Annotated in this window: 54 protein-coding genes and 1 tRNA gene (1 of these 55 cut by a window edge); 29 read left to right on the plus strand and 26 right to left on the minus strand. The window is 68.2% G+C overall.

Translation table 11 applies throughout. The features are described 5' to 3' along the window. Window positions 1-82 precede the first annotated feature (82 nt). From APQ99_RS00005 to APQ99_RS00020, 4 genes are all read left to right on the plus strand, one after another. Window positions 83-874 (plus strand): bacteriorhodopsin, encoded by a 792-nt coding sequence (locus APQ99_RS00005; protein ID WP_136361479.1) that lies wholly within the window; start codon window positions 83-85, stop codon window positions 872-874. Window positions 875-925: 51 nt separating this feature from the next. After that, window positions 926-1,195, plus strand: coding sequence for a hypothetical protein (locus APQ99_RS00010; RefSeq protein WP_010903070.1), 270 nt, complete (start codon window positions 926-928; stop codon window positions 1,193-1,195). 229 nt (window positions 1,196-1,424) lie between these two features. Next, window positions 1,425-2,600, plus strand: a complete 1,176-nt coding sequence (gene priS, locus APQ99_RS00015) for a DNA primase small subunit PriS (RefSeq protein ID WP_012289337.1) — start codon at window positions 1,425-1,427, stop codon at window positions 2,598-2,600. Further along, window positions 2,597-3,421 (plus strand): hypothetical protein, encoded by an 825-nt coding sequence (locus APQ99_RS00020; protein ID WP_010903072.1) that lies wholly within the window; start codon window positions 2,597-2,599, stop codon window positions 3,419-3,421. Before priS ends, APQ99_RS00020 begins: the two co-directional genes overlap by 4 nt. 93 nt (window positions 3,422-3,514) lie before the next feature. Here APQ99_RS00020 and APQ99_RS00025 read toward each other — a convergent pair whose 3' ends face one another. Further along, on the minus strand, window positions 3,515-5,794 hold the full coding sequence (locus APQ99_RS00025; protein ID WP_010903073.1) for a CDC48 family AAA ATPase: 2,280 nt from the start codon (window positions 5,792-5,794) through the stop codon (window positions 3,515-3,517). After that, on the minus strand, window positions 5,791-6,039 hold the full coding sequence (locus APQ99_RS00030) for a DUF7127 family protein (RefSeq protein ID WP_010903074.1): 249 nt from the start codon (window positions 6,037-6,039) through the stop codon (window positions 5,791-5,793). The genes APQ99_RS00025 and APQ99_RS00030 overlap by 4 nt, the downstream gene beginning before the upstream one ends. A gap of 141 nt (window positions 6,040-6,180) precedes the next feature. Here APQ99_RS00030 and APQ99_RS00035 point away from each other — a divergent pair, with 141 nt between their 5' ends. The 3 genes from APQ99_RS00035 to APQ99_RS00045 all read left to right on the plus strand — a co-directional run bounded on the left by APQ99_RS00035 (window position 6,181) and on the right by APQ99_RS00045 (window position 11,166). Further along, window positions 6,181-6,978, plus strand: a complete 798-nt coding sequence (locus APQ99_RS00035) for an alpha/beta fold hydrolase (protein WP_012289338.1) — start codon at window positions 6,181-6,183, stop codon at window positions 6,976-6,978. Between the two features lie 364 nt (window positions 6,979-7,342). Further along, complete coding sequence (locus APQ99_RS00040; RefSeq protein ID WP_227970877.1) at window positions 7,343-8,905, plus strand: COG1361 S-layer family protein; 1,563 nt, start codon at window positions 7,343-7,345, stop codon at window positions 8,903-8,905. A 20-nt stretch (window positions 8,906-8,925) separates the two neighbouring features. Then, window positions 8,926-11,166, plus strand: coding sequence for an efflux RND transporter permease subunit (locus tag APQ99_RS00045; protein ID WP_010903077.1), 2,241 nt, complete (start codon window positions 8,926-8,928; stop codon window positions 11,164-11,166). 1 nt (window position 11,167) lies between these two features. Here APQ99_RS00045 and panB read toward each other — a convergent pair whose 3' ends face one another. Continuing rightward, on the minus strand, window positions 11,168-11,992 hold the full coding sequence (panB, locus tag APQ99_RS00050) for a 3-methyl-2-oxobutanoate hydroxymethyltransferase (protein WP_010903078.1): 825 nt from the start codon (window positions 11,990-11,992) through the stop codon (window positions 11,168-11,170). Window positions 11,993-12,081: 89 nt separating this feature from the next. Between panB and APQ99_RS00055 the strand changes: the two genes are divergently transcribed. Then, entirely contained in the window at window positions 12,082-12,315 is a 234-nt protein-coding gene (locus APQ99_RS00055) for a DUF5822 domain-containing protein (protein WP_012289339.1), read from the plus strand. 3 nt (window positions 12,316-12,318) lie between these two features. Here APQ99_RS00055 and APQ99_RS00060 read toward each other — a convergent pair whose 3' ends face one another. Further along, window positions 12,319-12,837, minus strand: a complete 519-nt coding sequence (locus APQ99_RS00060) for an HAD family hydrolase (RefSeq protein WP_012289340.1) — start codon at window positions 12,835-12,837, stop codon at window positions 12,319-12,321. Window positions 12,838-12,990: 153 nt separating this feature from the next. Here APQ99_RS00060 and cysE point away from each other — a divergent pair, with 153 nt between their 5' ends. After that, a complete protein-coding gene (gene cysE / locus APQ99_RS00065; protein WP_010903081.1) occupies window positions 12,991-13,506 on the plus strand; it encodes a serine O-acetyltransferase in 516 nt (171 codons plus the stop codon). A 9-nt stretch (window positions 13,507-13,515) separates the two neighbouring features. Here cysE and APQ99_RS00070 read toward each other — a convergent pair whose 3' ends face one another. Together APQ99_RS00070 and APQ99_RS00075 are read right to left on the minus strand one after the other, a co-directional pair. Further along, the gene (locus APQ99_RS00070; RefSeq protein WP_010903082.1) at window positions 13,516-14,640 is read right to left on the minus strand and encodes an acyl-CoA dehydrogenase family protein; all 1,125 of its coding nucleotides are present in this window, start codon (window positions 14,638-14,640) and stop codon (window positions 13,516-13,518) included. Window positions 14,641-14,704: 64 nt separating this feature from the next. Next, the gene (locus tag APQ99_RS00075; RefSeq protein WP_010903083.1) at window positions 14,705-15,208 is read right to left on the minus strand and encodes a helix-turn-helix domain-containing protein; all 504 of its coding nucleotides are present in this window, start codon (window positions 15,206-15,208) and stop codon (window positions 14,705-14,707) included. A gap of 86 nt (window positions 15,209-15,294) precedes the next feature. Here APQ99_RS00075 and APQ99_RS00080 point away from each other — a divergent pair, with 86 nt between their 5' ends. From APQ99_RS00080 to APQ99_RS00095, 5 genes are all read left to right on the plus strand, one after another. After that, window positions 15,295-16,563 carry a hypothetical protein gene (locus APQ99_RS00080; RefSeq protein WP_010903084.1) on the plus strand — a complete coding sequence of 423 codons (1,269 nt, stop codon included), beginning with the start codon at window positions 15,295-15,297 and terminating at the stop codon, window positions 16,561-16,563. Between the two features lie 79 nt (window positions 16,564-16,642). Next, entirely contained in the window at window positions 16,643-16,804 is a 162-nt protein-coding gene (locus APQ99_RS12460; protein WP_010903085.1) for a DUF7560 family zinc ribbon protein, read from the plus strand. A 95-nt stretch (window positions 16,805-16,899) separates the two neighbouring features. Beyond that, window positions 16,900-17,358, plus strand: coding sequence for a pyridoxamine 5'-phosphate oxidase family protein (locus tag APQ99_RS00085; RefSeq protein WP_010903086.1), 459 nt, complete (start codon window positions 16,900-16,902; stop codon window positions 17,356-17,358). A 53-nt stretch (window positions 17,359-17,411) separates the two neighbouring features. After that, window positions 17,412-18,059: a DNA-binding protein gene (locus APQ99_RS00090; RefSeq protein WP_010903087.1), complete on the plus strand. Its 648-nt coding sequence runs from the start codon at window positions 17,412-17,414 to the stop codon at window positions 18,057-18,059. 59 nt (window positions 18,060-18,118) lie between these two features. Continuing rightward, entirely contained in the window at window positions 18,119-18,523 is a 405-nt protein-coding gene (locus APQ99_RS00095) for a winged helix-turn-helix domain-containing protein (RefSeq protein WP_010903088.1), read from the plus strand. Between the two features lie 169 nt (window positions 18,524-18,692). Here the strand turns inward: APQ99_RS00095 and APQ99_RS00100 are convergent. Then, a tRNA-Leu gene (locus APQ99_RS00100) sits at window positions 18,693-18,777 on the minus strand. A 117-nt stretch (window positions 18,778-18,894) separates the two neighbouring features. Here APQ99_RS00100 and APQ99_RS00105 point away from each other — a divergent pair. Then, window positions 18,895-19,464 carry a DUF420 domain-containing protein gene (locus APQ99_RS00105; protein ID WP_010903089.1) on the plus strand — a complete coding sequence of 190 codons (570 nt, stop codon included), beginning with the start codon at window positions 18,895-18,897 and terminating at the stop codon, window positions 19,462-19,464. A 58-nt stretch (window positions 19,465-19,522) separates the two neighbouring features. Here the strand turns inward: APQ99_RS00105 and purF are convergent, their stop codons facing one another. From purF to APQ99_RS00125, 4 genes are all read right to left on the minus strand, one after another. Continuing rightward, on the minus strand, window positions 19,523-20,995 hold the full coding sequence (purF, locus tag APQ99_RS00110; RefSeq protein WP_010903090.1) for an amidophosphoribosyltransferase: 1,473 nt from the start codon (window positions 20,993-20,995) through the stop codon (window positions 19,523-19,525). A gap of 205 nt (window positions 20,996-21,200) precedes the next feature. Beyond that, window positions 21,201-21,377, minus strand: a complete 177-nt coding sequence (locus APQ99_RS00115) for a 50S ribosomal protein L37e (protein WP_010903091.1) — start codon at window positions 21,375-21,377, stop codon at window positions 21,201-21,203. Further along, window positions 21,374-21,556 carry an LSM domain-containing protein gene (locus tag APQ99_RS00120; RefSeq protein ID WP_012289341.1) on the minus strand — a complete coding sequence of 61 codons (183 nt, stop codon included), beginning with the start codon at window positions 21,554-21,556 and terminating at the stop codon, window positions 21,374-21,376. Before APQ99_RS00120 ends, APQ99_RS00115 begins: the two co-directional genes overlap by 4 nt. A gap of 56 nt (window positions 21,557-21,612) precedes the next feature. Further along, window positions 21,613-22,674, minus strand: a complete 1,062-nt coding sequence (locus tag APQ99_RS00125) for a M20/M25/M40 family metallo-hydrolase (RefSeq protein ID WP_010903093.1) — start codon at window positions 22,672-22,674, stop codon at window positions 21,613-21,615. An 84-nt stretch (window positions 22,675-22,758) separates the two neighbouring features. On the opposite strand from APQ99_RS00125, the gene APQ99_RS00130 reads away from it, so the two are divergent. Both APQ99_RS00130 and APQ99_RS00135 read left to right on the plus strand, forming a co-directional pair. Then, window positions 22,759-22,980 (plus strand): hypothetical protein, encoded by a 222-nt coding sequence (locus tag APQ99_RS00130; protein ID WP_049892511.1) that lies wholly within the window; start codon window positions 22,759-22,761, stop codon window positions 22,978-22,980. 48 nt (window positions 22,981-23,028) lie between these two features. After that, complete coding sequence (locus tag APQ99_RS00135; RefSeq protein WP_010903094.1) at window positions 23,029-23,982, plus strand: zinc-dependent metalloprotease; 954 nt, start codon at window positions 23,029-23,031, stop codon at window positions 23,980-23,982. On the opposite strand, the gene APQ99_RS00140 is transcribed toward APQ99_RS00135, so the two are convergent. Then, window positions 23,983-24,537 carry a hypothetical protein gene (locus APQ99_RS00140; protein ID WP_012289342.1) on the minus strand — a complete coding sequence of 185 codons (555 nt, stop codon included), beginning with the start codon at window positions 24,535-24,537 and terminating at the stop codon, window positions 23,983-23,985. A gap of 100 nt (window positions 24,538-24,637) precedes the next feature. Here APQ99_RS00140 and APQ99_RS00145 point away from each other — a divergent pair, with 100 nt between their 5' ends. Continuing rightward, window positions 24,638-27,274 (plus strand): DEAD/DEAH box helicase, encoded by a 2,637-nt coding sequence (locus APQ99_RS00145; RefSeq protein WP_012289343.1) that lies wholly within the window; start codon window positions 24,638-24,640, stop codon window positions 27,272-27,274. A gap of 49 nt (window positions 27,275-27,323) precedes the next feature. Then, window positions 27,324-28,067, plus strand: coding sequence for an MBL fold metallo-hydrolase (locus APQ99_RS00150; protein ID WP_010903097.1), 744 nt, complete (start codon window positions 27,324-27,326; stop codon window positions 28,065-28,067). On the opposite strand, the gene hemAT is transcribed toward APQ99_RS00150, so the two are convergent. From hemAT to APQ99_RS00190, 8 genes are all read right to left on the minus strand, one after another. After that, window positions 28,064-29,533 (minus strand): heme-containing aerotactic transducer HemAT, encoded by a 1,470-nt coding sequence (hemAT, locus tag APQ99_RS00155; RefSeq protein WP_010903098.1) that lies wholly within the window; start codon window positions 29,531-29,533, stop codon window positions 28,064-28,066. The genes APQ99_RS00150 and hemAT overlap by 4 nt on opposite strands. A 60-nt stretch (window positions 29,534-29,593) precedes the next feature. Beyond that, window positions 29,594-30,667 (minus strand): mRNA surveillance protein pelota, encoded by a 1,074-nt coding sequence (locus APQ99_RS00160; RefSeq protein WP_010903099.1) that lies wholly within the window; start codon window positions 30,665-30,667, stop codon window positions 29,594-29,596. Window positions 30,668-30,726: 59 nt separating this feature from the next. Continuing rightward, window positions 30,727-32,838, minus strand: a complete 2,112-nt coding sequence (gene rqcH / locus APQ99_RS00165) for a ribosome rescue protein RqcH (RefSeq protein ID WP_010903100.1) — start codon at window positions 32,836-32,838, stop codon at window positions 30,727-30,729. 77 nt (window positions 32,839-32,915) lie between these two features. Then, window positions 32,916-34,565 carry a tRNA uridine(34) 5-carboxymethylaminomethyl modification radical SAM/GNAT enzyme Elp3 gene (locus APQ99_RS00170; RefSeq protein ID WP_010903101.1) on the minus strand — a complete coding sequence of 550 codons (1,650 nt, stop codon included), beginning with the start codon at window positions 34,563-34,565 and terminating at the stop codon, window positions 32,916-32,918. A 47-nt stretch (window positions 34,566-34,612) separates the two neighbouring features. Beyond that, the gene (locus APQ99_RS00175; protein WP_012289344.1) at window positions 34,613-36,661 is read right to left on the minus strand and encodes an OB-fold nucleic acid binding domain-containing protein; all 2,049 of its coding nucleotides are present in this window, start codon (window positions 36,659-36,661) and stop codon (window positions 34,613-34,615) included. A gap of 51 nt (window positions 36,662-36,712) precedes the next feature. Next, complete coding sequence (locus APQ99_RS00180; protein WP_012289345.1) at window positions 36,713-36,976, minus strand: hypothetical protein; 264 nt, start codon at window positions 36,974-36,976, stop codon at window positions 36,713-36,715. A gap of 23 nt (window positions 36,977-36,999) precedes the next feature. Then, window positions 37,000-37,608 carry a YIP1 family protein gene (locus APQ99_RS00185; RefSeq protein ID WP_010903104.1) on the minus strand — a complete coding sequence of 203 codons (609 nt, stop codon included), beginning with the start codon at window positions 37,606-37,608 and terminating at the stop codon, window positions 37,000-37,002. A 3-nt stretch (window positions 37,609-37,611) separates the two neighbouring features. Further along, the gene (locus APQ99_RS00190) at window positions 37,612-38,199 is read right to left on the minus strand and encodes a thymidine kinase (RefSeq protein ID WP_010903105.1); all 588 of its coding nucleotides are present in this window, start codon (window positions 38,197-38,199) and stop codon (window positions 37,612-37,614) included. 106 nt (window positions 38,200-38,305) lie between these two features. Here APQ99_RS00190 and APQ99_RS00195 point away from each other — a divergent pair, with 106 nt between their 5' ends. Beyond that, a complete protein-coding gene (locus tag APQ99_RS00195; protein ID WP_010903106.1) occupies window positions 38,306-38,746 on the plus strand; it encodes a universal stress protein in 441 nt (146 codons plus the stop codon). 16 nt (window positions 38,747-38,762) lie between these two features. On the opposite strand, the gene APQ99_RS00200 is transcribed toward APQ99_RS00195, so the two are convergent. Then, window positions 38,763-38,972 carry a YgaP family membrane protein gene (locus APQ99_RS00200; protein WP_010903107.1) on the minus strand — a complete coding sequence of 70 codons (210 nt, stop codon included), beginning with the start codon at window positions 38,970-38,972 and terminating at the stop codon, window positions 38,763-38,765. A 76-nt stretch (window positions 38,973-39,048) separates the two neighbouring features. After that, on the minus strand, window positions 39,049-39,987 hold the full coding sequence (locus APQ99_RS00205; protein WP_010903108.1) for an HhH-GPD family protein: 939 nt from the start codon (window positions 39,985-39,987) through the stop codon (window positions 39,049-39,051). Between the two features lie 96 nt (window positions 39,988-40,083). Between APQ99_RS00205 and APQ99_RS00210 the strand changes: the two genes are divergently transcribed. Together APQ99_RS00210 and htr8 are read left to right on the plus strand one after the other, a co-directional pair. Then, window positions 40,084-40,407: a hypothetical protein gene (locus APQ99_RS00210; RefSeq protein ID WP_012289346.1), complete on the plus strand. Its 324-nt coding sequence runs from the start codon at window positions 40,084-40,086 to the stop codon at window positions 40,405-40,407. Between the two features lie 65 nt (window positions 40,408-40,472). Beyond that, window positions 40,473-42,404: a chemotaxis signal transducer protein Htr8 gene (gene htr8, locus APQ99_RS00215; RefSeq protein WP_010903109.1), complete on the plus strand. Its 1,932-nt coding sequence runs from the start codon at window positions 40,473-40,475 to the stop codon at window positions 42,402-42,404. A 3-nt stretch (window positions 42,405-42,407) separates the two neighbouring features. Here htr8 and APQ99_RS00220 read toward each other — a convergent pair whose 3' ends face one another. Beyond that, window positions 42,408-43,784, minus strand: a complete 1,377-nt coding sequence (locus APQ99_RS00220) for a class-III pyridoxal-phosphate-dependent aminotransferase (protein ID WP_010903110.1) — start codon at window positions 43,782-43,784, stop codon at window positions 42,408-42,410. A 132-nt stretch (window positions 43,785-43,916) separates the two neighbouring features. Continuing rightward, window positions 43,917-45,248 (minus strand): MgtC/SapB family protein, encoded by a 1,332-nt coding sequence (locus APQ99_RS00225; RefSeq protein ID WP_136361690.1) that lies wholly within the window; start codon window positions 45,246-45,248, stop codon window positions 43,917-43,919. A 235-nt stretch (window positions 45,249-45,483) separates the two neighbouring features. Between APQ99_RS00225 and APQ99_RS00230 the strand changes: the two genes are divergently transcribed. From APQ99_RS00230 to APQ99_RS00255, 6 genes are all read left to right on the plus strand, one after another. Further along, window positions 45,484-46,827, plus strand: a complete 1,344-nt coding sequence (locus APQ99_RS00230) for a sodium-dependent transporter (protein ID WP_010903112.1) — start codon at window positions 45,484-45,486, stop codon at window positions 46,825-46,827. Between the two features lie 139 nt (window positions 46,828-46,966). Continuing rightward, window positions 46,967-48,400, plus strand: a complete 1,434-nt coding sequence (locus tag APQ99_RS00235) for a sodium-dependent transporter (RefSeq protein ID WP_010903113.1) — start codon at window positions 46,967-46,969, stop codon at window positions 48,398-48,400. Between the two features lie 74 nt (window positions 48,401-48,474). After that, window positions 48,475-50,019: a carboxyl transferase domain-containing protein gene (locus APQ99_RS00240; RefSeq protein ID WP_173362413.1), complete on the plus strand. Its 1,545-nt coding sequence runs from the start codon at window positions 48,475-48,477 to the stop codon at window positions 50,017-50,019. After that, window positions 50,019-50,276, plus strand: a complete 258-nt coding sequence (locus APQ99_RS00245; protein WP_010903115.1) for a hypothetical protein — start codon at window positions 50,019-50,021, stop codon at window positions 50,274-50,276. The genes APQ99_RS00240 and APQ99_RS00245 overlap by 1 nt, the downstream gene beginning before the upstream one ends. A 110-nt stretch (window positions 50,277-50,386) precedes the next feature. After that, complete coding sequence (locus tag APQ99_RS00250; protein WP_010903116.1) at window positions 50,387-52,219, plus strand: acetyl-CoA carboxylase biotin carboxylase subunit; 1,833 nt, start codon at window positions 50,387-50,389, stop codon at window positions 52,217-52,219. Window positions 52,220-52,353: 134 nt separating this feature from the next. Next, on the plus strand, window positions 52,354-54,498 hold the full coding sequence (locus APQ99_RS00255) for a hypothetical protein (RefSeq protein ID WP_136361480.1): 2,145 nt from the start codon (window positions 52,354-52,356) through the stop codon (window positions 54,496-54,498). Window positions 54,499-54,545: 47 nt separating this feature from the next. On the opposite strand, the gene APQ99_RS12465 is transcribed toward APQ99_RS00255, so the two are convergent. Continuing rightward, window positions 54,546-54,689 (minus strand): DUF7503 family protein, encoded by a 144-nt coding sequence (locus APQ99_RS12465; RefSeq protein WP_422388160.1) that lies wholly within the window; start codon window positions 54,687-54,689, stop codon window positions 54,546-54,548. A 166-nt stretch (window positions 54,690-54,855) separates the two neighbouring features. Here APQ99_RS12465 and APQ99_RS00260 point away from each other — a divergent pair, with 166 nt between their 5' ends. Further along, window positions 54,856-55,803, plus strand: a complete 948-nt coding sequence (locus tag APQ99_RS00260; protein ID WP_136361481.1) for a biotin--[acetyl-CoA-carboxylase] ligase — start codon at window positions 54,856-54,858, stop codon at window positions 55,801-55,803. A gap of 6 nt (window positions 55,804-55,809) precedes the next feature. Here the strand turns inward: APQ99_RS00260 and APQ99_RS00265 are convergent, their stop codons facing one another. Continuing rightward, window positions 55,810-55,858, minus strand: partial view of a universal stress protein gene (locus APQ99_RS00265; protein WP_010903120.1) — the 3' end only. 395 nt of this gene lie beyond the right edge of the window; only the last 49 of its 444 coding nucleotides appear in the window; its start codon lies off the right edge, out of view; the stop codon is at window positions 55,810-55,812.

The raw sequence follows: 55,858 nt of genomic DNA on the forward strand, positions 1-55,858 counted from the left end.
ACCGTGCACCAAGTGCACGACTTTCTAAGCTAGTAACTCTCTATAACAGTCAGAAACTCTATCATAGTGTGTGAAGACTTCTATGACACCCTCGTTATTGCCAACAGCAGTGGAGGGGGTATCGCAGGCCCAGATCACCGGACGTCCGGAGTGGATCTGGCTAGCGCTCGGTACGGCGCTAATGGGACTCGGGACGCTCTATTTCCTCGTGAAAGGGATGGGCGTCTCGGACCCAGATGCAAAGAAATTCTACGCCATCACGACGCTCGTCCCAGCCATCGCGTTCACGATGTACCTCTCGATGCTGCTGGGGTATGGCCTCACAATGGTACCGTTCGGTGGGGAGCAGAACCCCATCTACTGGGCGCGGTACGCTGACTGGCTGTTCACCACGCCGCTGTTGTTGTTAGACCTCGCGTTGCTCGTTGACGCGGATCAGGGAACGATCCTTGCGCTCGTCGGTGCCGACGGCATCATGATCGGGACCGGCCTGGTCGGCGCACTGACGAAGGTCTACTCGTACCGCTTCGTGTGGTGGGCGATCAGCACCGCAGCGATGCTGTACATCCTGTACGTGCTGTTCTTCGGGTTCACCTCGAAGGCCGAAAGCATGCGCCCCGAGGTCGCATCCACGTTCAAAGTACTGCGTAACGTTACCGTTGTGTTGTGGTCCGCGTATCCCGTCGTGTGGCTGATCGGCAGCGAAGGTGCGGGAATCGTGCCGCTGAACATCGAGACGCTGCTGTTCATGGTGCTTGACGTGAGCGCGAAGGTCGGCTTCGGGCTCATCCTCCTGCGCAGTCGTGCGATCTTCGGCGAAGCCGAAGCGCCGGAGCCGTCCGCCGGCGACGGCGCGGCCGCGACCAGCGACTGATCGCACACGCAGGACAGCCCCACAACCGGCGCGGCTTTTCAACGACACACGATGAGTCCCCCACTCGGTCTTGTACTCGCACGATCGCGCGACGACGGCGACGCCGACGGCGACTTTCCAGCGTCGCTCAACAGGCTGGCTGTCGTCGCGCTCGCTGGTGCGGCTCTCGTCGGTGCGGCGGGTCTGTTCGCCGTGCCGTTCCTGCGGTCGTTCGGCATGACGTTTTGGGAAGCGTTCACCGTTGTTGGTGTCTCCGAGTTCGTCTCGGCCATCGTGGCGGCCCTCGCGGGCTACCACCTCTACACCACGCCCGACGACTAGCAGGGCCCGCTGGCGAGCCATCACTCCCGCTGTGGCGAGGCGACGGCCGTTCTGTACCGCTACCGCCGGCCCGGAGTCCGGGACATCGGCGGGGCGATGCGCATCGAACGGTCACCCCACGATTGCCGGCATGCACCGGGCGCCGGGTCGGTTCGTCCGGCCGAGACGCGCTGTCGATCCCGGCGAGACGACACTGATTTACCCGCGGTCGGCGTACTGCCGTCCCGACATGGAGGAACGGACCCGTGCGTATCTCCGGGGGCGGTTCGGCGACGTGTACCGCCGTGCGGAGATCGACCTCCCCCCGCGCGCCGACGACCGCGAGTGGGGGTATATCCCGTGGACTGCCGGCCCCGACACGACGATGGTTCGGCACAAATCCACGCTGGATCTGGGGTCGATGACGTCGTTCCTCGAACGGAAATGCCCCCGGCACGTCTATTTCTCGGCGGGCACCTACGACGCTCCGGGGGCGGCGACGATGGACGAAAAACACTGGCAGGGCTCGGATCTGGTGTTCGACCTCGACGCCGACCACCTGCCGCGTGTCACCCTCGGGGAGGATTCCTACGCGGAGATGCTGTCGAAGTGCAAGGACGCACTGCTGCGGCTGCTCGATTTCCTCGAGCGCGATTTCGGGTTCGAGGAGCTGACCGTGACGTTCTCCGGCGGCCGCGGATACCACGTGCACGTCCGCGATGCGGGCGTCTACGAGCTCGGCAGCGAGGAGCGCCGGGAGATCGTCGATTACGTGCGCGGCAACGACCTGGCGTTGGAGACGCTGGTCGAGGCCGAACCCGTCGGCGGGCGCGGGCTAGAGAACCCCACCGAGAAGCGGATGCTGCCGGCCGACGGCGGCTGGGGCCGTCGGGTCACCACCCGCCTCGAAGCGTTCGCCGACGACCTCATCGAGCGCGGCGAGGACGACGCCGTGGCGACGCTCACGGAGTTCGACGGCGTCGGAGAGAGATCGGCGCGGGCCATCTACAACGTGGTCGCGGACAACACCACGGCGGTGAAGCGTGGAAACGTCGACGTGCATCCGGCGTTCCTGACGGTCGCGCGGCGCTACATCGACGAGACCGTCGCGGCCGAGCAGGCACCCATCGACGAGCCGGTGACCACCGACACGAACCGCTTGATCCGGCTGCCCGGATCGCTGCACGGCGGCAGCGGGCTGGAGGTGCAGCGCCTCGACCGTGCCGCACTCGATGACTTCGATCCGCTCGTCGACGCCGTTCCGGAGACGTTCGTCGGCCACGACATCACCGTCGAGCTACCCACAGAGCACACCGTCGAGCTGCGTGGGGAAAGCCTTACAGTCGGGCCGGGCGTGAGCACAGTTCCAGAGTACGCGGGTGTCTTCATGATGGCCCGCGGTACCGCCGAGAAGGCCACAGAATGAACTTAGACGACTTACGGGCGGCACAAACACAGGAGCGCGCGACCGACGGCCTGCAGGACCTCCAGGAGTCGTTTTACGCGGACGTGGCGGCGTTTATCGAGTCACTGAAAGACCGCCGTGACGACGCCGCGGCCGCGGCCACCGATCCGTTCGGCGATCCGGAGGTCCAGGAGCTCACGGACAAAATCGAGACCGCCGAGCAGGTCACGGAGGCCATCTACGAGCGCCGCATGGGGAAGCTCGTCAAGCAGGCCAGCCTCGCGGCCGCCGGGATGCCCGACGACCAGGGCGGGCTCACCGCCGAGGAGCGCGACCTGTACGGTGACCTGGTTGCCCGCATCGAGGACAACAAGGCGCACGTGCTCGACGTGATCGCGGGCGACGCGGCCAGTGCGCGTCCCGATGGCGACGACCCGGCCGATCCTGGCTCCCCGGCCCCGGACAGCGATGCCGGCGACACGTCTCCCAGGGACGCCAGCCCGCCGGCGGGCGGCTCCTCGGTGGCTGCCGCAATGGGCGGTGACGACGGCGGGACCCTCGACCCGCCACCGGCTCCGGAGCCCCCGGGGGACGGTGGGGCAGACCGGGTTGACACGACCACCGATGGCGGCGTGCAAAGCGAACCCGCGGACGACGCCGGCGTGCCCGACAGCGGCGACGCGGCGACCGCCCGGGTTCGTGTCCGAGTGACCGACACCGTCGGTGAGATCCTCGGCGTCGACGAGCGACCCTACGACCTCGAAGCCGGCGACGTGGTCACGCTCCCGGAGGCGAACGCCGACCCGCTCATCGAGAAAGACGCCGCCGAGAAGCTGGACTGAGGCCGGGCGGGCGACGGCCTGCTGTCGGTCGCTACGGGACGAGCGCAGCGTGCGTTCGACACAGCCAGGCGTCGTTCCGGGGCGGCGCGTCGGTCAGCGGAACGCTCCGGACGCGGGTTCGTCGTCGGTCGGCGTGTCCGCGGTGTTGAACCGCTGTTCGATCTCCTCGTAGTTCTCCTTGACGTCCGCGTCGACGCTGGCCGTGACCTCCCCGAGCGCGGCCTCGAAGTGCGCCATCGTTACGCGGACGTTCCCCACGGAGTCGCTGGCGTCGGCGGGGTCGACGGAGTTGATGAACTCGCGGGTGGCGTTCATCGTGGCCTCCCGGACGAGCGCCTCCACGTCCGCGCCGACGAACCCGTCCATCCGCTGGGCCACGACGTCGAGATCGACGTCGTCCGCGAGGGGTTTGTCGCGCGTGTGCACGTCGAGGATCGCGCGGCGCGCGTCGGCGTCGGGCACCGGCACGTGGATGTGGCGGTCGAGGCGGCCCGGCCGCAGCAGCGCGTCGTCGATGAGGTCCGGCCGGTTCGAGGTCGCAACCACGACCACGTCTTCGAGGGCCTCGATGCCGTCCAGTTCGGTGAGCAGCTGGGAGACGACGCGCTCGCCCACGCCCGAGTCGCTGGTTGCGCGCCCGCGCTGGCCCGCGATGGCGTCGATCTCGTCGAAGAACACCACTGTCGGGGCGTTCGACCGCGCCTTCTCGAACACCTCACGGACGCCCTTCTCGGACTCGCCGACGTACTTGTTCAGCAGCTCCGGGCCTTTCACGGAGATGAAATTTGAGTTCGCCTCGTTGGCGACGGCTTTCGCCAACAGCGTCTTGCCGGTGCCCGGCGGGCCGTACAGCAAGACGCCTTTGGCGGACTGGAGATCCATCTCGGAGAACACGTCCGGGTAGTCCAGGGGCCACTGGATGGTCTCCCGGAGGCGTTCTTTGGTGTCCGTGAGGCCGCCGACGTCCGCCCACGTGGTGTCCGGCACCTCCACGAACACTTCGCGGAGCGCGGACGGCTCGATGCCGTTCAGCGCGCGCTTGAAGTCGGCTTCCGTGATCGAGATGGATTCCAGGAGTTCGGCGTCGATCTCGTCGGATTCCAGGTCGATGTCCGGGCGCACCCGGCGCAGTGCGTTCATCGCGGCTTCCTTGGCGAGGCTCTCGATGTCCGCGCCGACGAAGCCGTGCGTGCTCTCGGCGTAGTCGTCGAGGTCGATGTCCTCGACCAGCGGCATGCCACGCGTGTGCACCTGCAGGATCTCCTTGCGGCCGTCCTGGTCGGGGACGCCGATCTCGATCTCGCGGTCGAAACGCCCGCCCCGGCGGAGCGCGGGGTCGATGGCGTCGACGCGGTTGGTCGCCGCGATGACCGTGACGTCGCCGCGGTCCTCCAGGCCGTCCATGAGGCTCAACAGCTGGGCGACCACGCGGCGCTCGACGTCGCCCTGGGTTTCGCCTCGCTTGGGCGCGATGGAGTCGAGCTCGTCGACGAAGACGATCGCGGGGGCGTTCTCCTCGGCCTCGTCGAAGACCTCGCGGAGCTTCTCCTCGCTTTCGCCGTAGTATTTGCTCATGATCTCCGGGCCGGAGATCGTCTCGAAGTGCGCGTCGATCTCGTTGGCGACGGCTTTCGCGATGAGCGTTTTGCCGGTGCCGGGCGGGCCGTGGAGGAGCACGCCTTTCGGCGGGTCGATGCCGAGTTGCTGGAAGAGTTCGGGGTGACGCATCGGCAACTCGATCATCTCCCGCACCTGTTCGAGTTCGCCGTCGAGGCCGCCGATGTCCTCGTAGGTGACGTTCGGCGTGGGGTCGCCGGTCTCGGCTGCCTCACCGGCCCCCGGCGCGATCTCTTCGGCGGGGCGCTCGGAGAGCTGGATTTCGGTGTCGTTGCTGACGACGACCGTGCCGCTGGGCTCGGTTTCGGCGATCTTGACCGGGATCTGTTGGCCGGAGATGGTGCTCATGCCGCCGAACCCGAACGAGATGGGGATGGTTTGCCCGGCGGTGACCGGGCGGCCGTTGAGCCGGTCACGAACCATCGGCGCGATGTTGCCGCGCACGCGAAGGTTCTGCGGGAGGGCAACGGTGACGCCGCCGGCGGGCTTGATGTCCGCGGGTTCGACGGTGACTTGATCGTCGATCCCGACGTCGGCCTCCTTGCGCAGCCGTCCGTCGATGCGGACGACGCCGTCGCCGTCGTCTTCGGGGTAGCCCGGCCAGACGCGGGCGACCGCGCGCCCGTGGTCGCCCTGCCCGTCGATAACCACGTAGTCGCCGTTTTCGAGCGCCAGCTCGTCCATGGAGTCGCGGTCGACGGCGGCGAGACCGCGACCTGCGTCCTTCTGTTTGAGTGGTTTGACCGTGAGTTTCATCGTGACACCTCGACTGTTACGACGCCGTTGTTGATGAAGGCCCGCGTTGAGTCACCGTCCGGAACGGGGAGTTCGTACTGGTCGGTCGGCGAATCGTCGCGGGTGACGATCGCGGTGTCCTGGACGACGTCGACAGCAACGCGGTCGTCGTCGACTCCGAGGTCGGCGGCGACGATCACCGCATCGCCGTAGTCGTAGCGTCGAACCAACGGATCCGATTCGGTGAGATGGGTTTTCGAAGTCATATTACTAACGTAAGGTAATCGTTCAGCACACTTAAGTCCTTCGTCTGGTTGTGGGGGACGTGATGGGGTTTCCCGACGACAAGTAGAATTGCGGTTCACACCGTCGTAGGTCTTATGCCCTTGGTTGCTCTCGCCGCAACCATGGAGACGCTTGCCCACCACGGACGGTCGACAGCCTACCGCGTCCGTGGGTCCGCAGACGCACCCACCGTGTTGTTCGTCCACGGCAGCGGCGGCACCCACGCCGTCTGGAAAGCACAGCTGGCACGCCTCGCGGACACGTATCGGGTCGCCGCCCTGGACCTACCGGGGCACGGCGACAGCGACGACATCGAAACCGACCCTGGCCCGGAGACGCTTGACGCGTACGCGGCGGACGTGCGCGCCGTCGCCGCCGATGTCGGTGCGTCCGTCCTGGTGGGGAACAGCCTCGGCGGTGCGGTCGTGCTCACCGCAGTCCTCGACGGAGGCGTTGAGCCGGACGCCGTGGTGCTTGCCGGATGTGGCGCAACGCTCGCGGTCGCCGACTCGCTTCGCGCCTGGCTCGCCGGCGATGGCCCCGGGTTCGAGCGGGCACTGGCGTTCCTCCACGACAGCGGCCGGCTGTTCCACGACCCCGACGACCGCACGCTCGCCCTCTCGAAGGACGCAATGCGGGACTGCGGGCGCGCCGTCGTCAACCGCGACTTCCGGTCGTGTCACAGCTTCGATGTCCGAACGCGACTCTCGGAGATCGACAGCCCGGTGTTCGCGCTCACCGGTGATCACGACCACCTCACACCGCCCTCGGCCCACGAGTTCCTCGCGGAACACGTGCAGACAGGGGGGTGGACGACGCTCCCGGATGCCGCACACCTCTCGATGCTCGAAACACCCGACCAGTTCAACGACGCCCTCGATGCGTTTCTCAGTGACCCCGCGCTAGTGGCCCGCCGATAGCGGTGGCACTGCCGTGTGCGGCGAGTCACTTACCAAGCTACAGGCAGTATACGTTCCCGATGACACACGTCTCCGCGGTGGTTGCCTAGATGGGAACATTCATTTCCTCCCGACCGTTCGGTAGGCATAGAGGCCAAGCGGTTCGGCACCAGGGCACGACGACACGACCGACACAGTAGATCGGACCCTCACCGACTCACGCACGGCTCTTTCCGATGTCACAAACAACGCACTGAGATGAATTCCAACCGAAAACGTACTTCACGAAGACATGTTTGACTCCCAATCAGTAAGCAAACACGCATCGCGTATAACTGTTCTGGCCGTTGTGGTTCTCATCACGCTCTCGGCAGTTCCGTTGTCCGTGAGCGCGGCCGACAACACCGTCACGGGGAAGCCCGACATCTCGCTTTCCTCGCCTGACGGTCCCGTCGGCGCTGAATCAGCACACGCGTTCACCGTCACGGTGTCGAACTCCGGGACGCTGATCCAGGGCGGACAAGACCGATACGAGCGCGAGGTCCAAACGGCAGAGGCCCTCAAACTCGACATCGCAACGGAGAAACTGGACGCCAACATCACCCCGAAAAGCGGGACGTACACGATCAGTAGCCTCCCCAGCGGACAGGGCACCGACGTCAAGTTCCAACTCGAAGTCGGAGACGTCGAGCCCGGGACGTACCGCATCCCGATCGACATCGCCTACGAACACACGCGATCGGTTTCCTACGGCCGATTCCAGGAAGCCTCCCGCACGAAAACCGAGGAGGAATCCACCCAGTACGTCGACATCACCATCGAGGACAAACCACAGTTCTCGATCGTCTCGCAGGGCGAAAACGAGATCTACGGCGGCGACACCGGGCAACTCTCGCTCGACGTCAAGAACACGGGCACCGAGACGGCGACCGACGCCTCGGTGCAGCTCAGCAGCCAGTCCCCGACGCTGTACTTCGGGCAAATGACCAGCCCCCAGCCCAAGACGAGCGTGTACATTCCGGCGCTTGACCCCGGCGAAACAGCGAACATCTCCGCGAAAGTCGGCGCGGAATCCAACGCGGATGCCGGCGACTACCCGATCAACGCCGTCGTCGCCTACACCAACAGCAACGGCGTGACGCGGAAATCCGACTCGCTGACTGCCGGCGTGTCCGTCCAGCCCGAACGCACGTTCGAACTCCGGAACGTCGACACGGAGAAGTTCCGGGTCGACGAGTCCGACGCCGAGATCCACGGCGAAATCGTGAACACCGGCTCGGGATCCGCGAACAACGTCGCCGTCCGCCTGGGATCGATCCCGGGCATCGAGCCGACCAACGGGGAGTCCGCCGTGGGTGACCTCGCACCCGGCGAGTCCAAGCCCGTGTCGTTCACCGTCGCGATCCCAGGCTCCGCTGAGCCCGGCAGCAACTCCTTCCCGTTCAACGTCGAATACGAGAACGACAACGGTGACGTGCGGACGATCTCCAGTCCGCTGCGCCAACCCCTCGAAATCGGCGCCGAGCAAGACCCCTTCGAGGTCGTCAACGTGAGTACGTCGGTCTCCCCCGGCGGTAGCGACACGGTCGCGGTCTCCCTACGGTACCAGGGCGACGAGCCGGTGTCCGCCGCGAACGCCAAGCTGTTCGTGAGTGATCCGCTGTCGACGTCCGACGACGGCGCGTACCTCGGCGAACTGCAGCCCGGCGAAACCACCACAGCGACGTTCACCGCTAGCGCCGACAGCGCGGCGATCACCAAAGAGTACGACGCGTCGGTGGAAGTGCGCTACGACGAACCGGACGGTGACACGAAATACACGGACGGCCTCACGGTCGGGGTGCCGGTGTCGCCCCAGTCCGGCGGGCTCCCAGTGCCGCTGCCAGTCATCATCGGACTCGTTGTGGTCGTGGCTGGCGTGGGCTACGTCCTCTACCAGCGCCGGTGAGCGCAGCCTGGAACTAATCCATGCCCAAACTACGTAGTGCGTTCGCTTCGATTGGTGATCGCGTCCAAGCGCGGCCAGTCGCAACACTGCTCATCGCAGGACTGCTCATCCTGGTTGCGATCGGCGGCGCCGCACAGATCACGAGCGTCACCGGAGACGACGCGTTCGTCGGGAGCAACCCCACCTACGAAGCGTTCTCCGATTCGTTCGACCACGGGAACATCGCGGTGCTCATCCGGGGTGACATCACGGAGCCGTCGGCGATCGAGGCGATCGACCGCTACGACAGGCGGATGTCACAGACACAAGACGTGTATGCAGTGCGCAGTCCCGCCGACCAGGTGCGGGCTGCGTACGGCCGCATCCCGGACTCGAAGTCGAAAATCGAGTCCGTGATCGGGTCCCCCGATTACACCACGATCCAGATCGCCACCGACACCGACCTCACACAACAACAGCAACGCCCGATCTACACCGAGGCTGTGAGCACCAGCGACTGGGCGCGGTTCCCCGCCAGCGTGACCGCCACCGTCACGGGTGACGCGGCGTTCTCCGCGCAGCTCTCGACGGTCATCCAGCAGAGCACGCAGAAGCTGCTGGGGCTGGCAGTCGGCCTGATGGTGATCGCGTTGTTCTTCCTGTTCCGCGGGGTTCGACTCCGCCTGCTGCCCATCGTCGCCGTCTTCGTGGGCGTCATCTACACGTTCGGCGCGATCGGCTACGGCGGGATCCCGAACTCCACGATGACGAGCGCGGTGTTCCCCATCCTGATCGGGCTGGGGATCGACTACTCCGTGCAGTTCCACGAGCGGTACGAAGAGGAACTAGAGACGCATCCGCCCCGCGAGGCGCTCCCGAACGCCCTCGGCGGGGTTGGGCCGCCGGTCCTCATCGCGATGCTCGCGGCAGCCCTCGGGTTCGGTGCGACCTGGGTGTCGACGTCCTCGCCGGCGATCATCTGGTTCGCACAGACGTCCATCCTCGGCGTGTTGCTCACGTACGCCGCCGGTATCCTGGTGTTGCTCGCCGGGCTGACGATCTACATCCGGCGCTGGGGCGACGACAGTCCGGCGGCGGCCGACGGCGGAGACCCCGAGGCCGCGCACGCTGAGGTCGACGAGGACTCGCGTATCGGCCTCGTGGGGTCGACGCTCGGCCGGACGTCGCGGATCCTCGCAAGCCACCCGATGACGGTGCTTGCGATCGCGCTCGTCCTGTCGGGCGTCGGCTTCCAGGTCGCCAGTTCGCTGGGGACGCTCGCGGACACCGAAGAGTTCATCCCCCAGGACTTGCCCGCATACGTCGACCTCCAGCAGTTCCGCTCTCAGACCGGTGGCGGAACGAGCACCAGCTACGACGTGCTCGTCACCGGCACCCACCTCAAACACCCTGAAACGTTGCGCTGGATGGACGGCCTCAACGACGTTGCCACACAAGCCCCACTAGTCGAAGGCGTGGACACGCCCGCTGGGGCTGTGAAACAGTACAACGGCGGTGAGATCCCGCGCACGACCAGTGGCGTCGAGCGCGTCCTCGCGCAGATGCCGACCGAGCAGCGCCAGCGGTATTACAACGACGGGCGCGCACACATCACCGTGGCGTCCCCACAGGACATGACCACCGGGCAGGTGTTGTCGTTCCTGGAGAACTCACAGGAGTCACTGGATTACAGCAACCCGCCGCCGGGAGTTACTGCTGAGGTCACCGGCACGTCGTCGATCGCGGTGCCGTCGATCATCGACCAGATCAACTCGCGGAACACCACGACCGGCCTGGGCATCCTGTTCGTGTTCGCGCTCCTCGGGTTGTACTACCGGGACCTCGTGAAGGCGGTGGCACCACTGGTGCCGATGGTGTTCGTCATCGGCTGGCAGAACATCTACATGCTCGCGCTGGACATCCCCGTGTCGCCGCTGGGTGCCAGCCTGGGCGCGATGACCGTCGGCATCGGCGCCGAATACACGATCATCGTCATGGAGCGCTACTACGAGGAGAAACAGCACAACGGCTACGGTCGCCTCGACGCCGTGGAGATCGCGGCCAGCCGCGTCGGGAAAGCCATCACCGTCTCCGGGATGACGACGGTGTTCGGGTTCTCGGCGCTGATCCTGTCACCGTTCCCGGTGCTCAGCAGCTTCGGGTTCCTGACCGTCGGCGTGATCTTCCTCACGCTGATCGCGTCACTGGCGACGCTGCCCCCGACGCTGGTGGTGCTCGATGGGCTGGCCGAGCGGGTCGCGGCGTTCCGCGCCGCCGACTAGCTCAGTACACGTCGTCGACGTCGTCGGCGACGTGGCTGTGCTCGGCCGCCGGGAACGATCCGGATTCGACCGCGTCGACGTAGTCGTCGACCGCGGCCGCCATTTCTCGGTTCACGTCCCCGAACTGCTTGGAGAACGGCGGGCTGCGTTCTGACATCCCGATCACGTCCGAGATCACGAGCACCTGGCCGTCGGTGTCCGGCCCCGCGCCGATACCGATGGTCGGGATGTCGATGGCGTCGGTGATGTCGGCGGCGACGTTCGCCGGCACGTGTTCGAGCACGAGCGCGAACGCGCCGGCGGCCTCGTGGTCGCGCGCCAGATCCAGCATGCGCTCGGCGCTGTCCTGGTCGGTGCCCTGCCGGAAATACCCCCCGAGCTGGTTGACGTGCTGGGGGGTCAACCCGAGGTGCGCCATCACGGGAATCCCCAGCGACGTGAGCGTCTCGGTCAGCGACACCGTGTGCGGCCCGGATTCGAGTTTCACCGCGTCGGCGTCCTCCTCTTTGAGCATGCGACCGGCGTTTCGCACGCTCTCGGTCTCGTCGGCGCCGAAGCTCAGAAACGGCATGTCCGCGACGACGACCGCGTCCGCGGTGGCGCGTGCGACCGCGCCGGTCGCCGACGCGATCTCGTCGACGGAGACGGGCAGCGTCGTGTCGTATCCGAGCTTCGCGTTCCCGACGCTGTCCCCGACCAGGATCATGTCGACGCCGGCGTCGTCGACCACCGACGCCGTGGGGGCGTCGTACGCGGTCAGCATCGTCACCGGGTCGGTTTCCTCGTCGGTGTTGCCCGCACGCCGCACTGAATTCACCGTTGGCATACGACGATGTCGGTGGGTCGCGGTGTTAAACGTATGCGACGCGGCACCGTGACGGGAGAGTTAAGCACACCGCGACCATCTAGACCGGTGTGCCGGAACTGGAAGCACGCACCGACCCGGACGGCGTCGACTACGCGTGGGTGATGCAGACCACGTTCGTCGTCACCATCGTCGTCGGGGCCCCCATCGTGACTGCGCTCTCGACGGGCTACTCACTCCCCACGTGGGCCTCCCGCGTGTCGTTTGCCGTGCGCATCGGCGCGATCATCTGGTTTCTGACCGCGGTCACCGTCTTCGCGTACGCGCGCCGCCACGCTGCGTGACCGCTACACCCACTGGAAGTCAGCGCCGGCGCGCTCGGCGGTCGTCTCGTCGGACGCCGAATCCCCGACGAACAGCGTGTCAGCGGGGGCCACACCGAGTTCGGTTGTGACCCATTCGAGCGCCCGCGGGTCGGGCTTCATCGCGGGTGTCGTGTCTCGGCCCGCGACGACCGCGACCGCGTCCGCGAGCTCGTGGGCGGCTAAGGCGCGCCTGCAGGCCGCCTCGGCGTTCAGCGAGCACACACCGACGGGGACGTCGCGGGGGATGTCGTCGGCCGCGGGAAGCCGGGCGGCCGTGTCCGCGCCCGCGAGTTCGTGCTCGGTGATGATGTCGTCGACCGCCGTTCTGACGCCGGCGTCATCGGCGGTCGCCAACACCGACCACATGTCGGCGTCCGTGGTCTCCCGGCCGGCCTCACGGAGCACGCGGGACACCTCGGTTTTGACCGCCGCCCAGTCGACGTTCAAGCGCACGAGCGTGCCGTCGAGGTCGTAGACAACCGCCTCGTAGCCGCCTGTCACGGCACACGGTTCGCCCCCGTCGCCGTTAGTGGCTTCGGTGGTCGAAGCGGGCACGCCACCTCGGGGGACTTTTCCCCGGGGCTGCCCGAGGATACCGCATGCACGACACCAGCATCACACGCAACCGCCCGCCGTGGTCGTTCGACACATCGAATGTACGCACGCATCCGTGAGGACGTCCGTGCGATGCGGCGACGCGACCCCGCAGCCGGGAGTCGCCTCGACGTCGCGCTCACGTATCCCGGCCTGCACGCCGTCTGGGCGCACGTCTTCCTCGCCGGCCCGCTGTACGACCGGTGGCCGACCGCCGGCCGCCTGGTCGCGTACTGGGTGCGGCTGCTCACTGGCATCGAGATCCATCCCGACGCCGACATCGGCCGCCGGGTCACCATCGATCACGGCCACGGCGTCGTCATCGGCGAAACGGCAGTCGTCGGCGACGACGTGCACATGTACCACGGCGTCACGCTGGGGGGCAACGACTCCCGGCCGGTCGACCGACACCCCACGGTGCGCGCCGGCGTGACGCTGGGCGCGAACGCGACGCTGCTCGGTGACATCGAAATCGGCGCGAACGCCAGCGTCGGCGCGGCGTCGGTCGTCACCGACGACGTGGCGGCCGGCGCAACGGTGACCGGCGTGCCCGCACAGCGGGTCGACGACGCGTAGCCGCGGTGGTCAGTCGATCAGGCCGCGCGCGATGACTTCCTTCTGGATCTCGGAGGTCCCCTCGTAGATGGTCGTGATCTTCGAGTCGCGGTAGAACCGCTCCACGTCGAAGTCCTTGGTGTAGCCGTAGCCGCCGTGGATCTGGACCGCCTCGTTGGTCACGTCGACGGCCGCCTCGCTGGCGAAATACTTCGCTTTTGCGGCCGCGGTCTGGTGGTCCTCGCCGGCGTCGGCCATCCGTGCGGCGTCCCGGGAGAGCAGGCGGGCGGCCTGCACTTGGGTTTCCATGTCCGCGAGCTTGTGCCGGATGGTCTGGATCTCGGAGATCGGCTGGTCGAACTGCTCGCGGTCGTCGGCGTACGCGAGCGCCGCGTCGAGGGCGGCCTGGCTCAGGCCCACAGCCTGGGAGGCGATCCCGATCCGGCCGCCCGTGAGGATGTGGAGCGCGGCCGACAGCCCGCGGCCCGCCTCTGTGAGCTGGTTGCTGGCCGGAATGCGGCAGTCGTCGAACAGCAACGACGTGGTGTCGCTGGCGCGCAGCCCGAGTTTGTCCTCCTTGGGGCCGACCGTGAGGCCGTCGGCGTCCTTGGGCACGAGGAACTGCGTGATCTTGTCGTCGTCCCCGTCGATCTTCGCGAACACGATGACGACGCCCGAACGCTTCCCGTTCGTGATCCACTGCTTTTTCCCGTTGAGCACGAACTCGTCGCCGTCGCGGCGCGCCGTGGTGGACATCTGTGCGGGGTTCGAACCGGCGTCGGGCTCGGACAGCGCGAACGCGCCGACCGGGCGGCCGTCGGCCATCTCCGGCAGCCACCGCTCCTGTTGGTCGTCGTCGCCGAACTCCGCGATGCAGGAGGTCGCCAGGCAGTGCACCGACAGCGCGGTTGCGACGGACAGCGCGCCGTACGCGAGCTGTTCGTTGACGACGCTGTAGGTCAGCGAGTCCACGTCCAGGCCGCCGTACGACGCCGGCGTCGTCATCGCGGTGACGCCGAGCTCCCCGAGGTCGTCCCAGACCTCTTCGGGGAACGACTGTGTGCGGTCTGCTTCGGCGGCCACCGGACGGATCTCCTCGACGGCGAACTCGCGGACGGATTCGCGCATCCGACGCTGCTCGGCGGACAAGTCCATACACCCTCTCGTGGGTGCTGTCGAAAAAAGCTGTCTGGTTTCCGGGCTGTCCGGCGTGGCGTGGTCAGTCGTCGCTGAGCTGGACGTCGAGGAAGTCCTCGAGCGCGGCGATGACCGACCCGCCGACGTTGGCCTTCGTGGCACGGGCCTGCTCGACGGCCAGCACGTCCGCGTCGTCGATCTCCAGTTCCGCGGCGAGCTCCGACCGCTGGAGGCCGGCGTCCTGGCGGGCGCGCACGACGCGTTCGCCGTAATCGGAGACCAGGTACGGCAGCTGGTCGGTTTCGTAGTTCGTGCCGTCTTCCTCCCAGTGGCTGGAGTCCCCGCGTGTCACCGCGTCGAACTGTTGGGCCTGGTTTTCAACGGCGCGCTGCGTCCGGTCGGCGTCGGCGGCGTCTCCGTCGGCGTCGGCGGCTGCGCTCTCGTCGTGGCTCGCGCAGTCCGGGCAGACGGTGAGCTCCGCCCCGGCGACGTTTGCATCCTGCAACGAGTCGGCGGTCGACCCACAGAGCTCGCAGGCCTGCCCACCGCCCCCGCTGCCGGCGCCACCGGTCGAGTACTTCGGCATGCGTTGCCGTACGTGGGCGATGTTATTTTAATACCCGGTTTGTGACCAAGCCATACCTAAGTACGAGGAGGCGAAAGCCACCCGATATGCGCGGGGAGTTCGCCGATCACGTGTATCTCGCGGCGCTTCACAGCCCCGAGTTCACCGACGCGTTCGGCGCTGACTACACGACGGCCGTTGAACCGCCGCGGGTATCGTCGCTGGTGCGGTCGCTGTCCGACACGCACGCGTGGGCGACGCGGGAGACCAACGTGGTTGCCGACCTGGAGCGCGGTGATTACGTTGTCTTCCACCGCGAGTGGGGCGTGCGCGCTGTCGGCCAGGTGTGGTCGGTGAGCGTCGACAGCGACGACGTCGCACGGCACACGGCGCTCACCGATCCGGCGGGCGGATGGGGCGTGGTCACGCTCACGAACGTCCAGCCGGCCCTGGATCACGTGTCGCTGAAATCCCTGGGGATCGACGACGTGCGCACGTCGCGGTCGCTGTACCGGCTCAGCAACGACGACACGACCGCCGACCTGTCCGGGCGCTACAGGACGGCGGCGCGGTTCGTCGAGGAGCTCGTCGAGAACCCGCTGGCGTTCGACGTGCCACCGGGCGGAACGCCTCCTGACAGGCGGCCCGCGCCCCCGGGGCAGGCCGGCGGTGGCGTGTCACTGCTCGACACCCCCGTGGAAGCCCACTTGGACGCGCTCGACCGGGTGCGGGCGACGGCGTGGCGGGTGCTGGCGTTGGGGGTGGTCCTGCTCGCGGCGACGCTCGGCGTGGTCGAGCGGTATCGGGTGGCTCCCGAGGAGCCGTTCGCGTTCACGCCCGCCGTCTGGGTGGGCGTCGGCGCGCTGGCTGTCGGCGCGGCGCTCGCGACCGGCGTTGTGGTGCATGGCTCGCTTCGACCGCGCCCCGGGCTGCCGACGTTCACGCGCGAGCAGACGGGGGCCGTCGAGCGCGCGGGCGTGACGGACCGCGACAGCGACGCCGCCGGGCACGCGGCTGCGACCGCGGCGGCGTACTGCTCGCACATCCACGCCATCACTCGCCGCCTCGGAGCGGCAACCGGGACGGCGGCCGTCGGCGTCCTGGCGGGGGCGGTCTATCTCGCGTACGGGCTCGGCGCGCAGGTCACCACCGCCATTCGGCCGCTGTCCGTCGTTGCCTTTGTCGGGTTCCCGGCACTGATCGTGGCGGCGTTGGGGTACGCGTTCGCCGTCCACACCGACCACCGCCTGCGCTCCGTTTCCGTCGGCGAGCTGTCGGCGTCGCTGCCGGCGGTGCCACGGATGGGGGCAGCCGTCACCGCCCGCGTCCGCGCGCTCACACGCCGGCTGTTCGCGTTCGCCGAGCGCCACCGGTAGCCTGTGGCGGCGTGCGTTTCCCAGTGCACTGGAACCAGGGCGGGCCATTTATCCCAGTCTGTCGAATACCAATTCACCGATGAGCGCCAGCGAGGACATCGTGTTCACGTGCCCCCACTGCGGGGAGACCATGACGGTCAACCCCGCGATGCGGGACGCCCTCTTCTCGAACGGGTGTGTTGTCTGCGGGGCGGCCGTCGACGGCGATGCGTTCGCGCCGGCCGAGCAGTCGTGTACGTAACCCCTGCGCTGGCGTCGCCTGCGCGTGCAGCGCCGTTCGCGCGGCGCGGATGGCCAAATATAAAGATTCCCACCGGTAAGTGGAGGCACTGACCAATGGCCCTGGACCAACAGACCGAGCTGTCGCGGGCGGAGACGGACGCCGTGCTCGCCCGCAACGAAACCGGGGTGCTGTCGTTGGCGCGTGGCGACGAGCCGTACGCGATCCCGATCTCGTACGGTTACGACGCCGAGTCGCGAACCGTCTTCCTACGCCTGGTCTCGACGCCGGACAGCGAGAAGCGGGCGTTCCTCTCGTCGTCGCCGGCGGTGCGGCTGGTCGTCTCCGAGGAGTCGCCGCCCGAGTACCGGAGCGTCGTCGCTCAGGGGACGCTCACCGAGATCTCGACCGACGAGATGACCGTCGAACGCATCGAGCAGTTCGGGGACGCGAAACGCCCGCTGTTCGAAATTTGGGGGGCTGACAAGCCCGACCTCCGCATCCAGTTGTACGAGTGTGACGCCACCACGATCAGCGGCCGCTGCATCGAGTTGGATCACGCGGCATACGCCTAACGGCACCGCGTCTCCCGTGGATTCTTGTACCGGCACGCGCCTCGTACTCGTAGATGCCCGCTGGGATTCGTGTCACTGTGTCGTTCCCACGGCCACCGGTGTGTCCGATCGCGGTGCTCTCGGAGCGCGCAAACACCACGATCACGAACGTCTCGACGAGCATCGCGGCCGACGGCGCGCCGGTCACGGAGTTCTTGATCGACGCCGACGCGGTCCCCGACGATTACGACCGTGACCCCGTGTTCACGTACACCGACCGCCACCTGTATCGTGTTCGCCACGACGCCGAGGCGGCGTGTCCCTGTGTCTGCTTGGGCGCACACGACACGCCGGTGAACCGGTATCGGGCCCGCGACGGCGAGCTCCAGATCGTGTTTCACGGCCGCGAGTTCGACACCGTCCAGGCGATCGTCGGGGAGCTTCGCGCGGAGTTCGCCGACATCGACATCCAGCGCCTGGTCCGCGCACCCACGGGGACCGCCGCCCAGGACACCGCGTTCGTCGACCGCGGCCAGCTCACCGACCGCCAACTGGAGGTGTTGACGACCGCCTACGAGGCGGGCTACTTCGAGCGCCCCCGCGGCGCGACCGCGCAGGCGCTGGCCGACGACCTCGGGATCGCGCCGTCGACGTTCACCGAGCACCTGCTCGCCGCACAGCGCAAACTCCTGGGGGACGCCCTCGAAACCGACGGCACTTAAACCACCCCCGTTGTTGGGGGGTGCAATACCTCCCCGGGTAGGTATTCCGATGAGATACAATGAGTCAGTCGCAGCTGGCAGCACCATCCCGGACGGCCGACGACGACGACAGCGATATCACCGCGACCGGCGAGCTCATGCAGCGGATCCTCGACGCCTTCGACGACGCCGAATGCCGGCAGATCCTCGAATCCACCGACGATGCCGCGTTGACTGCCGGCGAGATCGCCGATGAATGTGATCTCCCGTCCTCGACCGCCTACCGCAAGATCGACCGCCTCACCGAGGCCGGACTGCTCTCGGAGACGCTCCGCATCCGCCGCTCGGGGAAACACGTCAGCGAGTACACCTGCACCGTCGACGACGTGACGCTCTCGGTCAGCCACAACGGCGTCGAAGCAACCCTCTCGTGTACGCCGACGGACGCCGGCACCGCCGGTCCCGCACAGCCGTTTGCGGACTGACTCACGGGCCAGGTTCTCCGAGGCGTGGCCGCCAGGAACGGCAGCCCCTGGGCTGTACGAATCGACGCCAGTAGGAAATTGTGCGTGGGTGATGTCCCGGGAGGGGAAATCACCGTGCATCGCAGCGCCACGTGGTGTGGCAGGCGGTGGGAACAACCCACCAGTGCGATGCGTGGGACCGGATTCGAACCGGCGAACCTCTACAGGACAGCGCCCTCAACGCTGCGCCTTTGACCTAGCTCGGCTACCCACGCTCGCGTACGGTTGCTGCTGCACTCAGTGGTACCCGCCCCCGAATTAAAACCCCTGCGATTCGCGCTCGGCGCGTGAGACCGCGACACGGAACCGATTTGGTGGGTTACGCGTAACCCATGGGCATGGCTGACGGATTCGTTCGGCGTCACGTCGCCGGGCTGGCGGCGGTCCTCGGCGTGGCCTCCATCGCGGTCGTCGTGGCTGCCGTCCGTGGGGTCATCCCGGCGGGCGTGCTCCCACAGGCACCGGCCTGGTTCATCGGCGCGATCCCGCCGCTGAACGCAGTGATCAGTGCGGCTGCCATCGGCACCATCCTCGCGGGGTGGCGCTGGATCCGGCGCGGCGACGTGGCCAAACACCGCGCGGCGATGGCGACGACGACCCTGCTGTTCGTGGCGTTCCTGGGGCTGTACCTCTACCGGCTCGTCGTCCACGGCACCACCGCGTTCCCGACGACGGGGGCGGTCTACACGTTCGTCTACCTGCCGGTGTTGATCATCCACATGGGGTTGGCGATCGCCTGCATCCCGCTGGTCTACTACGTGCTCTTGTTGGCTGGCACGCGCCCGGTCAGCGAGATCTACGACTCGAACCACGCGCGGGTGGGCCGCGTCGCCGCTTCCCTGTGGCTCGTGTCGTTCGCGCTCGGCATCGTCGTCTACCTCATGCTGTACGTGCTCTACTGACCGCTGCCCCGCTGTGCATCGCGGAACCCGTGGCGGTTCCTGGGGCTGGTGAGCGCGGTCAGTCGTCGCTGGACGGCGTGACTGTCGGGCGCTCGGCGTCCCGGTCGGTCGCCTCGCCGTCGACGTCGTATGGGTACGCGCCGGTCACACACCCCGCGCACATGTCGGCTTCGCTCTTCCCGATGGCCGCCGTGACCGCGGACAGCGGGAGATACGACAGCGAGTCCGCGCCGATCTCCGCCGCGATCTCGTCGGCCGTCCGGTCGGCGGCGATGAGTTCCTCGCGGGTCGCCATGTCGATGCCGAAGTAACACGGGGCCTGTATCTGGGGGGCGCCGATGCGCACGTGGACCTCGGTTGCGCCCGCGTCCCGGACCAGATCAACGAGCTGGCTGCTGGTCGTGCCCCGTACGATGGAGTCGTCGATGATCGTGACCGACTGCCCCTCGACGGTGGACTTGATGGGGTTGAGCTTGAGCCGGACGGCGCGCTCGCGGGCCTCCTGGGTGGGCATGATGAACGTGCGGCCGACGTACCGGTTTTTCATCAACCCCTCGGCGAACTCCACGTCGCTCCCGTCTTCGGTGGCGGCGTCGGCGTAGCCGGACGCGAACGCCCGCCCGGAGTCGGGGACGGGCACCACGACATCGCTTTCGACGCCGGTCTCGTGCCACAGTTGGCGGCCGAGGTTGCGCCGGACCTCGTAGACGAGTTCGTCGTCGATGACCGAATCCGGGCGCGCGAAATACACGTACTCGAAAAAGCAGTGGGCAGTGGTGTCGCGGTCGACGAGCTGGTGGGCGGAAAACCCCGTGCCGTCGTCGTCGAGGACGATCGCCTCGCCGGGACGGACGTCACGGACGACATCGCCGCCGATGGTGTCGATCGCGGCGGACTCGCTGGCGATGACGTAGCCGTCCTCGACGGTCCCCAGCACCAGCGGGCGGTTCCCCCGTGGGTCCCGGACGCCCAACACGGTGTCGTCGTGCATGATGGTCAGCGAGTACGACCCGTGGATGCGCTCCATGGTCCGCTCGACGGCGTCCACGAGGTCGGCGTCGAGGAGGTTGCGCGCGAGGTCGTGGGCGATGACCTCGGTGTCGCCGTCGCTGGTGAACGCGTGCCCGCTTGCCGCGAGGTCCGCGCGCAACTCGTCGGCGTTGACGAGGTTGCCGTTGTGGCTCAGGCCGAGCGCACCGCCCTTGAACGACACCGAGAACGGCTGCGCGCAGGACTTGTCGACGCTCCCCGCGGTCGGATAGCGAACGTGGCCGATGGCGGCCGAACCGTGCAGCGCGTCGATGTCGGCTTCGTCGAAGGCGTCACCCACCAGCCCCATGCCGACGTGTTGGTGTTGCTGGAAGCCGTCGTGGGCGACGATGCCCGCCGACTCCTGGCCGCGGTGCTGGAGGGCGTACAGCGCGTAGTACGTCGGAAGCGCGGCGTCACGGGCCGACAGTGAGGCACCGACGACCCCACATTTCTCGGTTGGATGGTCACTCATGGGTCCGTCCGCGGGGCCGCCTGACATACCTCCCGCTTGCGGACACCATAGGGTAAACCTTCCGCAACCGTGTCGAATACACGCCCCGATAGCCGTGAAGTATGCACAACACTGCAGTGAGGGGTGTGTTCAGCACCCATGGCCGGGGGTAAAGACGGACGACTCGGCGAACCGGGCGCGATCACGGACCAGTGGCTGTCCGGACCGGAACGAAACGCGGAGAAAGAACTGCTTAGTTGTCGCCGGTCTTGCCCTGCCACTCGTAATCCCGGCGCTTGGCGGAAGCACCGAAGCCGCAGGAACTGCAGACCTTCTTCTTCGTGTGGTAGGACTTCTCACCGCAGCGTCGGCACTTCGTGTGCGTCGTGGTGTTCTTCTTCCCCTGGCTCGGGGTTCCTGCGCCAGTCATGGTTTGATGGTGACGACGTTATCGCCACGGATAATCGTTGTGTCTTCGCCCTCAATGACGACGTTCATGTGCTGGTCGTAGCCCGTCAGCACGCCGGTGAACTCGTCGCCGTCCTTCAGGCGGACGGTGACGGTTTCTTCGAGTGACTCCTCCAGCACATCCAGTGGTCGGCCGCTCATGTACCTACCGCCGGTGGTGGCATCCATAAGCGTACCGGACCGCTCCCGCCCGACGCTCAGACCGAGACCCCAAACGAGTCCCGGTCCCCGGCGTGGGCGGCGAACGCCGCGAGCACGTCCGCCCCCGCAGCGAGGTCCGCCAGATCAACGACCTCCGCCGGCGTATGCATATACCGGTTCGGGATCCCCAGGTCGGCGGTCGGCACCCCGCCACCCGCCGTCCCGAACGCGTCGGCGTCCGTGCCAGTCGAGATCCGGTGGGCGGCGACCTGCAGCGACGCCCCGGCGTCGGCTGCGGCGTCACGAAGCGCGGACACCACCACGGGGTGGTTCGTGCCGCCGCGCATCACCACGGGGCCGTCGCCGAGCGCGACCGTGCTCGCGCGCTCGGCCGGATACATCGGATCGTCGGCGGCGTGGGTCACGTCGGCGGCGACCACGGCGTCCACGTCGAGGTCGAACCCAACCATCCGTGCGCCGCGGGTGCCGATCTCCTCGTGGACCGTGCTCACTGCGTACACCGTCGCGTCGACGTCGCGTTCGACGGCGCGCCGGAACCCCTCGGCGGCCACCCACAGCCCGGTGCGGTTGTCGAGGCTGCGCGCGTTCAGCCGGCCGCCGGCCAGCTCCCGGGGCTCGGAGACGAGCACCCCCGGATCGCCCACGGACACACGGTCACGAGCGTCGTCGCCGTCCGCCGCCCCGATGTCGACGTACTGCTCGGTCACCGACGGCGCGGCGCCGTCCTCGCTGTGGTCCCGCAGATGAACCGCCGCCTGCCCGATGACCCCGTTGACGGGGCCGTCGTCGGTCTCGATCCGGACCTGGCTGCCCCGCGTCACGGACGCATCCAGCCCGCCGATCGGGGCGATCCGAACGAACCCCCCCTCGGTGATCTCGGCCACCGCGAACCCGATCTCGTCGGCGTGCCCGGTGAACGCCACCGCGGGCGCGCCGCCCTCGGCGACGGCCACGGCGTTCCCGTAGGCGTCCGTCTCCACGCGGTCGGCGTACTGCGAGACGTACTCCACCCACACGCGCTGTGCGGCCGCCTCATGGCCGGTCGGGCTGTGGACTGCGAGCAACTCATCCAGGAACGTGCGACGCGCATCGTCCATACGCGTTCTCCCGTCGCCCACCCGATCAATCCTCCGCATCCAGCACCACCAACAGCTAAATGCGCGCTCGCTGAACACCACCGCATGGGACTGCTTGAAGTCCACTTCCACGATTCGGAGTTCACTGCCGCCCCCAGCATGCGGACTGGTGACAGCGACACCGACGGCGACGAGACCGATCAGACGCCGCCGGCTGACGCGGACTGTGGCGGCGGCTGTGGCGGCCGCGGCGTCGCCGTTGCGGTCGGCGTCCTGGTCGTCTTGGGCCTGCTCGCGGGCCTGCGCCGGCGGCGTGACGCGGCGTAACCTCGCGCCCTCCAGAAGAGATTTGCGTTCAGACGCCCGAACTGCGGTATGTCGATCTTCGAAAGCGCGCGCGCCGTCGTGAGCGCCGACGGCGGTGGCGCTATCGACTGGGATAGCGTCGCCGACGCCGCAACCAGTGCCACGCCGCCGGGCGAACTCGCGCTGGGCGAGGACACCGCCGACGCGTACGCGGCCGACGTGCGGGACGCACGCGCCCGCATCCGCTCGGTGTCCGGGCTGTCCTTCGACGTGCCGGAGACGGTTGCGCTCCACACCCGCCACCACTGGGTGGACGCCAACGTGGCGACGTTCCGGCGCGCGTTCGAACCGATGAACCAACAGCCCTCGCGGCTCCCCGGTGTCGCCCGCACACTCAACACGGCCACCACCGCAGGCGCGCTGGTGTTCATCGCCCGCAACGTCCTGGGCCAGTACGACCCGCTGTTGCTCGCCGACGCCAGCGACGCCCACGCGCTGTACTTCGTGCACCCCAACATCGTCGCCGTCGCCGACAGCCTCGGCGTTCAGTTCCCGCGGTTCCGGCGGTGGATCGCGTTCCACGAGGTCACACACGCCGCCGAGTTCGGCGCGGCGGGGTGGCTGTCGGACTACCTCGAAACCCGCCTCCGGACCGGCGTCGACGCGCTCGCCGACGGCACCATCGACACCGCGGCGTTCGAGGAACTGCAGGTCGCGATGACCGCCGTCGAGGGGTACGCCGAACTCCTCATGGACGAGGCTTTCGACGGCGAGTACGACGACCTCCGGCGGAAACTCGACGCGCGCCGCGGCCAGCGCAGCCCGATTGGGGCGGTGGCTACGCGGCTGCTTGGCCTCCACCGCAAGCGCGAGCAGTACGAACGCGGTCGGGAGTTCTTCGCGCACGTCGCCGGGGAGCGCGGGCTCGCGGGCGCGTCGCGGGTCTGGGACGACCCCGAGTATCTGCCGACCGACGACGAGCTGGACGTGCCGCCGCGGTGGCTCGCCCGCGTCCCCGCCTGACTACTGGAACCCGCGGCCGACGCGGTCCGCATCAACGAGGTCGTCGAGCTCGCTGTCGAGCAACTCGTCGGCGTCGGGGAACTCCTCGGCCAGCCCCTCGACGGGATCCGGGCGGTCGTAGGGGTCGTACTCCATGGGTCCGAACGCCGGGCTGTCGAGGGCGTCCATCACGTCATCGAAGAACGCGTCCGGGGTCGTCGGGGCGTCGGCGTGGGCCTGCACGACTTGCTCCAGTTCGCTGGCTTTCGTCTCGGCGTCGTCCTCGTCGGCGACCGGCTGCTGGACCGCGAACCGGCCGTCGGCGTCGTCGCCGGTGGGCAGGAAGTCGGCCAGCCCGTCGTCGACCTTGCGGGCGATCTGGGTGCCGACGCCGCGCACCTCGTAGGGGTTTTTCGCGTACGTCTTGAGGTGAAAGACGCCCGCCGCGGGGTGGCCGAGGTAGAGGTCCTCGCCGACCCCGGACGCCCGGTCGCCGGCGACCGCCCGCCAGTCGTCCGGGTCGCCAGACGATCCAACAACGTCTTCGACGATGTCGTCCCAGTCCCGTACGCGCATGTCACCACGTGGTTGTGGCGTGGTGGACTTCAACCCTGTCCTCGCAGCCGTCCCACCGGAGAGCGACACCGTTATTCGCCGGCCGCCCCACCCGTCGTGCGTGAACATTCGGGGCGTCGTCACCGATGTCGACACACCCGCGTCGGTGGACACGCAGCACGGCGGCCGGGACGTAGTGACGGTGCGGGTGCGGCCCGATCCCGGGGCCGAGCCGGTGCCCGTGTCCTTGTGGGGGAAGTGGACGGAGACGGCCACCTACCTCGACGCGGGCATGGAGCTTGCGGTGCACGACGCCACCGAGGACGGGGCGGGGTACGCAACCGCGGCGTCGTCGTGGGTGGTCGTCGAACCGGAGTTCGTCGTGGACGTGACCGACATCCGGTCGTTCGTGCAGTGCCCGCGGCTCTACTACTTGAACAAGCTCTCCGGGCTGCCGTTGAAGTATCCGGTGACGAAAGGAACGATCGTCCACGAGGTGTTCGGGGATCTGCTTCGGGGCCGCGATCTGGAGGCGTCGGTCGCCCAACGGGTCGACGAAGCCGGCCTGGAACTCGGGCTGCTGGGTCGGAGCCGCGCGGAAGTCGAGGCCGACGTGCGGGACAACGCCAGCGCCATCGAGGGCTGGCTCCAGCAGGGCCGGCTGACCGACGAGGACGAGTGGCGCTCGGAGTACACGCTGGTTTCCGAGCGCTTCGGCATCAAAGGCCGGTGTGACGCCATCCGGCGCGGGATGCCCGTGGAGCTGAAAACGGGGAAGAACACGAACCGCGAGCCCCGATTCCACGACAAAGTGCAGGCGGCCTGTTACGCGCTGATGTTGGACGAGCACGGCGTCCCCGCGGACACGGGGACGCTGCTGTACACGAAGAACGCGGCCGTCGACCGCAGCGAGGCGTCCGGCGACCTCTCGCCCGCCAAGGAGTTCTCCATCGGCCGGGGGTTCCTGGAGTTCGTCGTGCGGGAGCGCAACCACCTCGCCGCCCTCGAAGCGAGCGACGGCCCGCCGACGGGCTACGAGGCCGACGCCAAATGCGACTACTGCTTCGAGCAGGACACCTGCATGGTGGTCTCGGGCCGCCTCGATCAGGAGTCCAAGGCCGGCCGGATCGGCGATCCGGTGCCCGCCGAGGAGCGCGCGTACTTCGACGAGCTGTACGACGCCATCGAGGCCGAGCGCGGCGCGATCCACGACGAATACCGCAAGCTCTGGGAGCAGTCCCCCGACGAGCGCGCGGCGGACGACCGCGCCGTCGTCGGCCTCAGCCCGGCCGAGCAGACGGAGCTTCCGGACGGCCGCTGGCGGCTGACCGCCACCCGCCCCGGCAGCGCCGCCTCGAAGATCCGGGAGGGCGACCGCGTGCTCGCCTCGGACGGCGACCCCGTGGCGGGGCGCGCGGAGATGGCGCGCGTCGAGCGATTGGACGCCGACCGCGTCGAGGTCACCACCGACGAACCCGTCTCGCTCTGCCGGCTAGACGTCTACCCCTCGGAGCTCTCCGTCGACCGGATGCTGACCGCGCTCCACGACGCCGTGCTGAAAAGCGACCAGCGCCGCACGGACCTCTTATTCGACCGGGCCAGCCCCCGTTTCGAAGGCGGAGACCACGACCTGATCCCGAACAACGACGCCCAGAACGCGGCCGTGAACCGCGCGCTGAACGCCGAGGACTTCGCGCTCGTCCACGGGCCGCCCGGCACGGGGAAGACGTACACCATCGCCACCCTGGTGCAGGCGTTCGTGGCGCGCGGCGACCGCGTGCTCGTCTCGGCGTTCACGAACCGCGCGGTGGACAACGCCCTCGACGCGCTCCGCCAGCAGGGCCACGAGGACATCGTGCGGGTCGGCACGGAAACCGGCGTTCGGGCGGACATGCAGGACCTCCGGCTGGATCGGTCCGGTGACCCCGGCGAGCGCGCGGCCGCCCTGCGGTCGGCGCCCGTCGTCGCCGCCACCACGGCCACGTGTGGCTCCCGCATCCTCCGGGAGTTGGAGTTCGACGTGGTGCTCGTCGACGAGGCCAGCCAGCTCACCGAGCCGGACACGCTGGCCGCGATCAACCGGGGCGCGCGGTTCGTGCTCGTCGGCGACCACGAGCAGCTCCCGCCGGTGGTGCGTTCCGGCGGCCGGCTCTCGAAATCCCTCTTCGAACGCCTCCACGAGACGTACCCGGAGGCGTCGGTGATGCTCGACCAGCAGTACCGGATGAGCCAGCGCATTCAGGCGTTCTCCAGCCGCGAGTTCTACGACGGCCAGCTGCGGCCGGCATCGAGCGAGGTTGCTGGCCAGCGGCTCACCGATGTTGGGGTCGACCCCGGTGGTGCCGTCCACGGCGGGGTCACGTTCTACGACGTGCCCGGCACGGACGACGCCCACGTCGACCCCGCGGAAGCCGATCGTGTCGCAGACGTCGTCACCGCGTACGTCGACGCCGGGCTGGATCCCGGTGAGATCGGCGTCATCGCGCCGTTCCGCGCACAAGTCGCGGAGATCGGGCGGCGCACCCCGGCGGGCGTCGCCGTCGACACCGTCGACCGCTTCCAGGGCTCCTCGAAGGAGGTCATCGTCGTCTCGTTCGTCGCCCGCGGCACGCTTGAGGGCCCCATCTTCGAGGACCACCGGCGGGTGAACGTCGCGCTCTCCCGCGCGAAAAAGAGCCTCGTGCTCGTCGGCGACGAGCGGGCGCTGCGCTCGGAGCCGCTGTACGACCGCATGATCGACTGGGCGGACATGGAGTGACGCCGCCGACTCCCGAACGCTTACCTCGCTTGCTGTCCCCGGGTTGGGCATGCAACTGACGTTTCTCGGCACTGGGTCTGCGATGCCCACCGGCCAGCGGATGCAGACCGGACTGCTGGTCGAAGACGGCGACAGCCGACTGCTCGTGGACTGCGGCAGCGGCGTCCTGCACACCCTGGCCCGCACCGACGTGGGCTACGAGGGCGTCGACACCGTCCTGCTCTCGCATCACCACCTCGACCACGTCAGCGACCTGCTCGCGCTGCTGAAGGCGCGCTGGCTCGCCGGCGAGGAGACGCTGACCGTCGTCGGCCCGGCGGGCACCGACGCGCTCGTGACGGACCTGCTGGGCGTCCACGACTACCTCCAGGGGCGTGTCGACGTGACCCTGCGCGAGGTCGATGTCGGCAGCGTCGGGGTTGCGGGCTTCGACGTGACGGCCATCGAAACGGAACACTCGATGCCCGGGCTCGCCTACCGGTTCGGCGGCGACGATGGCGACCTCGTGTTCAGCGCCGACACCGAGGCGTTCGACGGAATGGGGGCGTTCGCTGACGGCGCGTCGGTGCTCGTCCACGACTGCTCGTTCCCTGACGAAGTCGACGTGTCCAACCACCCGACACCCACGCAGCTGGGCGCGTCGCTGGCCGGCGTCGACGTCGACGACCTCTATCTCACCCACCTCTACCCGCACACCAACGGCGAACACGACGCGATGACGGCGTCGATCCACGAGGCTGGCTTCGACGGCGAAGTCCATATCGCCCGCGACGGTCTCGGCGTCGAGCTCTAGCTGAGCTTGCCGACCGTCTCGCGGACCTCCTCGACGGTCCGGACCTGCTGATCGGTCGCGTCGGCGATGTCATCGAGGGCGGCCGCGATCTCGCCCGCGCGGTCGTCGACATCGTCGACCATCTCGGCGACCTCCTCGGTGCTCACCGCCTGTTCGTCGGTCGCCGTCGACACCTCCTGCATCCCGCTTGCGGCGTCCTCGACGGCGTCGGTGATCTCCTGGAGGGTCTCCATCGCCTCCTCGACGCGCTCGACGCCCTCGCCGATGCGCTGGTTGACCTCGTCCAACTGGTCGACCGTCTCCTCGGTCTCCGCCTGCATCTGCTCGACGAGCTCCTCGACGCGCGTGGACTGCTCGCGGGACTCCTCGGCGAGGGCCTTGACCTCGTCGGCGACGACCGCAAACCCCTCGCCCGCCTCCCCGGCGCGGGCGGCCTCGATGGACGCGTTCAGCGCCAGCATGTTCGTCTGCTCGGCGATGTCGTCGATCACGCCGGTCACTGATTCGACGTCGGCGGCGCGCTCGCGCAGCTGTTCGACGCCCGCGGTGACGCCGTCGGTCGCCTCGTCGATGTCGGTCATCGTGGCGAGCGCGTCGTCGGCGGCCGCCTCGCCCTGCTGGGCCAGCGCCTCGGCGTCCTCGCTGGTCCGGCGGACGTCGTCGGCCGTCGAGGCGACCTCCTCGACGCTCGCGGACACGCTGGATATCTCACGGCTGACGTCAGCCATGCGGTCGACCTGGTCGTCGGTCGCGGCCCGCATCGTGTCCGTGCGCTCGGCGACGTCCTGCGAGGTCGCCTCCAGCGAGGACAGCGGTGCTTCCACGTCGCTGGCGACCGCGTTCGCCAACTCCTGGCGGCTGTCGATCTCGTCGTGGAGGCGCTGGGCGTACGAGTCGATGTAGGTGTCCATTGCGATCTGCTGATCGAAGGTCAACAGCTTCAACATCGGCAGGAACCGGGCCACGAGTTCGTCGACGGCGGCGGCCGCCTCCTCGCCGCGGTCGGCGACCACGTCGTCGGCAAGCGCGTCCAACAGCCCCGTGTAGTATCGCGTGTACGCGCCCAGATAGACGTCCGGTCCGAGCCCGAGCACGTCGTGTATCTTCCCGATACGGGCGCGCTGGGCGGCGTACTCGGTGTCGTACTCGCCGCGCCCGAGGCCCAGCAAGTACTCGGCCTGCGTCTCTTTGAGTTGCTCGACGGTCTTCGTGGAGTTCGCGAAGAGGTCCTGTGTGCGCTCGTAGGACTCCAAGTGGTCGTAGAAGTCGGTCACCAGCGCGTCCGCGGTGGCTTCGAACAGCGGCTGTTCGGCGGCGAGCGCGGCCATCGTGTCGTCGTCGATCCCGGTGAACGACAGCCGCCACGCGATCTCCGCCTCGTCGAGGCCGATCCGGTCCGCGAGTGCGTGCCCGTCGATCCCGTTCCGAACGTCGGCGGTCACGAGAGTGTCATTATCGTTGCTCATTTTCCCCAAGAATGCCGGACGCGCTTTTTAACTCTTTTCTCTGCGTGTGAATTATCGGCGTCAGTCGAGCCGATACCGCAAGACGGCACCGATCCCGCCGAGGTTCCGGAGCTGCTCGCCGGGCGCGAACTCGTGGCTGAACACGGTCACGCTCCCGCCCTGCTGTTCGACGGTCCTGACGAGGTCGTTGACATCGACATCCACCCAGTCGCCCTCGCCGGCGCGCTCCAGTCGCAGGCGCTCATCGAGGATCAGCAGGTCCTCGACCGCGCCGAACTCCACGGCTTTCTGGACCTCGTCGATGCCGTAGGCGGCCTTCCCGTCGGTCGCCATCTGCGTGGTAAGCTCGTCGATGAGCTCGGACTCCTCGGCGATGCGGGTCTCCTCCTGGACGTCCTCGACGGCACCGCGCTTGAGGACTTCGTGGACGCCACGACCGCCGACCGCGCTCGTGTCCACCATCGTGATTGTCTCCTGGAGATCGGGGTACTCCTCGGTGATGTGATCGAGGGCGTCCTGCTTGGTGAACCCGGGGCCGGCGAGGATGATGGCGTCGGCCTGCATGCGCGCCAGCGCGTCCGCGAGCGTCCCGAACAGCTCGTCGCGGCCGCGGTCGTTCTGCTCGCCTTTCCCCGTGGTCGCCGTGAACGACCCCTGCTCGTCGACGCCGTACTGCTGGACGACGTGGATGTGCGCCTCCCCCTCCTCGACGGTGGCGATGGCGACATCCGGCTGATCGGTGGCCTCGACGGCCTCGTTGAGGCGGTTCAACTGATCGGGCTGCCAGTGCTTCTCGACCTCCAGTTCCTCGCGCTCCGCGACGTTCAGCGTGTGATGCAGGCCGAGTTGGTCCTCCCGCGAGCAGTCCTCGATGGTGCCGGAGACCCGCAGCCGGTTCGAGAACTTGTGGAACTCCACGTCCCCGACGTCGATGGTGACGAACATGTGCTCGCGCTCGCCGCCCGTGTCCCGCATCTGGTCGTCGTTGCGCTGGATGCGGCGGTGGGTGTCCCCGGCCACGAAATCCCCGGGTTCCAGGACGTACGCGAGGTGCCAGAGGTCGTCGAGGCTCTCCGGAACGAGCGTGATGCGCTCGCGGCCCCCCTCGACCGTGTGGCGGTCCTTCAGTTGCATGGTCGCCCACAGGACCCCCACGAGAAAAGGCTCACTCCTTTGCGGTCACCCCGGCGCGCTCACTCCTCGACGATCCGGCTGCCGCCCGGCGGCATGTACTTCTGGATCTCGCCCGGGCTGGCGACCTTCCGCACGAACGATTCGTCGGTGAACCGCTCGCGGAACTCCCGGTAGATGCGCTTGGCGGCGTCGCCCTGCGCGTACCGCCCGGGCTCGATTTCGATGCGCGTCTCGACCTGCTCGCGGATGGCGTCCGTCGGCCCGCCGAGCACTCGGGTGTTGGGCTCACACGTGATGCCGACCGCCCACTCGGTCGACAGATCACGGAAGTACGTGCGGTCGCCCCGCACCGCGAACCCGCCCTTTTCGAGGTATTCGCCGGACTCGGGGGTTTTCGACACCTGGTCCGGCGACACCATGTACGCGTCGCCGGCCCCCCGGCCGTCCTTCCACACCGACGAGCACGCGACGGCGAACCGGGCGGCCTGGCGGGCGTCCCGCTCGGGCACCTCGATGTCGTTGGAGGGCTCGCTGGGCGCGCTGGTTTTCAACACCGTGATCGGGCCGCCGTGGGCCTGCGAATGGAAGAACCGGTCGTAGCGGTCCATGTACTTCTTCACCAGCTCCTCGTTCTGGCCGGCGTCCCGGCCGCCGATCACCAAGAACCCCTCGCTCGTTCGGAACCACCGGAACCGCTCGTACCACTGCTCCTGGTGGCGGATCGGGATCGACGACCGCGACAGCCACGCGACCTCATCGTCGGCGTCGTCCTCGTGCTCGCTCTCGGGTTCGGCCTCCCACTCGTCGCGGCGCTGCTTGACGGCGTCGAGGTCCGCGCGCGTGTTCTCGATGGCCGCCCGGGCACCCGCCTTCTTCTCCTCGATGCGTTTGGCCTCCGTGTACAGCCGGTCGGCGTTCTTCTCGACGCCCGCGGACGGATCCAGCGTCACCGTGTGGTCGTCGATCCGCGCCCGGATCATGCCCGCGGACTCGTTGACGCCCACGAACGCCTCGGCGCCCGGCACGTCGCCGGCGGCGTCGTCGAAGGTGTCGGCGATCTGCTGCCACCCGTGACCCGCCTCGCGGGCCTGCCGGACGGCGCTCAACAGCCCATCCACGAGGTCGTAGTGGCCGTACAGCGACTCCGCCTTCTCGCGCTCGGCTTCGGCCTGCGCCTCGAAGTCCTCGATGGCCTGCTCCTGTTGCTCGATGATGCGTTGTTGCTTCTCGATCTCGTTCTCGAAGTCCGGGCGGTCGACGGTCTCGCCGCTGTCCTCGTCCTCGCTGGTGTCGAGGTTCGTGAAGTAGTCGTCGAGCGCGTCGTTGAACGACTCGAAGGCGTCGCTTGGCAGGTCGGCGCGCTCGTCGAGCGCGATCGGCGTCACGTCCACACGCGCCCCCTGTTCGTCCTCGTCGTCGGTCGGCTCGTAGTACACCTGCGGGTCGAGGTCGCCCGCGCTGATGTTCCCGAGCAGCGTCTCGCTGGCGTCGAACAGCGCTTCGAGGGTCGACTCCGGGGCGTCCGCGACCGGCGTTGTCTTCTCCACGCCGGCCCGCGAGCACAACTCCTCGGCGTACAGCCCGCCGAAGTTCAACTGGGTCGCCAGCGTCCGCACGAGGTCGGTGTCCGAGTCCCGCATCTGCTCGGCGAACGCCTCGTAGGACAGGTCGAGGGGGTTCACGCGCGCATCCGGGAAGCCGTAGTCGCGGCCGGGGGCGACGGTTCGGGACTGCAACCGCACCGTGTCGAGGCTGTCGACGACCTCACGCTGTGGGTCCAGCACCGCGATGTTCCCGTCGCCGAACAGCTCCGCGACGATGGTGGTGTCGGCGTCCTCCCGGCGGAACTCGAACTCCAGGATGCGGTCGAAGCCGTGCTGGCGGACCGCATGGAAGTCCGCGCCCGAAAGCCGGTTGCGCAGCATCTTCGCGAAGTTCGGGGGCCGCCCGGGTGCGTCAGGGACGTGCGTCGGGTCGGCGACGTGCGCGCGCTTGGTCTCCCCGACCTCGACGAGCAACTCCACCCGGCCGCGGTCGAAATCCCGCATTTTCAGGCGGAGGAGGTCGTCGCCGTAGAGGTAGGCCTTGTCGACTTTCGCCCCCGCGTACTCGTTCAGCTCCGCCGTGAGGGCGACGAGGTCGACACTCGTCACCTCCCGCTTCTGATTCATGCTCACCCAGTTGTCGGCCCCCACCCCTCTGCCTTACGGTCGCTACCCGGCAGCCGTTGGGAGCGACGGCACGGCACTCAGAGGCGCTTGGAGACGTACGGGCCGTCTTGGTGGTAGCCGAGCTGCTGCTTGTAATACTGGCGCGCCCCGATGCCGGAGATGACCGACAGCTTCTCGAAGCCGCTGTCGGCGGCCAGGTGCTCGGCGCGCTCCATGAGCTGCCGCCCGTAGCCCTGGTGTTGGTGTTGGTCGTCGCCGGTGTCGTCGCCGACGCTCACCTCGCTGCCGTAGACGTGGAGCTCCCGCAACAGCGCGGCGTCGGTCAGCTCCTCGCGCGCCGGCTCGTTGGGGAACCGCAGGCGCGCGAACCCCACCAGGAGGTCCTGCTGGAAGTCCTCGATGCTGATGAACTGCTCCGTGCCGCCGCCGGCAGCGTACGTCTCCACGTCGAGGCTGACGTTCTCGGGGTCGTCGTCGTTCATCCCGGCCTCACGGCAGCGAATGCAGTCGCAGGTGTAGCCGTGCTCGGCCATGCGCTGGCGGGCGAGCTGGCGCAGGTTGGACTTCCAGACGCCGGCGTCGATGAAGTCCGCGGGGATGTCCCGCTGGACGCGCTGCAGGCGCGTGTACCGCGGGATCATGTCCTTGATCTCCGCGACGAGGTCGGCGGCCTCCTCGTTGTGCAGGGGCTCGAAGTCGCCGTTGCGCCACATGTCGTAGGTGATGGTGTCCCGCACCACCAGCGTCGGGTAGATCTTGAGGTAGTCGGGCTTCCAGCGCTCGTCGTCGAACAGCCGCCGGAAGTCCTCCAACACCATCTCCTTGCTCATGCCGGGCTGGCCGGGCATCATGTGGAACCCGACTTTGAACGCGGCGTCCCGCAGCCGCCGGTTGGCGTCCACGGACGCCTGCACGCCGTGGCCCCGATGCATCTCGCGGTTCACGCGCTCGAAGGTGGTCTGGACGCCCACCTCGACTTTCGTCGCGCCGAGATCCAGCATCCGGTCGACCTGCTCGGGGTCACACCAATCGGGTTTCGTCTCGAACGTCGTGCCGATGTTCCGGAGCGCCCCGTGCTCGTTGTCGGCGATGACGTCCTCCAGATACCGGAAGTCGTACTCCGCGGGGTCCTGGGCGAACGACTCCGTCTGGTTGGGTGCGGGCTCCTGGTCGGGGTCGAAGTCGTTGAGCGCTTGCAGCGCGCGCTTCACGAACCACTCCTGGTAGTCGTGGCTGCGCGCGGTCATCGTCCCCCCCATCAGGATGAGCTCCACCTTGTCGACCGGGTGGCCGATCTGGCGGAGCTGGTGGAGGCGCAGGGTCACCTGGCCGTACGGGTCGTAGTCGTTTTGCACGCCGCGCGCAGCGGCGGGCTCGTGGCCGGTATACGACTGGCTGGACGTGAACTCGCTCGCCGGGCCGCCCGGACAGTACAGACACTTGCCGTGCGGGCAGGTGTGGGGGCTGGTCATGATCGCGACGGGCGTCACCCCGGACGCCGTCCGCACCGGCTTGCGCTGGAGCACGTCCTCCAGTTCGTCCCGCCGGCCGTCCGGCGCCACGTCCAGGAGGTCGGAGTGTTTGGGCACCTTCGACGCGGCGTACTCACCACAGACGTCGAGTTTCGCGTCCTCGATGTCGTCTTTGCCGACATCACCGGCGAGGATCCGGGAGACGAGCTCCTCGCAGGCGGCCTGGAACGCGCCGTCGTCGGCGTTACTGCTCATTGCTGACTGCAAGCCGCCGCGGGCGAAAAAGCGTGTCGTTCGGGGCGTTACGCCAGCTGGGCCGCGATGGCGTCGACGACCGCGTCCAGGACGGCGTCGCGCTCTCCGGCCAGGAACTCGATGCGGCCGTCTCGCGCCCCGCGAGCGGTCACACCCGCGGTGGTGGTCAGGTCGTCGTCGATGGCGTCGACGACCGCGTGCACGTCGACGGCGTCGTCGCTGCGCACCCGCAGCGCGTCCTCGCCGGCACCGAGCAACACGTCGGTGCTGTCCGCGCGGCGGTGCAACGCGTCCAACAGCAGGTCGACCGGCGGGAAGTCGTACTGGTGTGTGTAGGCGCCCACGTCGAGCGTCTCGAACGCGACGCCGTCGTGGTGGCGTGTCGACAGATGCGGCTCGGCGGTCGACAGCTCGGTCGCCAGCCGGTCCCGGAACTGCGTGGCGATGTGGTCCGCGAGGTCGTCGTCGGCGTCCCCCCAGAGGAGGTCGGCGATGAGCTCGCGTTTGTCCTCGTAGGACTGATAGAACGCCTCCAGGGCGACGGCGTCACGGAGCGCTTCGCGGGCGTCGCTGTCGTAGCTGGCGTCCGCCGCGAGGTCCGCGTACGCGGCCGGGAGGTCCGTCCAGTACGCGACCGCCGGCAGGTGGGCGAGGTCCTCGCGCACGTCGTCGTTGATGACGGCGGCGAGTTGCGCGCCCAGCGCGCCCGTGTTCACGGGCTGCTCGCCGGCCGCGGTCGGGGAGACGAGCACGTCCATCCCGGCGGCGTCGTCGGCGTACCCGCCGTCGACGACCACGGTGTCGGCGTCGTAGATGTCCAGGAGGTCCAGGGCGTCCGTGGACTCGGTCGTGGAGCCAGTGCCCACGAACACGAACAGTGGGTGTTTCTCGTCGTGGCGGTGGGCCGCCTCGAGCATGCTCGTCACGTCGCCGGTCGCGTCGTCGATGGTGTAGAAGGCGTCGTCGAGGGGGCGGCGGTCGACGTAATGGTATTCGGCGTCCTCGCGGGCGTGCTCGTCGCGGATCAGCGGCAGCAGCGCGCGCTCGATGGCGGTGCCGGCGACGTACCCCTCGACGGTCGTGGGGTGGCGGACGATGACCGGTCGGGCGTCGATGACGGCGCGCCGAACCGCGGTCGCGGCGTCCACGATGTCGTCGTGGACCGCGGCCACGGCGTCGTCGTCGGGCGCAAGCAACGCGGTGGTGGCGGGCGCTGCGCGGTCGTCGAGGGCGGCGTCCATGCGGTTGCGGACCTCGTCGGCGCGGTCGCCGGTGAGCTCGGTGACGGCCTCGGTCTCCACTTGGAGGTCGCCGCGCCGGCGCTCGACGGTGCCCGTGAGCTGCACGACGGCTCCGGGTTCGATCTCGGGGTATGCGCGAACGCCGGCCTCGACGAACGCGGCGGCGTCGACAGCGCCGGTTTCGTCGGTCAACTCGAACACCGTCGGGCCGCTGGTCTGGCGGGCGGCCGTGATCTCCCCTTCGACGGTGACCGCGTCGTCGACGTGGTCGTCGAGGGCGTCGACGCGCACCGTCTCGTGGTCGGTGTCGTCGTCGTCCGCGCCGCTGAACTCGAAGCTGGCGTCCGCGGCGCGCTCGGTCGTGGCGTCCGCGTCGGAGACGCGTTTCCCGCCGTCGGCGGTCTCCGCGTCCCGTGAGTCGTCGGTGGTGTCGCCGTCGTCAGTTGTGTCGCTGTCCGCCTCGTCGTCGGCGGGGAGCGCGGCGTCCGAGTCGTTCGCCGGGTCGTGGACGAGCTCGCCGCGGAAGTCACGCATCGACTCCCGGATCGACCACCCCAGGTCGATGTTGCCGTTGTCGTGGACGTCGGTCACTTGCACGAACACGTCGTCGCCGACATCCCACGCCAGGGAGTCAACGCGACCGGGGACCTCCGAACGATGCAGGAGGCCCGTAACGGTGCCGCCGACGTCGACGAACACGCCGAACTCGGCGAACCCGTCGACGGTCCCGCGGTAGAACCGGCCGGGGGTGAGTTGGTCTGGTGAGTCACCACGGAAATCGAACACGACGTCCTCTTCGTGGGTGGCGCAGATGTGGCCGTCCGTAGAGGAGCCGCAGACGATACAAGTAGCCATTTGCATCGAAGAAGCGGGCGCTGCCCTAAACGATTATCGAAACCGCGCCGGTCACTCGAACACCGGGCTGTCGGCCGTGAGCGCGTCGATGTCGTCGGCGAGCGCGGCGACCTGTTCGGGAAACAGCGCCACCTGGACCTCGTTGCCGGAGTCGTCCTCGAAGACGAGCTTGACGCGTTTGTCACCGAACTCGCGGGCGGTCGCGTCGTCGACGTCGAAGAGCTTCGCGTCGGCGTGTTTGTTCGTGGGGCCGACGTTCTTGATCGAGCCGTCTTTCAGCTCCACCATGAACTCCGAGAGCGTGATGTTCAGCACACACACCGTTGTCGCCGGCGCGTCTAAAATGCGAGCCCTGCCGCGTGGATGACCTGCTCGCCGGCGGGGATGGCACCGAACCCGGCACCGAACGCCAGCACGCCCGGCACAGCGGCGGCGATCACCGCCCGTGGGAGCGAGATCTCGTGGACGACGCTCGTCCCGACGACCAGCAGGCACCACGCCCACACCCCCGCGAGCAGCGTGAGCACCGGCACGCCCAGACCGGTGACCACGCACGGGGCCGCCGCGTACGCGATCAGTTGGACGGTTTCACTGACGCCGCCCCGGGACTCCGAGATCGTCGCGATCACGAGACAGAGCGTCTGAATCGCCGACAGCGCGTGCACCGCCGCCGGCGTGACCAGTAACACGACGAGCGCCACGGTGAGCACGGCGGCCAGCCAGTCGGCGGTCGGGAACGCCAACGCGTCGCTGGGCGTGGCCGCGAGTTCGGTGGCGGCCACGACTCCGACGACAACCATCGCGAACACGAGCCCCGGGGCCTGGTCGCCCGGCGACACCGCCTCGTCGAAGAACGACACCGGATTCAGGAGGACCTGCGTGAACGACTTCGCGAGCCCGAGCGGGCCACGCTCACGGCCACCCTCCGGTTCCACCCAGGTCGTCATGGGTTACTCACGGCGCACGACATGGCAGTTCCGGCACCGCGCCTCGTAGGTCTCCTCGGCGCCGACCATGACGGTGGGGTCGTCGTAGTGGGCGGGCTCGCCCTCGATGAGGCGCTGGTTGCGGGTGGCCGGTTCCCCACACTGCATGCAGATCGCGCGCATCTTGTCGACGTATTCGGCGATCGCCATCAGCTGTGGCACCGGCTCGAAGGGCTCCCCGCGGAACGTCTGATCGGTGCCCGACAGCACCACCCGACGTCCGTCCGCCGCGAGCTCCTGGCAGACGTCGACGAGTTCGGCCGGGAAGAAGTTGGCTTCGTCGATGGCGACCACCTGCTCGCCGTTGAGCAGCGTGGGGATCGACGCGACGCCCTCGGCGGTGGGTTCGACGACCGTTGCCGCCCACGACCGGCCGGCGTGCGAGCCCAGCGTCGCCTCGCCGTACCGGTCGTCGACGGCGGGCGTGACCGCCGCGACGTCTTGGCCCGCGATCTCCGCGCGCCGCAGTCGCCGCAACAACTCCTCGGTTTTCCCCGAGAACATCGACCCCGTGATCACCTCCACCCACCCGGAGTTCGTGATGGCGTGCATGCCACAGCCAGCGGGTGGCTGGAGGAAAACGCTTGCTTTTCGCCACCTCCGCAGTCGGCGCGCCGTCTGCACGCTTTTTTAGGGGGCGGGGTGACAATGGGGACGCATGTACGATGACATCCTCCTGCCGACCGACGGCAGCGACGCCGCCGACGCCGCGGTCGCCAACGCCATCGACCTCGCGTCGAAGTACAACGCCACCCTCCACGTGCTGTACGTCGCCGACACCACCGAATACAGCACGGTCACCTTCGAGGACGCCGTCACCGATCCGCTTGAGCGCGAGGGCGAGCGCGTCGTCGACGACGCGGTGGCGCGCGCCGAGGACGCGGGCGTGGTGGCGATGGGCGTCGTGCTCCACGGCGGCGTGTTCGAGACGATTCAAGCGTACGTCGACGACGAGGGCATCGACACCGTGGTGATGGGGACCCATGGCCGCCGCGGCCTGGGTCGTGCGCTCCTGGGGAGTGTCACCGAGCGCGTCGTGCGAACCAGTGACGTGCCCGTGTTGACGGTGCGGGAGACCGACGACGACGGCGCGGCGTAACCCACTGGGTGGCGGCTCACGTGGTGTCCACGCCGAGCACGCGGTACACGCCACACGTGTTCATCGCGCCGCTGGCGAGCAACAACAGCGCCCCCACGCCGAGGGCTGGGGTCAGCGCCGAGGGGCCGCCGCCGTAGCCGGCCAGGGTCGCCAGCGCGGCGCTGCCCAGCACTGCGCCGCCGAGCAGTCGTGCCAGTGCGTCCATGGGGCCGACGTTGTGTTCCATATGGGGCGTGTTGGCACGGCGGGATCAAAAGCGGTGTGGGTCGGCGGCTGCGCGGCACAGCCCGATCGGGGCCGGGCTATTCGAGGCGGACGACCGTCCGCTCGCCCCGGTACTCGGTCCGGACGAGCCCGTCGTCGGCGAGATCCGACAACAGGCCGCGCAGCCACTCGCGGCCGTACTCGCCGTCGGGCGTGTAATCCACGCGAACCCGATGGCCGAGCGCGTCCAGTTCCATCTCGTCGTGCTCGCCGAGCAACCGAACGATCCGCCCCCGGAACTGCCGGCGACTCCCCTCGAAGCTCGGCTGGGTGGGCACATCCGGCGCGGTGAAATCCCCGGTTTGGTAGGCGTGACACCACTCCCGCAGCGGGCACTCCGCCTCGTCACAGCGCGGGGTCTGCTGGCAGGCGACCGCCCCCAGTTCCATCACGGCGTTGTTCCACACGCGGGACGTGCCGTCGGGCAGCAACTCGTTGGCCAGCGGCCGGTAATCCGGGTCGTCGTCGTCGCGGATCCCCTCGAACGCGCGGTAGAGCACGCGCTTGACGTTCGTGTCCACGACCGCGTTGCCGGCGTTGAACGCGAACGACGCCACGGCGTTGGCGGTGTACGGGCCGACGCCCATGAGCTCCGAGAGCTCCGCGGGCGTCCGCGGGATCGCGCCGTCGTAGTCGGTTTCGACCTGTTGGGCGGCCTCGTGGAGGTGGGTGGCGCGGTTGTTGTACCCGAGGCTGTGTGCGGACCAGAACCCGACCACGTCGCTGCGGTCGGCGGCCGCCAACGCGGCGGTGGTCGGCCACCGATCGAGGAACGCCCGCCACGCGTCGATCACCCGGGAGAGCTGGGTCTGCTGGCTCATCACCTCCGAGACCAGGATCTCGTAGGGGTCGGTGGTCTCCCGCCACGGGAACGACCGGTGGGAGTCGGTGTACCAGTCGACGAGTGCCGTCTGGAGGGCTGTGGTGTCGGCCGGCCCAGTCGCGCCCGCGCGGTCGCTCCCGTCCCCTGTCGTCATGGGGGGGCGTTGGCGGGCGGCCGTCTTGGGGATGATGGTTCGGCGGCGCACGGCGCTGCCGAAACGCGTATGTCCACCGGCACGTTCGACGGCCGTATGGGACTTGACGACTTACAGACAGACGTCGAGCACGCGGCCACAACCCTCGACGACTACGCGTTCCTGGATCGGGAGACCACCCAGGAGTTGGCGATGCTGGCGGCGGCGCTGGACGCCGACACCGACGAGCTGGTGCGGCGCGCCGTCCACGCGCTGTTCCAGTCGCTGACCGAGACCGGGCGACTCGACTTCCACCTCCGGGGCGCGTACGACACCACGTACGACGAATACCTCTCCGGAATGGCGTACGACGACCTCGTGGCCGGTGGCTACCAGGCACCCGACGACAACGACACCCAGGACCGGCCGTATCGGTTCTGAGCGCGCATGCCTGAGTGTGACAGGACAGCAATGCGCTTTTTGAACTCCGCCACCTGAGGGTGTTCATGGGGGAATCCGCACGCGGCGGCGGCAGCGCTGAGACGACCGGCGGACTGGCTGCAGCGGTCAAGACGTATCTCGAATACACGCCGACGGGGGAGTCGATCCCGGCGGCGGCGTGGCGGCGTCGCCACCGCAACGTTCGCGTGTTCGTGCTGGCGCACATCCCGCTGTTGCTTGCGCTCGGGCTCTACGAGGGGACCGAGTCCGCAGTCACGGGCGCGACGATCCCGCCGACACCGGGCATACTCATCGCGGCGGAGCTGGGTATCGTGGGGGCGCTGGTCGGGCTTGCGTCGATCCCGTCGGTGTCCCGGCGGGGACGCACGGCGCTGGCCTCGACGGCCGTGCTGGCGTCCTCGGTGGTGCTCGTGCAGTTCTCCGGCGGGTTCATCGAAGCGCACTTCCATTTCTTCGTCGGGATGGCCGTCATCGCGGTCTACGAGGACTGGCTGCCGTTCGCGCTTGGACTGGTGTACGTCGTGTTCACGCACGGTGTCTTCGGGATGATCAACGCCGAGCGCGTCTACAACCACACCGCCGCGATCAACAACCCGTGGGTGTGGGGTGGCATCCACGGCGCGTTCGTGTTGCTGTTGGCGGGCGCACTGATGGCCAACTGGTACTCCACCGAGCGCTCGCGGGAGGCCTCCCAGAAGCGCCTGGAGGAAGCCCGGCAAAAGGCCCAGCAGGTCGAAGACCTCGAAGCCCGCCAGGCGGAGATCGAGGCCGAAAAGGCCGAAGCGAAGCGGCTGAAAGCCGACGCCGAGGAGGCACGCGAGGCCGCCGAAGCCCAACAGCGGGAGGTCGCGGCCCTGAACGAGCGCCTCGAAGCGACCGCCAACACGTACGGGGCTGCGATGGCGCGGGCCGCCGACGGTGATCTCAGCGTGCGCCTCGATCCCGACGTCGAAAACGACGCCATGGCGGCGATCGCGGCGTCGTTCAACGAGATGCTCGACGAAACGGAGACCACGATCCGGGAGATCCAGGCGGTCGCCAGCGACGTCGCGGCCGCCAGCGAGGACGCCGATGCGGGCGTCGTCGAGATCGAGGACGCCAGCGGCCAGGTGAGCGAGACGGTCCAAGAGATCGCCGCCGGGGCCGACGAGCAGCGCGAGAAACTGGAGACGGTGTCCGGGGAGATGACCGACCTGTCGGCGGCCATCGAGGAGGTGGCGGCGTCCGCCGATTCGGTCGCGGAGCGCTCGCACGAGACCGCGGCGGTCGCCGGCGACGGCGAGCAGACCGCCGAGCAGGCGATCGCGGACTCCCGGACGGTGCAGTCGGCCGTGGAGTCGACGGTGCAGAACGTCGAGGCCCTCGACGACCAGCTCGCGGAGATCAGTGAGATCGTCGACCTCATCAGCGACGTCGCCGAGCAGACGAACATGCTGGCGTTGAACGCCAACATCGAGGCCGCCCGCGCCGACAAGAGCGGCGACGGCTTCGCGGTCGTTGCTGACGAAGTCAAGGACCTCGCGGAGGAGACGCGGGCGTCGGCCGGCGACATCGAGGCGCTGGTCGCCGACATCGACGCGCAGATGCAGGCCACGGTCACCGAAGCCCGGACCGCGGACGAGAGCGTGCAGGACGCGATCTCAGCGGTGGACGCGGTCGTCGACGCGTTCGGGACCGTGGCCGAGAACGCCGAGGAGACCGACACCGGTGTCCAGGAGATCAGCACCACCACCGACGATCAGGCCGCCAGCACCGAGGAGGCGGTGTCGATGATCGCGGAGGTCAGTGACATCAGCACGGCGACCGCCGCCGACGCACAGCAGGCCTCCACGGCGGCCGAACAGCAGACCACCGCGGCGGCGACGATCAGCGAAAACACGGCCGCGCTGCGCGAGCAGGCGGACCGGCTGCAGGGGTTGGTGTCGACGTTCGACGTGCACGACGAGTCGGCGTCGACGGCTGCGCGCTCGGAGTGAGCGTTACGCAGTGGGTTCGCCTTCGACCTTCGAGGTGCCGGCGTGGCGAACGTCGGGGTCGTCGAGCGCCTCCAGGAGGATGTCGACCGCGATGTCGATCTCGCGCTCGGTGACGTCGAGCGGCGGCAGTAGTCGCACCGTCTTGTGGCCACAGCCCAACACGAGGAGGCCACGCTTGACGCAGGCGTTCACGACCGCTTCGCGGCGCTTCTTGGTGTCGAACTCGACGGCCAGCATCAGGCCGCGGCCGCGCACGTCCGTGACGAAGTCGGGATCGGCGTCGTGGAGTCGGTCGGTGGTCTGCTCGCCGCGGGCCACGACGTGATCGAGGAGGCCGTCGCTGGTGATGGCGTCGATGGTCGCAACGCCCTGCGCGGCGGCGACAATGTCCCCGGCGCCCCACGTCGAGGAGAGGCGGCCGGTCTCGCTGGGGAAGAGGTCCTCGTTGGCGACCGTTGCGCCGACGCGCAGCCCCTTCGCGGAGGTGATGACATCCGGTTCGATCTCGGTGTGGTCGATCCCCCAGAGTTCGCCGGTGCGGCCCAGTCCCGCCTGGATCTCGTCGCTGATGACGGGGATGTCGTGGGTCCGCTGGATGTCGGCGATGTCGGCGATGAAGTCGTCGTTGGGGACCCGGTAGCCGCCCTCGCCCTGCTGGGGTTCCATGATGAGGTACGCCACCTCTTCGGGGTCGATGACGCCGCGGTCGTGGTGGAGCTTGTCAGCGGCCACGTTCCCGCCGGGGCCGTTGGTCTTCCAGCCACACGAGCACTCGCCCTCGCAGGTGCAGTACGGCACCGAGACGACGCCCCCGATCTCGGGGAAGCCCTTCCGGTGGATGGCTTTCGATCGGTTCAGCGACAGCGCGCCGAGCGTGCGCCCGTGGAACGCGCCGTCGAACGTGAGCGCGCGGTGGCCGCCGTTGTTGTAACAGATCTTGATGGCGTTCTCGACGGCTTCAGCGCCCGTGTTCGAGAGGAACACCGTGTCCAGATCGTAGTGTGCGGTGATGTCGGTGAGCCGGTCGAGCAGCTGTGTCGCGGTCGGGATCTCGGGCGACTCGGGATCGGTGCCGCCGCCAGCGTAGAAGTCCTGGCCCGCCATCTTGAGGGGGTCGACGAGGTCGAACGACTCCAGGCGGTCCATGATCTTGGGGTTGTTGTAGCCGAACGGCGCGGCGGCAACGTGGCTGGTGAAGTCCATGAGGACGTTGCCGTCGACGTCCGTGCAGAACGGCCCGATGGCGTCCTCGGTGATGTCCCACACGAAGTCGTAGACGTACGTGGAGGGGGCGGCGTGATTGTGGTGGAAGTTCACCCATTCCGCGGCCTTCTCGCCGGGCATGCTCCGGACGTCAGGCTCGGCTGTTTCACGGTCCATGCACACAGTTGGCACCGCCCCAAATAAAAGTCGTTCGTTCCAGCCACGCCGACATGTCCCACGTGCACCGGACGCGTATCTCACGGCCAGACACTCCCCGGGAACGGCGTCGGACGCCGTGATTGGTCGTCGTTAGGCTGCCAGCACGACCGCAGCGCCGCCACCGACGACCAATAGCCCGGCGCTGTACGCGACGACGCGGGCCGCGAACGTCCGGTTAGCGCTGGTCGCCGACAGCCCCGCTTTCACGCCGATGGAGCTGGCGGTCGCCAACAACACCGCGATCGCCGCTGTGTCGGCGTCGACGGCGTTGGTGCGGTAGAGCACGACCGCCGACGTGGTCGCGCCGGCGCTGGACACGAGCCCGGAGACGACCGCGGTGACGAGCAGCCCGGCGGACCCGAACTGGGTCTCCGCGAGCCCGCCGGCCACGACCACGACGAGGAACATCGCGCCGAACCCGAGGGCGTTCCGCATCGAGAACGGCGTGTCGAGATCCATGGACACCGACTGCGACCAGTCGGCGGTCACGGCCGCGATGGCGATGCTGCCGGTGACGATGACCGCCAGCGGCAGCGTCCCCGTGACGAGGACGCCGGCCGACGCGGTGAACACCACGACGATGAGGAGGTTGCGGAGCGCCATCGCCGCGTTCGCCAACAGCACCCCCGCGACGGCGTACCGTGTCGCGTCGGCGTGCGCGTCCACGTGATCGAGCAGTGTGCCGACGACCGCCGTCGAGGACGCCAACCCACCGAAGAAGCCGGTGACAGCGATCCCGCAGCCGCCGTACGCCTGCACGACGACGTAGTTCACGATGCCGATGGCCGCCACGAACACCACCATCGACCAGACCACGCGAGGCTCGATCTCGACCACCCACCCGCCCCGTCCCACGGTCATCGCGCCGGTGGGCAACACCGGATACACGACGAACGCCAGGATCGCGAACTCCGTGGTTGAGCGGAGTTCTTCCCGGGACAACCCCCACGCGAAGCCGTGGAGTTCGCGCTTGAACACCAGCAGGATCGAACTCGTGACTGCGACGACAGTCGCCGGCAGGACCGCGCCCAGCGCCGCCAGCACGCCGATGCCGTACGCGACGAGCATGCTCACGGCCGTCGTGAGGTGTAGGGTGCCCTCCGACGACCGCAGCCCGGAGACCATCAACACACCGGTGAGCACGATCACGAACACCGCGCCGACGCCGCCCAGGACCGGCGGGCACGCGCCTCCGGCCGCCGCGCAGCGCTCGGTGTCGACCATCGTGAAGATGGCACCCAGCACGCTCACGAGCGCGAACGTCCGGATGCCGGCGGCCTTCTGGGCCCACTCGCGTTCCAGCCCCAAGAACAACCCCAGTGCCACCGCAACCGCGATGCGGACGATCCGGCTGTCGAGTGGCGCTGCCACTAGTGCGTCGACGGTCACGGTCACCACCAGGACGTTCGCCGGTGTGCACATAAACACTGGGTCGAGATCACCCCACGGCCCTGGCGGTGCCCCGGCGGTCAGTCGCGGGGGATCGACACAACCCACTACGTCAGCCGCCCAGCGGCCCGTTCTCGCTTGTCGATGTCGTTTCGGGCCAGGGCGCTCTCTCCCGCTCGACGCTGTAAATAATAACTCGTTGTATGGTACCAAACTCCGTCGCAGCCGTGTCGCTTTTGTACCGTGTCCTGATACGGCGTGGTACAACATGGCAGAACGTGAGACATGGGCATCCAGACTGGGATTCATTCTGGCCGCCGTTGGGAGCGCAGTCGGCCTGGGGAACATCTGGCAGTTCCCGTTCAAGACAGCGACCGAGGGCGGCGCGGCGTTCGTCGTTGTCTACCTGGTAGCCGCGCTCCTGTTGGGGTTGCCCGCCATCCTCGGTGAGTTCGTCATCGGGCGGCGCGCGAACCTCAACGCCGTCGAGGCGTTCGACCGGCTCGACCACCCGGCGTGGACGATCGTGGGGGCGATGGGGCTGCTCACGGGGCTGTGGATCCTGTCGTACTACAGCGTCGTCGGCGGCTGGGTCACGCGATACCTGCTGGGCAGCGCCACCGGGGCGTACTTCGCCGCGCCCGCGGCGTACTTCGGGAGCGTCTCGATGGGGTGGGAGGCGGTGGCGTTCCACGGCGCGTTCATGGCCGCCACGGCCGGCATCGTGGCGTTCGGCATCGAGGACGGCATCGAGAAAGCCACGAAGCTGATGGTGCCGTCGATCCTCGTGATGCTCGTCGGCCTCGCGGTGTACGCGTCCACCCTCAATGGTGTGGGCGCAGCCTACGAGTTCTACCTCTCCCCTGACTTCGGGTTCATCGCCGACAACATCGGGAGCATCGTCCCGTACGCCGTCAGCCAGGCGTTCTTCTCGCTGTCGCTGGGGATGGGCGCGATGATCACGTACGCCTCCTACCTGGGCGACGACGACAGCCTGTTCGCCGACGGCGGCCTCATCGTCGTGTTGAACACCTCCGTGGGGCTGCTCGCGGGGCTGGTTGTGATCCCGCTGCTGTTCGTGCAGTTCGGCACGGTTCCGGATGCCGCGGCCGGCGGCGGTGCCGGCGCGCTGTTCATCTCCGTCGCACAGGCGTTCGCCACGCTCGGCGTGGCGGGGCGCGTGCTCGGGGTGCTGTTCTTCGGCGTGGTGTTGGTTGCCGCGCTGTCCTCGGCGATCAGCCTCCTGGAGGTCGTCACCGCCTACGTCGTCGACAACTACGGCTACAGCCGGCCCGCGACCGCGTTCAGCTTCGGGGGCGTGTTGTTCGCGCTGGGCACGCTGTCGGCGTGGAACACCGCCTGGCTGGACTGGTTTGACTCGCTGGCCTACGGCGTGTTGTTGCCGCTGTCGGTGCTGCTCGGTGTGGTGTTCGTCGGGTGGGTGTACGGCCCCGCCGCGGTCGACGAGATCAAGAAGGGATCGGGCACCGGGACCACGTTCGCCACCGCGTGGCTGTGGTCGGTCCGCACCTACGTTCTCATCGGCGTGTTCGTGACACTCTACTTGGGTGTGACGGACATCTACGCCGCGCCGGCGATCCCGTTCGTCTAGGATCTCTCAGTGAACCCGGATTTTTGCAGTCGATTCGAAGTTCCATAACGGTTTTTCAGGCTGTTTACCGCGCGTTCCTCGCGGTCTGACGGATCGACGGTCGTAACCCTGAAATGGGGTGGTTTGTTACTGCGTTGCAATGGCACGAGATGTGTGGCACTCCCGGCTCGGATTCATCATGGCCGCCGTCGGCTCCGCGGTCGGCCTGGGGAACCTCTGGCGGTTCCCGTGGATGACGAGCGAAAACGGCGGCGCGGCGTTCCTCCTGGTGTATCTCGGCGTTGTACTGTGTGTTGGCGTGCCCGGCCTGCTGGCGGAGTTCGTGATCGGGCGGCGGAGCCGTCGAAGCCCCGTCGGCGCGTTCTCCTCGCTGTCGGACTCCACGCTGTGGCGGGTGTTCGGACACCTCTCGGTCGTCATCGCGGTCGTGTTGCTCTCCTTTTACAGCGTTGTCGGCGGGTGGATCCTGCGGTACTTCGGGGCCAGCCTGACCGGCGCGTACTTCTCGAACCCCGGCCAGTACTTCGCCACGGTGAGCTACGGGCTTGACGCCGTTGGCTTCCATCTGTTGTTCCTCGCGATCACCGGGCTCATCGTAGTACGCGGGATCAAACGCGGGATCGAGAACGCAACCAAGCTCATGATGCCGGCTGTGGTGGTGCTTTTGATCGTGCTCGCCGCCTGGGCGAGCACGCTCGACGGCGCGGGTGCCGGTCTCGCGTTCTACCTGTCGCCGGACGTCGAACTGCTTGAAGCCGACCTGCTTGGGATCCTGCCTGCCGCCGCCGGCCAGGCGCTGTTCACGCTCTCGCTTGGCTCCGGAACGATGATCACCTACGCGTCGTACCTCGACGAGGAGCGGTCGCTGGCCGCCGACGGCGCGGCGATCGCCGTTCTCAACACCTGCATCGGTGTGCTCGCTGGACTCGTGGTGTTCCCGCTGTTGTTCGCGCTCGTCGGCGACGCCGGCACTGGCGGTCCCGGCGCGCTGTTCGTTGGCCTCGCCAACGCGTTCGTTGCGGTCCCCTACGGGCGGGCCGTCGGCGCGGTGTTTTTCGCGGTCGTCTCCCTGGCCGCCATCTCCTCGTCGATCTCGATGCTCGAACTCCCGGTGTCGTTCCTGGTCGACGAGTACGGCGTCTCACGCCGCCGCGCGACCGCGCTGTTCGTGGGCGTGTTCACCGTCACTGGGAGCGCAACCGCGCTCTCGCCCGGGCTCTTTGACTTCGTCGCGGGCACCCTGGTGGACCTCCTGATGACCGCCGGCCTCATCGGGTTCCTGCTGTTCACCGGGTGGGTCGTCGGGCAGAACGCCGTCACCGAGTACGAGCTCGGCGCGGGCGCTGTCGCGTCCGCGTTGTCGACGCCGTGGCTGTACGCGGTCGGCGTGGTGATCCCGGTGTTCCTGATTTTCACGCTCGTCTCCGGGATCGCCGCCGCGCTCGGCGTCTCGATCACGGCCGTCGAGCTGTGGGGGGTCACCATCAGCCAGCCGCGACTGTTCGCGGGACTGAGCGTCGTCATCGCGGTGGTGTCGTTTCTGGGGCTGCGGCGGCCGGCGTCCGTCGCCTGACAGCGCCGTCCTGGGCTGTCGCCGTCTCGGAATCCTTTTGCCGCCGGTTGCGGAACCCTCCTAATCAAATGACGATGGAAGAGCGCATCGAGGACTTGCGCGAGCAGACCGAGCGCGCACTCCTCGGCGGCGGAGAGGCTCGCATCGAGTCCCAACACGAGAAGGGGAAGCTGACGGCTCGCGAGCGCATCGACTACTTCCTCGACGACGGCACGTTCAACGAGTTGGATCAGCTGCGCACGCACCGCTCCACGAACTTCGACATGGACGAAACGAAGCTCCCCGGCGACGGCGTCGTCACCGGCTACGGCGACGTCAACGGCCGGACGACGTTCGTGTTCGCCCACGACTTCACCGTCTTCGGGGGGAGCCTCGGTGAGGTGTTCGCGGAGAAAGTGACGAAAGTGATGGATCGCGCGATGGAGGTCGGCGCGCCCGTCGTGGGGCTCAACGACTCGGCGGGCGCACGCATCCAGGAGGGCGTCGACGCGCTGGGCGGGTTCGCGGAGATCTTCACCCGCAACGAGAAGGCCAGCGGCGTCGTCCCCCAGATCTCGGCGATCATGGGGCCGTGTGCGGGCGGTGCCGTCTACTCGCCGGCGATCACGGATTTCACCGTCATGGTGAAGGACACGAGCCACATGTTCATCACCGGGCCGGACGTCATCGAGACGGTGACCGGCGAGCAGGTCGGCTTCGAGGAGCTCGGCGGCGCGACCACCCACGCCGCCGAATCGGGGGTCGCACATTTCGCCTGCGACAGCGAGGAGGCGGCCCTGGACAACATCAAGCGCCTGCTCTCGTATCTCCCCCAGAACAACGTCGAGGACCCGCCACGGGTCGAGCCCTACGACGACCCCGAGCGCCGCGACGACGCCCTCGAAACCATCGTCCCGGACGAGCCACGGAAGCCCTACGACATGACCGACGTCGTCGACAGCGTCGTCGACGAGCAGTCGTTTTTCGAGGTGCAGGCGGACTACGCGAAGAACATCGTCGTCGGGTTCGCGCGACTCGACGGCCGGTCGGTCGGCATCGTCGCGAACCAGCCCCGCGTGAACGCCGGCACCCTCGACATCGACGCCTCCGAGAAGGGCAGCCGGTTCGTGCGGTTCTGTGACTCGTTCAACGTCCCGATCCTGACGCTCGTGGACGTGCCCGGGTTCCTGCCGGGCACCGACCAAGAGCACGGCGGCATCATCCGGCACGGCGCGAAGCTCCTGTACGCGTTCAGCGAGGCGAGCGTGCCCCTGATGACGGTCATCACGCGGAAGGCCTACGGCGGCGCCTACGACGTGATGGCGAGCAAGCACATCGGCGCGGACGTCAACTACGCGTGGCCGACCGCCGAGATCGCCGTGATGGGGCCGAAGGGCGCGGTGAACGTCCTCTACAGTGATGAACTCGAAGCGGCCGACGACACCGCGGCGCGGCGCCAAGAGCTCATCGACGAGTACCGCGAGGAGTTCGCCAACCCATACACGGCCGCCGACCGCGGCTACCTCGACGCCGTCATCGAGCCGACCGAGACCCGACCGCGGCTCATCGACGACCTCGACATGCTGGCGAGCAAGCGCGAGGAGACGCCGGACAAGAAACACGGCAACATCCCGCTGTGATGCCCGCCGAGATGGACCTGACGATCCCCGAGGACGCCAGCGAGGAGGAGGCCGCCGCCATCGCTGCGGCCGTCCAGAGCCACCTGGCCGCGATGGCGGCGGCCGCGGCAGCCGCCGACGACAACGAGGCGACGTGGCCCGGTGAGAAATGGCGGTTCGCCGGCCGCGTCGAACAACAGGGCGGGCGCTCGGTGCGCGTGCCCGACGGTGCGCCCACCGACGCGTGGAGCGCGGCGGGGCGTCGCGACCGGTTTTAGGCCGTCGCTCCGGGCGAGGCGGCGGCCCAAGCGGGTGTTCTGTGCGCGGGCTGGCGGCCGATCCAGAACCGAAGCTATGAGTAGGCCGTCTCTGAAACGAACGATCAAGAATGTTCGAGAAGGTACTCGTTGCCAACCGCGGCGAGATCGCGGTGCGTGTGATGCGGGCGTGTGACGACCTCGGGGTCGACACGGTCGCTGTGTACAGCGATGCCGACGCGCACGCCGGACACGTGCGGTACGCCGACGAGGCGTACAACGTCGGGCCGGCGCGCGCGGCGGACTCCTATCTCGACCACGACGCCATCATCGACGCGGCCACGCGGGCCGGGGCCGACGCCATCCACCCCGGCTACGGCTTCCTCGCCGAGAACGCCGAGTTCGCGGGCAAAGTCGAGGACACCGACGGCGTCACGTGGGTCGGCCCGTCCGCGGACTCGATGCGCCAGCTCGGCGAGAAGACCAGCGCCCGGAAGACGATGCGGGAGGCCGACGTGCCCATCGTCCCCGGTACCACCGACCCCGTGGAGTCCGTCGCCGACATCCACGAGTTCGGCGAGGAACACGGCTACCCCATCGCTATCAAGGCCGAGGGCGGTGGTGGCGGCCGCGGCATGAAGATCGTGCGCAGCGCCGACGAGGCCGAAGACCAACTGGAGTCGGCGGAGCGTGAGGGTGAGGCGTACTTCGACAACGCGAACGTCTATCTGGAGCGCTACTTGGAGAACCCCCGCCACATCGAGGTCCAGATCCTTGCGGACCACCACGGGAACGTCCGGCACCTCGGCGAGCGGGACTGTTCGCTGCAGCGCCGCCACCAGAAAGTCATCGAAGAAGGCCCGAGCCCCGCGCTCACGGACGAGCTTCGCGAGGAGATCGGGACGGCGGCCCGGCGTGGAGCCGACGCCGCGGGCTACTACAACGCAGGCACCTTCGAGTTCCTCGTCGAGGAAGACACCGAGCGGGAGCCCGGTGACCTCCTCGGGCCGGAGACGGAGTTCTACTTCCTCGAAGTGAACACCCGGATTCAGGTCGAGCACACCGTCACGGAGGCGCTCACGGGCGTCGACATTGTGAAGTGGCAGCTCAAGATCGCATCCGACGACGAGCTCACCTTCGAGCAGGACGACGTGGCACTGGACGGCCACGCCGTCGAGTACCGCATCAACGCGGAGAACGCGGCCGACGACTTCGCGCCCGCCACGGGCGGCGAGTTGGAGACCTACGACCCGCCGGGCGGCATCGGCGTGCGCGTCGACGACGGCCTCCGGCAGGGCGACGATCTCGTCACCGACTACGACTCGATGGTCGCGAAGCTCATCGTGCACGGCAGCGACCGCGAGGAGTGTCTGGCGCGGTCCCGGCGCGCGCTCGCCGAGTACGACATCGAGGGCATCCCGACGATCATCCCGTTCCATCGGCTGATGCTGACCGACGACGCGTTCGTCGGGGGCACGCACACGACGAAGTATCTCGACCGCGACATCGAGGAGTCGCGGATCAGTGACGCCCAGGCGGAGTGGGGGACGACGACGGCCTCCGAGAGCAGTGCCGATGAGAACGTGGTGGAGCGGGATTTCACGGTGGAAGTCAACGGCAAGCGCTTCGAGGTCAACCTGGAGGAGCGCGGCGCGGCGCAGTTCGCTGCCCCCGAAGCGGACACCGGCGGCGGCGGGCCGCCGGAGCCCGCGGGCGGAGCCGACGACGGCGAGACGGTCGTTGAGGGCGACGGCGAGACGGTCACGGCGGAGATGCAGGGGACGATCCTGGACGTGGCCGTGTCCGAGGGCGATGCGGTCGACGCAGGAGACGTGCTGGTTGTGCTGGAAGCGATGAAAATGGAGAACGACGTCGTGGCGTCCCACGGTGGCACGGTCACGCAGGTCGCCGTCAGCGAGGACGACAGCGTCGACATGGACGACGTGCTGGTGGTCATCGACTAGACGGTTCCGCGACCGGAGTCATTATGTCGCCTGGCTGTCTGCTACTCCCACACGACCCGACCGACGACACCGCCGGCTGACGCCGCGCTCCGTGGCGGCGGCAGTCGAACCGTGCGGTGTCACGTGGCCGCACCATGAACCCAGCATTCACGCCGACCACGAGCCCGACCGGGCTGCGTGTTCACGACCGGATCGAGAACGCCCAGTTCGAGCTGTACACCGAGTCCCGGGTGGCCCCAACGCCTATCGCTACCGGCTCGGGGCATGGACTGTCTCGGCAGCCGGATGCGGAGGCGTGGCACACCAGCAGTGATGCTGGGTTCGCGTTGCCCGTCGATAGCGCGGTTGCCTTCGACACGACGCGGATCACGCTGCCGGCACTGGTGGACGTGTTCGTGTGGCAGCCAGACCGGACGCTCGTCGGGAAAACCACCAACCAGGAGTCGGCGACGTATCCCGAGCAGGGAGCGTACGCCCTGGATGTCGACATCGGGTCGATGAAGCTCCAACTGGCTGTAACGGACCCCTTCGAGATCCACCGCACCGACGACTCGACGGTCATCAGCTTCGACGCCACGGCCACCGTGCGCCTGGGCGCGCGGTCGCTGCATACGGCCCCCGAGGCCACGATCACCATCACCGACGACGTGCGGGACGGCATGCGCGCGGTCTCACTGTTCGGATCCGCGCTGAAAACCACCACACCGGAGCGGTCGTTCCCGACGCTACGGGGCCATCCACCGCTCGTGGAGCGCGGTGACGCCTTCGACGCGCCCGCCACCCTCGACGCCCCGGACACCGGGATCGCCATCGAGATCCCGCTCGACTGGGGTGACCTGTACCGGGTGAGCACGCTCGCGTACTATCTCGGGGCGACGGTGCAGCCGGGCGCACAGCGCGCGCTCGTGCTCGACGGCGTCCGGTATCCGTTCCCGTCCGCCAGTGGGTTCGGCGACGCGGTGCAGACTCTGCTGGAGCACGTGTTCTTGCTGGATTGTGTCGTCCGGACGGAGGGGCTGTACTCGGTGTCGATGCACGAACGCACCGCGATCGAGCCGACCCTCGGCATCGACCTGTCGGCGGCCTACGACGCGCCGCCCGCCGAACGGCTGGCGGCATACCTGGGTGTGCCGTTCGCGGTCACCGAGCCACACGGTCCGCAGTGGCCGGTCACCGCGGACATTGCCCCGGACCCCGGACGCATCGCCGCGCTGCCGTTCGTCGTGGATGACCTCGCCAACGTCCGAGTCCACGACGCACAACCGGACACGACATCCGACGCCGGGCACGGAGCCGAGGCTGTGAGTTCGTTCCTTCGGAGCAGGTCACAGCCGGACCGCGACCAGCCACGCGTGGCGGCCGACGCGGACGATGTCGTGGTACCGCCGGATACGGAGTCCATCGAGCACGTGTGGCTCGCCGACGGGGTGCCAGTGGGTGCCAACAAGGCCACCGCTGCGGACTACCAGGCGAGTCTCGCGTGCGATGCACTCGCCAGCGATCCGATCCGGGTCGTGGTCGTCTGCAACGACCCGTCGATGGACGCCGAGGACTGCGTCAGCGCCGTCTACGGGATGCGGGATTTCTTCGAGTTCGACATCTCGGTGCGCCACGAGCTGTCCACGAGCGAGCTCGCCACGGTCTTGGAGTCGACGGTCGACTTCCTCCACTACATCGGGCACACGGACGCCACCGGCTTCCAGTGTGTGGACGGGCGACTCGACGCCCGGGACCTGGACACAACCGGCGTCCGCGCGTTCCTGCTGAACTCCTGTCAGTCGCACGCGCAGGGTCGCGCGCTGGTTGATCGCGGAAGCCAGGGCGGCATCGTCACCGTGTCGGACATCGACAACGACGCCGCCGTGCGGGTCGGGCACGCGATCGCGCGACTGCTGAACAACGGGTTCTCGCTGCTGGCAGGGCTATCAGTCGCTCGCAACGTGACGGCGTTCGGGAACCAGTACGTCACGGTCGGCGATGGGTCCGCGCAGGTGGTGCAGAGCCGGAGTGGCGTGTCGCTGCTCGCTGAGCTGGCAGCAACCGATGCCGGCTACGAGGTGTCTCTGGTCGGCTATCCGACTACGAACACGCCGCTGGGATCGCTCGTCACGCCGTACATTCCCGGGAACGACACGTCGTATCTAAACGCTGGTCACATCGGGACGTTCAACGTTGCTGCTGAAGATCTTCGCTCGTTTTTCGACCATGGGGTCTTTCCAGTTCTCTACGACGGAACACTGACATGGAGTGACAAACTGACCATCGAAGAAACCGGCTGAAGCGTCTTCTTTAGCGAGACAGCGGATTCAGTACGCTTTCTACTCAGCTATGGCCCCTGGATAATCCCGACAGGGTGCCTTGCCGCCGCCGTCCCTGTTGTCGAGAGGAACAGCAGCATCGTGAACAGCGCGCCGATCATTCGTGGGTTATCCGACAGGTACTGCGTGAACTTGGAGTCAGTCATCGACATCTGTATCAACAACCCGCTGAAAATTAAATTTATCTGAACATAACAGATATAAATAAACCGAAAAAAGGTATGAGTGAGTTATTGTGTCGGATTAGGACAGTCTCCTCCGGTGCGGTGTGGCGTTCAACCAGTCGGGTTTAACAGGACACGCCGGATACCACCGGCAATGAGCGACACCCGACGCGCCGTCCTCGACGCGTTGGCCGACGGCCCCACACCCGGGCCGGCGCTGGCCGACGAACTCGGCGTCTCCCGGGCCGCCGTCTGGAAGCACGTCGACGCACTCCGCGACGCCGGCTTCACCATCGACAGCGGCCACGACGGGTACACGCTGGCCGGAGTGCCCGACTACGGCGGGCTCGCGGTCAGCGTCGACTTGGACGCCCCGTTCACGATCGAACACCACGACAGCCTGCCCAGCACGAACGACCGCGCCCGCGAGCGTGCGGCCGACGGCGCGCGCGACACGGTCGTGCTCGCAACCCGGCAGACGAGTGGCCGCGGTCGCCGGGACCGATCCTGGGAGTCGCCCGCAGGCGGCGTCTGGGCGAGTCTCGTGCTCGGCCCGGACCTGCCGCCGGCGCGCGTGCCCCTGCTCACGTTCGCCGCCGCAGTGGCGGTCACGGACGCCGCCCGGGAAGCCGGCGTTGACGCCGCGATCAAGTGGCCCAACGACGTGGTCGTGCCCGGCGAACCCGCCGCGCGCGGCAACCGAAAGCTCGCGGGCATCCTCACCGAGATGGAGGGCGAAGCCAGCCGCGTGTCCTGGGTGGTCGTGGGCTTGGGCGTGAACGTCAACGTCGACCCGGCGGCGCTCGCGCCCGGCGCGACGAGCGTGCGCGCGCTGGCCGGCGAGACGGACCGACGGGTGTTCGTGCAGCGCGTCCTCGAACGGTTCGACGCCCTGCGTGGCCGCCCGGAGGCGGCGCTGGCGGCGTGGCGCGAGCGCGCAGCAACGCTCGGCGAGCACGTGCGCATCACCCAGGATGACGACAACACGATCACCGGTCGCGCCGTCGATGTCACGGCTCACGGCGCGCTCGTGGTTGCCACTGGTGGCGAGTCGACAACCGTCGTGCATGCCGGCGACTGCCAGCACGTGCGGCCCGCCTGACGGGCGTTACTCGTCCCCGCCGCTGACGGTGAGCACCGGCACCGACGACGATCGC

It is taken from the genome of Halobacterium salinarum DSM 3754, from assembly GCF_008124605.1.
GTDB classification, from domain to species: Archaea; Halobacteriota; Halobacteria; order Halobacteriales; family Halobacteriaceae; genus Halobacterium; species Halobacterium salinarum.

Bases quoted from the DNA above. Each gene is read 5' to 3' on its own strand.
- APQ99_RS00020 (WP_010903072.1), top strand. From the start codon at position 2,597: ATGAACTTAGACGACTTACGGGCGGCACAAACACAGGAGCGCGCGACC.
- APQ99_RS00030 (WP_010903074.1), bottom strand. From the start codon at position 6,039: ATGACTTCGAAAACCCATCTCACCGAATCGGATCCGTTGGTTCGACGC.
- APQ99_RS00125 (WP_010903093.1), bottom strand. From the start codon at position 22,674: ATGGACGATGCGCGTCGCACGTTCCTGGATGAGTTGCTCGCAGTCCAC.
- APQ99_RS00255 (WP_136361480.1), top strand. From the start codon at position 52,354: ATGAACCCAGCATTCACGCCGACCACGAGCCCGACCGGGCTGCGTGTT.
- APQ99_RS00200 (WP_010903107.1), bottom strand. From the start codon at position 38,972: ATGGAACACAACGTCGGCCCCATGGACGCACTGGCACGACTGCTCGGC.
- htr8 (WP_010903109.1), top strand. From the start codon at position 40,473: ATGGGGGAATCCGCACGCGGCGGCGGCAGCGCTGAGACGACCGGCGGA.
- APQ99_RS00025 (WP_010903073.1), bottom strand. From the start codon at position 5,794: ATGAAACTCACGGTCAAACCACTCAAACAGAAGGACGCAGGTCGCGGT.
- APQ99_RS00140 (WP_012289342.1), bottom strand. From the start codon at position 24,537: ATGCGCGTACGGGACTGGGACGACATCGTCGAAGACGTTGTTGGATCG.
- APQ99_RS00115 (WP_010903091.1), bottom strand. From the start codon at position 21,377: ATGACTGGCGCAGGAACCCCGAGCCAGGGGAAGAAGAACACCACGACG.
- APQ99_RS00225 (WP_136361690.1), bottom strand. From the start codon at position 45,248: ATGTGCACACCGGCGAACGTCCTGGTGGTGACCGTGACCGTCGACGCA.
- purF (WP_010903090.1), bottom strand. From the start codon at position 20,995: ATGTCAGGCGGCCCCGCGGACGGACCCATGAGTGACCATCCAACCGAG.
- APQ99_RS00080 (WP_010903084.1), top strand. From the start codon at position 15,295: ATGCGCGGGGAGTTCGCCGATCACGTGTATCTCGCGGCGCTTCACAGC.
- hemAT (WP_010903098.1), bottom strand. From the start codon at position 29,533: ATGAGCAACGATAATGACACTCTCGTGACCGCCGACGTTCGGAACGGG.
- APQ99_RS00230 (WP_010903112.1), top strand. From the start codon at position 45,484: ATGGCAGAACGTGAGACATGGGCATCCAGACTGGGATTCATTCTGGCC.
- APQ99_RS00035 (WP_012289338.1), top strand. From the start codon at position 6,181: ATGGAGACGCTTGCCCACCACGGACGGTCGACAGCCTACCGCGTCCGT.
- APQ99_RS00150 (WP_010903097.1), top strand. From the start codon at position 27,324: ATGCAACTGACGTTTCTCGGCACTGGGTCTGCGATGCCCACCGGCCAG.
- APQ99_RS00005 (WP_136361479.1), top strand. From the start codon at position 83: ATGACACCCTCGTTATTGCCAACAGCAGTGGAGGGGGTATCGCAGGCC.
- rqcH (WP_010903100.1), bottom strand. From the start codon at position 32,838: ATGAATCAGAAGCGGGAGGTGACGAGTGTCGACCTCGTCGCCCTCACG.
- APQ99_RS00120 (WP_012289341.1), bottom strand. From the start codon at position 21,556: ATGAGCGGCCGACCACTGGATGTGCTGGAGGAGTCACTCGAAGAAACC.
- APQ99_RS00205 (WP_010903108.1), bottom strand. From the start codon at position 39,987: ATGACGACAGGGGACGGGAGCGACCGCGCGGGCGCGACTGGGCCGGCC.
- APQ99_RS00175 (WP_012289344.1), bottom strand. From the start codon at position 36,661: ATGGCTACTTGTATCGTCTGCGGCTCCTCTACGGACGGCCACATCTGC.
- APQ99_RS00070 (WP_010903082.1), bottom strand. From the start codon at position 14,640: ATGGACTTGTCCGCCGAGCAGCGTCGGATGCGCGAATCCGTCCGCGAG.
- APQ99_RS00245 (WP_010903115.1), top strand. From the start codon at position 50,019: ATGCCCGCCGAGATGGACCTGACGATCCCCGAGGACGCCAGCGAGGAG.
- APQ99_RS00250 (WP_010903116.1), top strand. From the start codon at position 50,387: ATGTTCGAGAAGGTACTCGTTGCCAACCGCGGCGAGATCGCGGTGCGT.
- APQ99_RS00045 (WP_010903077.1), top strand. From the start codon at position 8,926: ATGCCCAAACTACGTAGTGCGTTCGCTTCGATTGGTGATCGCGTCCAA.
- panB (WP_010903078.1), bottom strand. From the start codon at position 11,992: ATGCCAACGGTGAATTCAGTGCGGCGTGCGGGCAACACCGACGAGGAA.
- APQ99_RS00160 (WP_010903099.1), bottom strand. From the start codon at position 30,667: ATGCAACTGAAGGACCGCCACACGGTCGAGGGGGGCCGCGAGCGCATC.
- APQ99_RS00220 (WP_010903110.1), bottom strand. From the start codon at position 43,784: ATGGACCGTGAAACAGCCGAGCCTGACGTCCGGAGCATGCCCGGCGAG.
- APQ99_RS00185 (WP_010903104.1), bottom strand. From the start codon at position 37,608: ATGACGACCTGGGTGGAACCGGAGGGTGGCCGTGAGCGTGGCCCGCTC.
- APQ99_RS00085 (WP_010903086.1), top strand. From the start codon at position 16,900: ATGGCCCTGGACCAACAGACCGAGCTGTCGCGGGCGGAGACGGACGCC.
- APQ99_RS00090 (WP_010903087.1), top strand. From the start codon at position 17,412: ATGCCCGCTGGGATTCGTGTCACTGTGTCGTTCCCACGGCCACCGGTG.
- APQ99_RS00235 (WP_010903113.1), top strand. From the start codon at position 46,967: ATGGCACGAGATGTGTGGCACTCCCGGCTCGGATTCATCATGGCCGCC.
- APQ99_RS00105 (WP_010903089.1), top strand. From the start codon at position 18,895: ATGGGCATGGCTGACGGATTCGTTCGGCGTCACGTCGCCGGGCTGGCG.
- APQ99_RS00190 (WP_010903105.1), bottom strand. From the start codon at position 38,199: ATGCACGCCATCACGAACTCCGGGTGGGTGGAGGTGATCACGGGGTCG.
- APQ99_RS00135 (WP_010903094.1), top strand. From the start codon at position 23,029: ATGTCGATCTTCGAAAGCGCGCGCGCCGTCGTGAGCGCCGACGGCGGT.
- APQ99_RS00130 (WP_049892511.1), top strand. From the start codon at position 22,759: ATGGGACTGCTTGAAGTCCACTTCCACGATTCGGAGTTCACTGCCGCC.
- APQ99_RS12460 (WP_010903085.1), top strand. From the start codon at position 16,643: ATGAGCGCCAGCGAGGACATCGTGTTCACGTGCCCCCACTGCGGGGAG.
- priS (WP_012289337.1), top strand. From the start codon at position 1,425: ATGGAGGAACGGACCCGTGCGTATCTCCGGGGGCGGTTCGGCGACGTG.
- APQ99_RS00240 (WP_173362413.1), top strand. From the start codon at position 48,475: ATGGAAGAGCGCATCGAGGACTTGCGCGAGCAGACCGAGCGCGCACTC.
- cysE (WP_010903081.1), top strand. From the start codon at position 12,991: ATGTACGCACGCATCCGTGAGGACGTCCGTGCGATGCGGCGACGCGAC.
- APQ99_RS00210 (WP_012289346.1), top strand. From the start codon at position 40,084: ATGGGACTTGACGACTTACAGACAGACGTCGAGCACGCGGCCACAACC.
- APQ99_RS12465 (WP_422388160.1), bottom strand. From the start codon at position 54,689: ATGTCGATGACTGACTCCAAGTTCACGCAGTACCTGTCGGATAACCCA.
- APQ99_RS00170 (WP_010903101.1), bottom strand. From the start codon at position 34,565: ATGAGCAGTAACGCCGACGACGGCGCGTTCCAGGCCGCCTGCGAGGAG.
- APQ99_RS00195 (WP_010903106.1), top strand. From the start codon at position 38,306: ATGTACGATGACATCCTCCTGCCGACCGACGGCAGCGACGCCGCCGAC.
- APQ99_RS00075 (WP_010903083.1), bottom strand. From the start codon at position 15,208: ATGCCGAAGTACTCGACCGGTGGCGCCGGCAGCGGGGGCGGTGGGCAG.
- APQ99_RS00095 (WP_010903088.1), top strand. From the start codon at position 18,119: ATGAGTCAGTCGCAGCTGGCAGCACCATCCCGGACGGCCGACGACGAC.
- APQ99_RS00260 (WP_136361481.1), top strand. From the start codon at position 54,856: ATGAGCGACACCCGACGCGCCGTCCTCGACGCGTTGGCCGACGGCCCC.
- APQ99_RS00010 (WP_010903070.1), top strand. From the start codon at position 926: ATGAGTCCCCCACTCGGTCTTGTACTCGCACGATCGCGCGACGACGGC.